Below are 52,867 nucleotides of genomic sequence, written 5' to 3'. Positions count from 1 at the left end.
GTGACCTTGCAGATCACCGCCGACAGCACCCTGGAAAATGTCCAGATCACCGATCCGCTGCCCAGCGGTTCGCAGACGCTGGTGCGCGGCCCGGTGACGGTCAACGGCCCCAGCCTCGCCAACCTCTCGCCGCGCGTCGAGGGGGACATCATCACCCTGTCGCGGGTCATTCCCGGCACCTACACCCTCACCTACCAGTTGCTGACCAGCCTGCCCGCCGAGCAGATCCTGACGCCGCCGGATATTCGCTGGTAGTTTCCCTGGCCGCTCGCCTTCCAGACCTGCTCCCCTTGAGGGGCAGGTTTTTTTGCTGCCGCTCCCTACCACGCCCTTGTGTAAGGATTATCAGTCAAACGTCAGCTCAAATACGGTAAACTGAGAGATATGAAACGCCTTGCCCTGCCGTTGTTGTTCGCGCCCCTGCTGTGGGCCTGCGGCACCGCGACAGGCCCGGCGTTGAGCGCGCCACCACTGAGCGCTGGTGAACTGCTGGCCGCGCCGACCAAACTGACCATCGGCGGAGCCAGGCTCAGCGCCGAGGCCGCGCCTGTCCTGAGCGCCCCGTTGCCCTGCTCCGGCAAGAGCTGCGCGGCGAACTTCGTGGTGCCGGTCAAGCTGCGTGCCAGCGGCGACCAGAGCAGTCTCAACCTGTCCAGCTTGAAGGTGACGGGCGTGTACGTGATTACCGAGGGCGGGGTGTGGCGCTCCGGGGTGGCGGCCCAGGATAGCCGCCGCTGCGCTGCTGTGCTGGAGGACACCAACTGCTTGCAGGCGGTGGGGCGCGGCAACGCCGATCTATCGCCGCACGACGCCGTGCAGGTCGTTTTGACCTTCCGTGACCCAGCAGGCCGCAGTTACCAACTGCGCGACAGTAAGGCCATCGTGAGCGGCGGGCATTGATCCGGGACCAGTCAGGATGAGTGCCCCGGATACCGAGCGAGCAGAGCGGGGCGAGCACCGTCGCCTGAAGGCTCCGGACGGCATGGAGCTTTTACTGGCCTTTCCAACGGGCACAGTACTCGTGCCTGGCAGGTGTGGCCGACTGGGTGGCCACCGCGCAACCTGACCGAGGCCGCGAGAGTCGCGCAAGCGGTGGGCAACCTGCACTGGGATTTTGTGGTGAACGGTGAGGTGTTGCTGGTCTTCTGTGACGCGCCGGTGGAACTGCTGCTGACCCGGCTGGGCGTGTCGTTCGAGCGCCAGCCCTCCCCTCTCCCAGCGGCGCTTACGCTCTCAGCGGTGAGCTGACCCACGGCTGGGGTCAGCTCACCGCGTCTGCCTGTGTCTTGGCCTGGAAAGCGGACGCGGCCGATCTTGGAGACCTGACCGATTTCAAGCTGGTTCACAAGTTGCGTGAGGCGATTGTGCAGGTGGGGGCTAACCTGCGCCGCACTGCTGGCCGGAAATGTTGGCCGATCTGCCACCCACCCGTCACTATGCCACCACCTTCAGGGCGGTTGCCACCCTACTGGTCAGGCGGACACGCTGACGGCCTATGTCAGCTCGTGGTTACTGGGGTGCGTGGCTGCCACTGAGCTGATGAAACTCAGCGGTCTGGACCGCCGGTTGTTTCAGACCTGAGACTTGTCAACGTTGCGGACATTCGGCAGATAGAACAGCAGGTCCAGCGAGGGCGGCTTGATGCCCTGGGTCCGCAGCAGGGCGCAGATCTGGGCGGTGTGCCGAACCTCGTGCAACATGACGTGCCACAGCAGGCCGTCCAGTTTGAAGGATTCGGTGGGCGAGTCCTCCACGACCCGTTCCAGATCGGCGTCGGTGAGCGCGGCGAGGGAGGACAGGGTGCTTTGTTCCACCGCCCGCCAGTAGTCCAGCAACTCCGGGAGTGGGAACTTCGCGTAGACGGGACCATTTCCGGCGTCTCTGATGGCGGGAAAGGCGTCCTCGACCGGCGTATCTTGCAGGATGGTGAAGTGGAGCCAGCCGTCCTCCACGCCCGCCGTGTGGGCGACCAGATCCTTGATGCAGTGAAACCGTTCGCCGTCCAGTAAGGGACGCGACAGCACCTCGTCTGGCACCGTCTCCAGTGTGGTCCACAGATCGCGGCGGGCACGCATGAGGTAATCGTAAGTTTCGGGAATGTTCATTATTTTCTCCAGATCGCCCAGTGATTGTCCAGCGCGTTCATTTCCTCTGCCGTGTGTCCGCCTGCCCGCAGCAGGCCCATGATCTGGCCCCGGTGGTGGCTATCGTGGACGATGGTGTGTTGCAGGAAGTGCGCGGGGCTGCTCTGGTAAGTGCCCTCTTCCCAGGGATCAGGAAAGCTGCGTCCCTCGTCCAGCGCAGCATGCACGGCTTTCAGCGCCGCCTCGTCCCCGGCTTTGAAGGCGGCAGCCAGTTCCTGCGTGTCCCGGAGTTCGGTCCCCCTGGTCATGGTGGGTAGCCCCTCGGCGTGTTCCGGTGAGATGTTGGAGAGCCACCCTTGACGGAAGCCTGCCATGTGGGTCAGGTGGTGGCCCACCGTCCAGCCGCCGCGCCCGTCGGACAGGGCGAGGTCGGCTTCGGTGATGGCGTCCAATAGAAAGTCGTTGACACGGCCATTACGGCGAAACGATTCGTGCAGCAGGGTCAGCTCAGTCATGGATGATGGATGCCTCCTAGGAATTTGGCTCTGGCGAACGGACCCGGCGTCATCAGCGGCCCAGCGCCATTTGAACCGTGACCACGTCGCCTTCCGCCAGATTCTCCGCTCGCCTGACGCTGGCCTTGACGGGCAAAATGTACAGCCCGTCTTTGGGAAACAGCGAGGTCGTCCACCCGGTCTGACACATCTGAACCCGGACCGGGATCATGCCCCAGCCGTAAGTGACCAACCGGGCAGCGGCTTTGATGTCCAGGCACTCCGCCGCCGGAACGGTCACGAAGTAGTGGGGAGCCGGGCCTTTCCAGAACCACAGCGGGCCGCTGAACTCAAGGATTGAGGGCATGATTCACCGAAGATTCTCGCATGAGAGTTGAAGAGGCGCGGAGCCAGGGCACCGGCTGGCCGCTCAGGTGTCCGGCAGCGTGTAAGTGAGGGTGTAGTGATGCACACCGCCCGCCCGCTCCAGCCGCAGCTCACCGCTCAGGCCGACGAGTTCCCCGCTGCCGGAATCGGGCACCACCCTGTAAATCAGGCCCTGCTCGCCGCGTTCGCTGATACCTGCGTGATAGAAGGCAAAGTTGCCCCGCCTGCCATTGAGTGTGGCCTGAACGATTTCAATCGCCACGTACACCGCCGAGCCTTCCACGGGCGTCATGAAAGTCAGCATCTCCACCACGCTCTGCCCAGCCAGATCGCCGCTCCAGGCCTTGTCGAGCAGCATTCGCCCGATCTCAGGAACGGTGGGCGGGGGAGCCTCGGCACGGGGCTTGACCGTGAAGGTTCCAGTGGCGATCCACGCCGGGCGCTCAGCGCTCATAGAAGGCAGGCGGTTCAATTCCTAGCGCCCGCAGATACACGTAGCCCTCGCCCCGGTGGTGAATCTCGTTGTCGATACAGTAGATCGCCGCCGCCCAGCCGCTCATCTCGCCCCAGGGCAAGGCGTGTTGCTGGGCATAGAAGGCCGTATCCACCTTGAGAAACTCCCGGTCGATCTGCGCCGTCAGGTCGTCCCAGGCACTCAGGAGTTCGCCCCGGTCCGGTGAAACGCCCCCGCGCCAGTTCGGTTCCGGCCACTCGCCGCTCAGCAGACCCGTCAGGGTCAGAGCGCTGACCTGCTGCATCTCCCAGGCCATCACGCCAAAGGGCCGCATCCCGCCAATAGAAAAGCTGAACAGCTGGTCTTCCGGGAACGCCTCGATCATCCGGCGGGTCAGGCGGCGGTGGCCCTGCCAGTGGGCGAGGAGCTGCTCTGGGGTCACGACGACGGGCTTGGACACGGTCTCGGTCTGGGTCATAGGCTGGCCTCCGCAGTAACTTCCGAAATTGGATCAGGAAGTTCTGTTGACAGCTTAATCCCGATACCCGTCAGGACCTGTCGTGTTTATGTGGCACCATGGGCAGATGTACGACCCCTCCATGCGGGTGCTGACGGTGCTGGAACTCTTGCAGGCCCGCGAACAGGTCACGGGGCCGGAGCTGGCCCGCTGCCTGGAGGTCAGCCCGCGCACGGTGCAGCGCTACGTGGCGCGGCTGCAAGACCTGGGCATTCCGGTGGAGGGTCGCCGGGGCGTGGGCGGCGCGTACCGGCTCAAGCCCGGCTTCCGGCTGCCGCCCCTGATGTTCAGCGGCGAGGAAGCGCTCAGCCTGGCGCTGGGCCTGAAAGCCCTCCAGCACCTGGGTCTCACCTCGCTGACCCCGGCGGCGCAGGGGGCGGGGGCCAAGCTGAGGCGCACCCTGCCCGACGCACTGAGGCAGGAAATGGAGGCGCTGGAAGCCGCCGTGCAACTGGAGGCCTCGGACTGGGTGGTCAGCACCGACGCCGCGCTCCTGGCGACGCTGCTGCGGGCCGTGCGCGAACACAGGGCCGTGCGCTTTGCCTACCACTCGCGCCTCAGCGCAGACTCGCTGCGGGACGTGGACGTGTACCGGGTGGCCCAGTTTGGCGGCGGATGGTACGCGGTGGGCCAGTGCCATGTCCGGCAGGCTTTGCGCTGCTTTCGGCTGGACCGGATGTCGGCCCTCAGTCTGCTGGACGTTTCGTTTGTGCCGCCCGAAGACTTTAACGTGCTCAGCTACCTGCGGTCCAGCCTACCCGCCACGCCTGAAAGCCAGCAGATCAGCGTGTGGCTGGGCCTGCCGATGGGCGAACTGCGCGGGCGGGTCTCCAACTGGGGCACCACCTTGACGGAAGAGGGGAGCGGCACAAGGTTGCAGGCCCAGCGGGAACACCTGGAGGCGTTTGCTGCCATGCTGCTGGGCCTGGGCTGTGAAATCCGGATTGAACAGCCGCCGCAGCTCCATCAGGTGTTCGCAGGACTGGCCCAGCGGTGTCAGGTGCTGGCGGGCACGGGCAAACTCAGTTCGCCAGAAAGCGCTGAACCTCGCCCAGCCCGCCCATGTTGAGCAGCACCCGACCCGACGGCAGATGCAGCAGCGCCGGGGTCGTCTGGATGTGGTGCGCGGCGGTCAAGGCGGTGAACTCGTCGACGTCGTTCTGGCGGTGAACCATGACGATCTGGTCGTCGAATTGGCCCTTGAGCGGCTTGGAGAGCATCATCTTGAGGCGCTCGCAGTTGGGACAGTCGTTCTGGGTCAGCAGCACGAAGGGTTTAGTCAGGGCTTCAGTCATGGCTTACCCGCACGGCCTGACTGGAAGCGTTCAGATCCGGGAACCCGCCCGCCCAGATGGCTTCCACGTCGGCGTCGCTCAGCGTTTCGACCCGCACCTTGCTGTAGCTGCTGCCCTTGGCGCTGAAAAAGTCGTGGGTGGTGCCGCGTGCCTCGATGCCGTTTTGCACCACCGGGTTGATCTCCTCGTCGGGAAAGGGGCGCTCCAGGGCCAGGTTATCGGCCAGCACATTGCAGTTGAAGCGGATGAAGCGCTTGACCTCGCCGGTCAGATTCACACCCGCATAGAGCACGTCGGTGTAAGCGAGTTCGTTCTGGTAAAGGGTTTGCAAGGTCTGGTTGTACCAGGCTTTGGCGTAGGCCTGCTCGGCGGGATTCATCAAATTGAACTTTTCCTGGGCCAGCAGCGCCACATACACGCCGTGCAGCGCTTCATCCAGAATAATCAGGTTAAAGATCTCGCCCGCCGACACCATCCGGCCCTGCCCGGCCATGTAGAGCGGATAGAAAAAGCCGCTGTAAAAGAGGGCCGTCTCCAACATGCACGACACGGCCAGTTTCTTCCACAAGCCCAGATTGGAAATGTCAGGATCAGCAAAGACCCCCTGAATGAAGCTGATTTTGAATTGCAATTGCGGCTGAGTCCTGATCCACTCAAAGACCTCGCGCTCCTCGCTGGTCGACAGGAAGGTTTTGTTCATCAGGCTGTAGCTGCGGGCATGGATATTCTCCATCGTCGCTTGAAACTGGAGCGTGGCCTTTCTGATATGACCCTCGATCAGATCGCTCAGCACCGGCATTCCGATTTCACCTTGCAACGTGTCTAAAGCATTCAGGCCCGCTGAGGCGTGAATATACGTCCAGCGTTCTTCATCACCGAGCGCCTTCCAGGTCAGGGCATCGTTGCTCAGTGGAATTTCTTCAGGAAACCACAGTTGGGAGGTGTACTTTTCGTAAAAGGTAGTCGAAAAGCTGTCTTCAGGTTCAGACCAGTTGGCCGCAGAGAAAGGGGACATGCATGCTCCTTGGATTTTGAATTGAGAATAAGAGAAAAGTCTTAGACCACGCAGCTCAGGCACTCTTCTAGATTGGTTTTCCGCATCCGGGTGTAATACAGCGTCTTGATGCCCAGTCGGTAAGCGTAGAGGTAATAGGCTTGCAGGGCGCGGGTGCTGGTGCTGCTCGGCACGAACAAAGTACAACTGATGCCCTGATCCACGTGCTTTTGCGCGGTGGCCACGGTGTCCAGCACCCGGCGCTGGTCCATGTCGTAGGCTTCCTCGTAGTACCACTCGGTCTCGGGCGATAGGTGCGGCATCGGATAGATGGTGCGGGCCTTGTTGCTGGTGCGGGTTTCCACGCGCTCGGTGATCGGCATGATGCTGGCACTCGCGTGCGACACGTAGCTGATGCTGCCGGTGGGCGCAACCGCCATCACGAACGAGTGGGCCAGGCCGTGCTGCTGAATGTCGCTGACGAGCTGCTGCCAGTCGGCGCGGGTCGGCAGCGCGTGGCCTTCAAACAGCGCCGTGACCTCGGCGGTCTGCGGCACGAAGTCGCGCTCCAGGTACTGGGCAAAATGCTCGCCCGACTGGTAGCGGCTGCCTTCAAACCCCTTGAACACGAAGCCGGTGTCGCGGGCAATCTGCATGCTGGCCTTGCGGGCGTGGTAATGCACCGCCGCGAAGAACACGTCCACGAATTCCAGCGCCTCGGGGCTGCCGTAGATCAGTTCCTTGCCCGCCAGAAACGAGTGCAGGCCCATCGCGCCCAGCCCAATCGAGCGCATCTCGTCGTTGGCCCGCTTGACGGCTGGCACTTCGGTCACGCTGGTCGAGCGGGCCACGTTGTCGAGCAGGCCAATCGCCGCCGTGACCACCCGCCCGATGTCGCCGCTGTGCATGGTCTGTTCGATCACCAGTGATGACAGATTGCACGACACGTCCAGCCCGATGCGGTCCTTGGCTTCCTGGCCGTAGGCGTGAAAGTAGCTGGGCAGGGTCGGCTGCAGGATCTCCGAGCAGAGGTTGCTCATCTTGATGCTGCCGACGTTGGGAACCGGGTTGACGCGGTTGGCGTTGCCCTCGAACAGCAGGTAGGGGTAGCCGCTCTCGCCCTGGGTCACGGCGATGTCTTCGAGCACCCGGCGGGCCGAGACGCGCTTCTTACGGATGTTGGCGTTGTCGGCCAGCGCCTGATAATCGCGGGTCCAGTCGATGTCGCTGAACTCCTGTCCGGTTTCCTTCCACAGCGAGTGCGGGTAAAACTGGAAGATGTCCTCGCCCAGCCGCGCCTTTTCCATAAAAATATCGGGAATGGTCGCGCCGACGCTCAGGGTCTTGAGGCGCGAATCCTCGTCGGAAGCGATTTTCTTGGCGCTCAGCACGTCCAGAAAGTCGGCGTGCATGACGCTGAGGTAAATTGCCCCGGCTCCGGGTCGCTGTCCGGCCTGATCGGCGTAGCGCAGCATGTTGTCGAGCATCTTGGCGACGCCCAGCACGCCCTTGGTGACATTCTGAATGCCGCGCAGACTCTCGCCGCGTGCCCGCAGGTTGCTGACTTCCACCCCGATACCGCCGCCGCCCTTGCTCAGTTCAGCCACAAACGACAGCGTTTTGGTGATGGAATCGAGGTTATCGGTGCAATCTTGGAGGAGAAAGCAGCTCACCAGGCGTCCGGTGTTGGCCTTGCCGGAGTTCATCAGGGTGGGCGTGGCGGGCGTAAAGGTCTGCGTCACCAGGTGGTGAACGAGTTCCAGCGCCTCCTCCAGACTTTCCGAGCGGGCCAGCGCGGTGATCGCCATGCGGTCCTCGTAGCGCTCCAGCCAGCGGCTCCGGTCCGGGGTCATGGTGGCGTACTCGTTGTAAAACTTGCTGGCCCCCATGAACGACTGGAAGCGGAATTTGTAGCTGTAGGCCCGCTCGAATACGGCCCGCACTTCTTCCGGTTTGTAGCGCTCAAACAGCCCGGCATCCCACAAATTGTGCTCGGTCAGGTAACGGATCTTCTCTTTGAGGTCATGAAAAAAGACCGTGTTGGGGTTGACTTTCTCCTGAAAGTAGACTTGCAGGGCGTCTTTGTCATGCTGCGGCTGCACCACGTTTCCGGCGATCACTTTGTTGTTGAGTTCAATCCAGCGTTCCATCAGTTCACGTCCTCCACTGCATTTTTGCCTGCCTGTCTCACACTCTGTGCTCGCTGATCCAGTCGAGGACCCGCACACGGTCTGCGGCGCTGCCCGCTTTATTGACCTTGGCAACCACCGGCACGCCGTACTGCCCGGCGATCACGTCGGCGGCGCGGGCGAAGTTATGACCCCAGTGAAACGAACCGCTCGACACCACCCCGCACAGGCGTGCGGCCCGCTGCTGCATGAACGCCTGGGTGCTGACGGGCACGCCCCCGGTGCCGAAGGTGTAGGTCAGCAGTAGATAATCCTCATCGGGCAGGGTGTGCGCCTCCCGCACGTCGAACAGCGGAGCGCCGCCGAGTTGCCGCGCCAGATCCTGGGCGAAGCGGCGCACGTTGCCGGTCAGCGAATCATAGACGAGCTGCATCATTTGCTCTCTGAAGGCAGGGGGCAGGGCTTGGGGCCGCACTCGAATGGTTTCATCTAAGCTCCTGACGCGGGAGGGGAGGCAAAAGGGATAGACTCCGCGAGGCGAGCGTTCGGACTGAAAACCGTAGCGCGACTGTGCCGGACTGAAGCCTGCCTCCCGCATGACGGGTGCAAGGTTGACCGGACTTCCCTCTGTTCCTGCGGAGATGCAGACAGAAACTAACGCGGCTGATACTACATGTTGTACATAGCGTGAGTCAAGACACAAAATACAGACATAGCCGAGCGAGCTGTGTCAACGTGACGCGCTTCCTGTTCAGGCCGCGCCAAGCTGAACGCCGTCATTTTCTCTCTTCTCTCCCGCTCAAGATCGGCGTCGGCGGCCCTGTCGGCAGCAGCAAGACGGCCCTGCTGGAAGTGCGGTGCTGCGAGTGGCACAGAGCAGCCTGCGGGCGCAACGCTCCGGGGCCGCGCCGCTGAAGATTCGCTGCTGAGCGTGCTTTCCTTCAGTCTCAACGCGCCGGGCCGTGTATCTTGGCAGCCATGACCCGTTCACGCCCCAGCACCGTCATCGTGATCGGCGCGGGTTTTGCCGGGCTGGCGGCGGCGCTGCGGCTCTCGCAGGCCGGCGCGCAGGTCACGGTGCTCGACCAACTGGAGCGCCCCGGCGGTAAGGCGGCGCTCGGCTGGCCGGACTTTTCCAGCGGTCCCACCGTCGTGACCATGCCGCAGATCTTCCGGGGCCTGCACCAGCGTCTGGGGTTGCCGGAGCCGCTGCTGACTCCGGCGCGGCCCACCACCACCTACCACTACGCGGGCAAGCTGGCGGGCCGCACTTTCGCGCCTGAGGCGCTGAGCGTGGCTGGGAGCTTGGACAGCACCCTGGCGCAGCTCAGTCGCCGCGAGGCCCGCCAGTATACCCGGCTGCTTGACCTCTCCAAGCGCATGTACCGTGACGCCGCGCCGACCTTCATCTTCGGGCCGCCGCCCAGCAAGCTCAAGCTGGCCCGCTACGCCCTCACCAGGGGAGGCCGCGCCGCACCCTGGGCCAGGCTCTCGCAGCTGGTGCAGAGTGGGCCGCTGCTGACCCCCTTCTGGCTGCGCTTTGCGACCTACCTGGGGGCCAATCCCTACAAGGCCCCGGCGGTGCTGCACAACGTCGCCTGGGTCGAACTGGGGCTGGGCGTCTGGCATCTGGGCGAGGGCGAATCGGGCGGGCTGGGTGCCTTGGCGGTCCGGCTGGCCGAGCAGGCCGAGGCGGCGGGTGTGAGATTCGAGTACGGCGTCACGGTCAAGCACCTGATCCGCTCCGGCAGCCGGATTATGGGCGTGCACACCGATCAGGGGGCCTTCAGCGCCGAGCGCTGGGTGAGTGCGGTGGACCGCAGCCTGACCGCCGGCTGGCTGGGCCACCCGCCCGACAAGTCGCCGCGCGGTGTCAGCGGCTTTGCCCTGCAACTGCGCCTGGAGCGCGACCTGGGCCGCGCCCACCACCTGTTCTTTCCGCCCGAGTACCGCCAGGAATGGCGTGACATTGCGGCGGGCAAGCTGCCCGGCGACCCGGCGCTGTACCTGCACCTCGACGGCCAGCGGGCTTTTCTGCTGGTCAACGCGCCGCCTGATCCGCGTGCGGTGGCCGATCCCTACGCTTACGGCGTGGAGTTGCTCGCCAAACTCCAGGCCCGCTTCACTGAGAAGTACGGCCCGCTGCCGGTCAGCGGCTGGCTGCCGATTGATCCCTCGCTCTACGCCTTGACCGGTGAGCGCGGCGCACTCTACGGCCAGGCCCCGCACGGTCTGCTGGGCAGCCTGCGCTCCGGCTGGAGCCACCCCGGCGCGCGCAATCTGGTGCAGGTGGGCGGCACAGTACACCCCGGCGGCGGCGTGCCGCTCAGTATCCTCAGCGGCTGGAACGGGGCGGGGCAACTCTTCGGGCTGCCCTACGACGACCTGGGCGGCCAGTTGGACGGGTCAGTGGACGGCGTGGAAAGTTGAACTTCAGCGATTTGCCGCAGCCCCGGCCCCTGCCTTTTTCCGGCCACCTGCAACGCTGGGGCAGCTCGCCGCTCTCACTCATCGAGGAGGGCGCGGCGCTGGGCCAATTATTCGGGCTGCAACTGGGCCTGAGGACCGTCGTCGGCTACTCGCCCGCCTGGAACAAGCGGCTGCTGAGTGACCTCACCACTTTTCGCAGCGCGGGCAGCTTCTCGGCGGTGGTGCCCTACCTCTCGGGCGGCGTCATCCTGACCGACGCGCCGGGGCACGGCCCGCGCCGCCAGACGATGAATCCTGGGTTCGGCAAAAAGCATCTGGAGTTGTTGCAAGCGCGTATCGTATCGGCGCTGGAGCAGCACAACCGGCAGGCACTCAGCGCGCCCGAGTTCGACGCCCTGGCCTGGGCTGACGGGGCGGTGCTGGCGATGCTCAACGCGGCCTACTTCAGCGGCGAGTTTCCCCAGGAACTCATGCACGCCTTTCTGGCCCCGCTGCGGCAACCCTTTCCGACCCCCGCCTGGCCGCGCCCGCTGCTGTTTGCCCGCTTCGACGCCGAGCTGCGGCGGCTGGCCGGGCGGCGGCTCAGGGAGGGCGGCGACGACCTGCTCTCTCTTCTCGCCCGGCTGCCCGGCGGCGTGCGCGAGGCCCGCATCTCGCTGGCGGCGGGCCACGACACCACCACCCACACCCTGGCCTGGGCCACCTGGTTTCTGGCGGGCCACCCTGAGTGGCAGGCCCCCGAGCACCACCGGGCCGTCATCAAGGAAACCCTGCGCCTGTACCCGCCCGGCTGGATGGGCAGCCGCCGCCTGGCCCACGACACCGAATTTGGGGGCGTGACGCTGCCCAAAGGGGCGCTGGCCCTCTACAGCCCCTACCTGAGCGGGCGTGACCCCTTGCTGTGGGAGCGGGCAGCCGAGTTCTGGCCGCTGCGCTGGCAGGCCGGATTCAAGCCCCCGGCCTGGGCCTACCTGCCGTTCGGCGGCGGCGAGAGGTTGTGTCTGGGCATGCACCTGGCGAACCTGATGCTGGAGACGGCGCTGGGCAGCCTGCCGCCGCTGAGCGCCGTGCGCGGCGACCCGACCCCCCGCCCTGGCGTGACGCTGGGACCGGCGGGGCCGCTGAGAGTGCGAGCAAGGGATGAAGGCCCGCCAACCAGCCGGGGTGGGGGGTGTGATATCAGAACGGTGGAGGATATTACATGAAAAGAATCATTTTGCTCGGGGCCGTTGCCCTCTCGCTGGCTTCCTGCGCGCCCCGCTACAACCCCAACTCGCAAAAGCCCGACTCCGATCTGTCGTGCACCGACATCAGAAGTGAGATTGGCCGCGCCCAGTCGGCCCGCAGCGAGGCCAGCAAGAACCGTGGCCTGAGCGGTCAGAATGTGGCCTGGGCCATCTTCTTTTTGCCCGGCGTGGTCGCCAACGAGTACACCAACGATCAGGTGCAGAAGGCTGCCGACACGCGGATCGCCACCCTCAACCGCCTCTACACGGCCAAGCGCTGTAAGGGTTAAAGGAACGCTCCCTCTCCCATGCGCCCACAGCGGCGCATTTTTCATGTCTGCTGTCGGCCTTCTGCTAGCCTGCCGCCATGACCCGCTTTCCCCAAGCGCCGCACGCCGGGGCCCTCCTGATGGTGGACATTCCCGGCCCTAACCTCGACCCCGAAACCGCCGATTACCTGCGCTCGAACGGCATCCGGGCGGTATGTCTGTTCGGCAAGAATGTGGAGAGCGGGTTGCAATTGCGCTCTCTGTGCCGGGATCTCAGGGCGGTGATGGGCGAAGAGGCATTGATCGCCATCGACCACGAGGGCGGCGCAATCGTGCGCCCGACGTTCTGGCCTGCGCCGCCCAGCGCCATGAGTCTGGGCCACGCGGGCGACCCTGCCCTGACCGAAGCGGTGTCGGCGGCCCTGGCGCGGCAACTCAGATCGGTGGGCATCAACTGGAATTTCGCCCCGGTGCTGGACGTGAACGTGAACCCCGAGAATCCGGTGATCGCCGAGCGCTCCTACGGCGACTCGCCGGAGCGGGTCGCCCGGCACGGCGCGGCGGCCCTGCGCGGCCTGACGCGGGAAGGTGTGGCAGGCTGCGTCAAGCACTTTCCCGGCCACGGCGACACCCGGCTCGACTCGCACCGTGCCCTGCCGCGCGTCGGCAAGTCCCGCGCCGAGCTGGACGCCCTGGAACTCGCGCCGTTCCGGGCCTGTCTGGGTATTGCCCCCGCCGTGATGACCGCCCACATCATTTACGACGCGCTGGACACCGAGCATCCGGCCACCCTGTCGCGGCCCATTCTGAGTGGGCTGTTGCGTGAGGCGTGGCGCTACGACGGCGTGATCATCACCGACAGCATGGGGATGCAGGCCATTGACGCCCATTACGGGCGCGGCGAGGCGGCGGTCATGAGCCTGAACGCTGGAGCCGACATGGTCATGGCGCTGGGGCGGCGAGGGGCCCAGCAGGTTACCCTGGACGCGGTGCAGGCCGCGCTGGACGATGGTCTGGAGGTGTCCGACAAGCTGACCCGGCTCTCTGAACTGGCCCGGCGCTTTCCGGTGCAGATCGATGAAGCGGCGGTGCAACCGGACGACGAGGCGCTCTTCCGGCAGGCCTGGGCGCGGGGTCTGGGCCTGGTCGGCGATCCGCAGCCAATTGTGCCGGGCCGCCGTCTGCTGCTGGTGGCCCAGCGCCGGACCGCGCGCGAGAACGTCAGCGAGGCCAGTGTGGAGGCCCAGATTCTGGCAGATGAACTCGGCGGGTGGTACAGCGTGGACCTGCACGCCTACGACGACCCCGCCGAACTGGACTGGGCGCAGTTGCGCCGGGACGCGGGGGACCGCCCGCTGATTCTGGCGACCACCCAGCGCCACCGTCAGGCTGCCCTGGGGAGCGCCACACCCGATCTGCACCTGGCCTTCTACAATCCCTACAGTGCGCTGGACATTGCCGCCCCTGCCGTGCAGAGTTTCGGCTTCCAGCCCCTGGCACGGGCGGCGGTATGGGACTGGCTGCGCGGCAAAACCCCTTGACGGGCTGCCGGGCCATTGATTCCATGTTCTATTCTGCCCGGCGGCCCAGAATCGAGCGCAGCAGCGGCTTGCGCGGCCGCCTGTCGTCCTCGCCGGGCAGCGCGCCGCTGAGTACCTGATACTCGTGAATCGCCGAGAACAGCCACTCGGGTGCGCCCAGAGCGCGCAACTCCGGCGACGATTGCCACTGCGCGCCGCGCACTTCCGAGCTGGGGTTCAGAATGCCCGACACGTACTCGCTGCCGAACAGCAGGCTCAGGCGCGAGTCGCCTTCCGGCAGCCGCACGGCGAAGCTGCCCACCAAGCTCAGCGAACCGATGGACAGGCCCACCTGCGAGAGCAGGGCGCGGCGCAGTCCGGTTTCAGCCAGGCCTGCACCGCTGGCGCTGCCGAGCAGCAATCCCGGCAGTTGCACGGTTCCCGGTAGCAGCGGCTGCTGCGGCTCAACCACCAGATAGGTGTCCTTGCTGCGAACCAGTGCGAAGACACCCACTTGATAGTAAAGGGGACCGGAAGACGTGGGTTTCAAAACGTCCTGCGCATGCGGGCAAACCCTCTCTGGGAGCGGAAAAAGGACACTGGAGTCGGCGGAGCCTCGGGACGGCCCGGCGCAGCACGCCCCCGAAGCTCCGCTCAGTTTAGCCGCTAAACGCCCGGCCAGGGCCGCAGGTACGGTTCACTCAGCGCCTGTACCCCCAGCGCCGAGGCCAGTTCGAGGAAGGCCGGATCGTGTGCCGGACTCGTCCACGACGGCGACTGCACCAGCAGCAGCGCCTCGACTTCACGTTTCGGGGGGAGGGGGGAGGTGTTGCCGTGGCAGAGGATGTCGGCGCGGGTCAGGGTCAGGCGGGCCAGCACATCACGGCTCAGGTGCGCGGCGAGTTCCTGCCGGGTGCGGTCCAGATCAAAGCCCTCGGCCACCGGCATGCCCCCGTGCCAGGCCGGATACTGGACTTCGTAGTGTGAGATCAGCCCGGCGGCCAGGCCCAGGCCCGCCCAGTTGCCGGGGCGCACCTTCGCCGGGTCGCCGCTGAGCGAGGTCAGGTCGTGGTGACTGTCGATGTTCAGCACCTCGCGGCCCGGAAACTGCTTTAACCATTCCCAGGCGTGGGCGTGACTCCAGGCCACGAAGGCGGGCCGCCCCGCGTACTGTCCGAACGCTTCCCAGCCGGGATACAGCGGGAAGTCGGCGTTCAGGGCGGCCCATCCCGTCACCTGCTGGTCACGCGTGAGGGCGCGCCGCTGCCAGGCCGCCAGCCGGTCCGACTCGCGGTCCGGGCTGCCCCAGATCGGCGCGTCGAAGACCAGTTCGCGGCAGCCCGAGTAGGCGTCCCAGTCGAGGCTCAGCAGCATGATTTCAGTGTATGACCGCTGGCCGTCACCCCGGCAGCGCCGCCAGATCACTCCAGCCGGTCTCAGGCGGCTCCTCGTGCAGCGGCAGACGCACCTCGACCTCCGCGCCGCCGGACAGGGCATTGCGGGCCACCACCACGCCGCCGTGGGCCTGCACCAGCGCCGAGACGATGGCCAGCCCCAGCCCGGTGCCGCCCGAATCGCGGGTGCGGCTCTGATCACCCCGGAAGAAGCGGGCGAACACCTGCTGCTCACTGCCCGCTGGAAAGCCGGGGCCGGAGTCTCGCACGCTCAGCACCGCCTGACCGGCCTGTGCCCGCGCCGCGACGTTGATCTGGCCACCCGCCGGGGTGTAGCGCAGGGCATTGTCCAGCAAGTTGATCAGCACCTGCCCCAGCCGGTCACGGTCAGCCAGGGTGGGCAGTTCGCCGGGCGGCACGTGCAGGGCCAAGTGAATGTCTGCCGCCTGCGCCTTGCTGGCAAACGACTGGCTGACCCGCAGCACCAGCGCCGAGAGGTCGAGCGGCGCGAGTTGCAGCGGCAGCCGCCCGGCCTCGGCCAGCGACAGGGTTCGCAAATCGCCCACCAGCCGGGTCAGCAGCCCGATCTGCATCGAGACCAGCGCCAGTTCCTGCGGCGTGGGTTCCAGTACCCCGTCCTCGAAGGCGTCGAGACGGGCCTGCACCACCGCCAGCGGGGTGCGCAGCTCGTGGGCGATGTCAGCAATCATCTCGCGGCGCTCGCGCTCCAAGAGATCGAGGCTTCCGGCCATGCGGTTGAAGTTGCGCGTCAGGTTGACCAGTTCGGAGGTGCCGGGCCACTGCCGGGCCCGCGCCGAGAGATCGCCGCCCGAGACGAGCTGGGCCACCCTGGAGACCTCGTCCACCGGGCGCGAGATGACCCGGGCCAGCAGCGCCCCGATCAGCACTGCCACCACGCCGGAAATTGCCACGGCCCAGGTGAGGTTGCTCAGCAGGTCGCGCCGGACGCGCTCGACCCGGCTCAGGCGCTGCGGCGGGTTGAGCATGCCGGAGCCGTCCGGCCCGCTGCTGGCCTGAGTGCTACTCGTCTGGGGCGGCACCAGCACGAAGTACGACCGGGTCACGCCCTGAGCCAGCTTGCGGCCCGCGTCGCCCGCATCGCTCGGCCCCGCCGGGTCGCCCTGGTTGAACTGAGCGCGGACTTCCGGCGGCAGGTTGTCGAACTGCTGGCGCAGCGAGTAGTTCGAGACAGCCATCATGCTCATCGCCATGATCACCATCATCAGCAGCATGGCCGCGATGATGCTGACCGACAGCCGCTGCCACGGCCAGGTCCGCACCGTCTCGCTTTCCGGGGCCGTTCCCGGCGCGGCGTTGAGGCCCGGCACGCTCTTGGCCATACTGGGCGTCGGTTTCACGTGTTCACCTCGGTCATGTGCCTTCTTTTATACGCCTTACACGTCCAACTACAACTCAGAGAGACGGTAGCCCACGCCGCGCACGGTATGCAGGAGCCCCGCCGCGCCCGCCGCCTCGAGCTTGCGCCGCGCTCCGGCCAGGTGGGCGTCCACCACCCGCTCCAGGGCGTCGGAGTCGGGCAGGGCGGCTTCGAGCAGTTCCTCACGGGTAAAGGCCCGGCCCGGTGCGGCGGCCAGGTGAGAGAGCAGCCGGAACTCGGTGGGGGTGAGCTGCAATTCCTTGCCGTGGACGGTTGCGCTCACGGCCCGCCGGTCAATATCGAGCGGCCCCACCCGCAGCGGGGTGTCCTGGCCGTTTTCGAGTACGGCGGAAGCGCGGCGCAGCACCGCCCGTACCCGCGCCATCACCTCGCGGGGCCGGAACGGCTTGACCACGTAATCGTCCGCGCCGAGTTCCAGGCCAACGATGTGGTCACTCTCCTCAGCGCGGGCCGTCACCAGAATAACCGGGGTGTCGCTGTCGGCGCGGATGGCCCGCAGCACGTCCAGCCCGTTCTTGCCCGGCAGCATGATGTCGAGCAGCACCAGATCGGGTTTGGCGGCCCTATATAAGGTCAGGGCCGCGTTGCCGTCGGCGGCGCGCTCGCTGCGAAAGCCCTCCTGCCTGGCGTAGGCTTCCAGCACATCGGCCAGATGCGGCTCGTCTTCGACAATCAGAATCAGGGCGCTCATAAGTAAATGCAGGTTAAGCCGGGCGCATCAAGGTTCGGCGCAAGTCAAACCAAACCATCTGCGCCAAATCTTCACAAAGCCTGCGCGGGGTGTTGGCGAAAGAACCGTTGAATACGGTGTATGAATGTCCAGCACCCAGCTCTTTCTCAAGCAGTGCCACCTCCGATTGCCCAGGCGGCCCGATGCGTCGTCTAGCCCTGACCCTCGCTCTGCTCCTCGGCGCGGCCAGTCTGCCGGAAGCCGCTGCCCAGAGCGCCTCGCCGCCCGCACCCACCACACAGGCCGCGCCTGCCGCCACCAGCCTGACCCTCGCAGACGCCCTGGCCCGGCTCAGCAGCGCGCCCCAGGTGGTCCAGGCCAACCTGGCGCTCAGCCGTGCCCAGCGCGACCTCGACGCCGCGCAGGCGGGCCTGAGCCTGAATGTCACGGTGGGTGGCAACGCCAGTTACAGCAGCGCGGCAGCTTCGGCGGGAAGTACGGGTACCGGGAGTGGCGGCACCAGTGGCAGCGGCGGTTCTGGCGGTAGCGGCCTGAATGGCAGCCTCAATCTCAAGGCCACCGCCGGAGTCTTGCCCTGGGCCAGTAACCGCACGGCCCTGGCCGCCGCCCAGCGCTCACTGAACTACGCCAAGGCGGTGCGCCAGGAAAATATCAACACCGCCCGGTCGAACGTGGTGCAGCAGTACCAGAGCGCGTATCTGTCGCAGCTCGACCTTCAGGTCGCGGCCCAGAACCTTCAGAGCGCCCAGCAGACGCTCAGCGCCGTGCAACTTCAGCGCAGCCAGCAGAATGCCACCCAGGAAAGCGAGTTACAGGCCCAGGCCAGCCTCCAGACGGCCCAGGCCAGTCAGCAGGCGGCGAGAACAGCGCTCGACACGGCCCGCCGCTCGCTGTCGGCCACCCTCGGCACCGATCTGAGCGCCGCGACCTTTGGCAGCGCCCCCGACTTGCCCAGTAGCCTCGACGCGGCGGGCCTCACGGGGCTGGGCCTCGGCGACGTGAACGCGCTGGTGGCGCAGGCTATCGCCAACAGCTCCGACGTGGTGCAGGCCCAGAACACTCTGGCCTCGGCGCAGGACACGCTTGAGCAGCAGCAGCGCGACCGGAGCTTGCCGGACCTGACGCTGAGCGCCAACTATGGCCCCGGCGGCGGCGGTCTGGGCGCGGGCCTGAGCCTCAAGGACGGCACGGCGAATGTGGGCTACACCCAGCCGCTGAATGCCAACAGCGCCGCCAGTAGCCTCAGCCTCTCGGTCAGCGGCTCGTATACCATCTACGGCCCCGCCGCCAATGCCCAGATCGCCAGCACCCAGGCGCAGGTCTCGCAGGCTGAGCTGAGCCTGACGCTGGCCCGCCAGACTGCCGAACTCGGCGTGCGCCAGCAGTACGGCGACACCCTGACGGCGCTCGGCGCGGTGACGGCCAAGGTGACCTTGCAGCAGCGCGCCGACGTGGCCCTGCAAACCGCCCAGGCCAGGCTGGCGGCAGGCACTGGGACCCAGAACGACGTGACCAGCGCCCAGGCTGCCGACGCCCAGGCCCAGCGCGATACCCAGGCGGCCCGCACCGCCGCCGCCCTGAGCATCCTCAAACTTCAACTCGCCGCCGGAGGCCCCCAATGAACCGTACCGACATTCACCGCACTGCCATCACGCTCAGCCTGGTTTTCCTGCCGTTTGCCGCCGCCCAGACGACCATCAGCACCACCCTCAGTGCCGCCACCCAGGCGGCCCTCAGCAACGGCGCGGACGTGCGCACCGCCCAGGCCAATCTCGATAAGGCGCAGGCCAGCCTGAAAGCCACCCTGGCTGACCCCAGTGCCCTGGCTGCCGATACCCTGGCGGCCCAGCAGGCTGCCGCGCTGGCCAGCGTGCAGCTCCAGAGTGCCAAGATCGGAGGTCTGCAAAATGCCCTCAGCGCCTACACGGCCCTTTACACCGCTCAGCAGAACGTGGACCTCCAGACCCTGCAAGTCCAGAGTGATACCAAGAACCTGCAAGTCGTGCAGGTCAAGCTCAACGTCAAGAACGCCACCGCGCTCGACCTCAAGAATGCCCAGAGCAGCCTCGACGCCAGTACCCAGAACCTGGCCGATGCCAAGGCGCAGGTGAACATCGCCGCGCAGAAGCTGGCCGCCCTCACCGGGCTGAGCAGCGCCGTGCGTGCCGCCGGGCTGGGCAGCATTCCGGCCCTCAAGGTCTCGCAGGCCAGCCTCGCCAACGGCCTCACCGCACGCCTGCCGAACGTGGTGCAGGCCCAGCAGGCGGTGGCGGCGGCCCAGCTCAACGTGACCCTCTACAGTAATGACTTTACCCCTGCCCAGACCCTCAGCAACGCCAAGGTGACGCTCGCCAACGCCCAGCGCAGCCTGGACAGCGCCAACAAGAACGCGGCCACCAGCCTGAGCAGCGCCTACCAGTCGGCGGCCAACGCCCAGCAACTGCTCGGCGTGGCGCTGCAAAAGGAAGGCAATGCCCAGACCAACTTCAAGCAGGACCAGACCCGGCTCAAGACTGGTGTGATCAGCACGGTGGACCTGCTCAAGTCGCAGCTCGCGCTGGCCCAGGCGCAGCAAAACCGCGTCGTGGCCCAGGCCAGCGCCCTCAACACATTGGCTGCCCTCTCGGCGGCCTCGGGCAATAACCTCACCGGAGTGGGCGGGCTGTAATGTCCACCCCCGCCCGACCCGCTCCGCTGAGCCAACCGCAGCGTCAACAACGCCGGGCCTGGCCGTGGATCGTGGCGGCCCTGCTGGTCGGCGGCGGGGGCGCTTACTACTATCAGCGCAGCAACACGGTGGCCGCCGTGCCCACTGTGCAAACGTCCACGGCGACCCAGGGCGAGGTCAGGGTGTCGGTCAGTGGCCCTGGTACCCTGAGCGCGGCGACCAGCAGCAGCGTTTCGGCCACCACTGGCGGCACCCTCACCCTGGTGCCCACCGTCGGTGACCAGGTCACCAGGGGCCAGTTGATTGCCCGCCTGAGCAGCGCCACCGCCGACACCGGGGTGCAGAATGCCCAGCTCGCCCTGCAACGCGCCCAGGCCCAGCTCGCCTCGCTGCGCGCCTCGCAGGCCAGCAGCCGCGCTCAGGATGCCCAGAGCATCGTCGGCGCGTCACAGACGGTGCAGAGCGCCCAGAGCAGTCTCGCCGCCGCCCAGCAGACCCTCGGCAACCAGCGGCAGCTCTACGCCGTGGGTGGCCTCAGCGCCCAGGACTTGCAGGCGGCCCAGATTACCGTCCGGAACGCCCAGCAAAGCCTCAGCACGGCCCAGCAGGCGCTCGCCTCGTTCCGCACCCAGCAGAGCGCCAAACTCGCCAGCAGCGCGCAGGACCTCAGCGGCAGCCAGCTCGCCGTGCAGCAGGCCCAGGTGGGTCTCCAGGACGCCCAGACCACCCGCGCCGGAATCAAACTCTACGCGCCGATGTCCGGCACCGTCGCCACCGTTCCGGTCAGCGCCGGGCAGAGTGTCACCGGCAGCAGCGTGGGCGGCACGGTGGTCGCCACCCTGATCGATGCCTCGAAGATCGATCTGCCGGTGCAGGTGGACGAGACCGAGATCGGCGCGGTCAGGGTGGGTCAGCCTGCCGATGTGACGCTCGACGCCCTCGACGGCCAGACCTTCAGTGGCAAGGTGACGCGCATCAGTCCTGAGGCCACCACCGAGTCGGGCATCGCCTACTTTACGGTCACGGTGCGGCTGCCCAACCCGGACGGGGTGCTGCGTCCCGGCATGACTGCCGAGGCCGAGGTCATCCAGAGTCAGGCCAGCGGGCTGATCATTCCCAAGAAGGCGGTGGAGTCGGTGCGGACGCGCAGCTACGTGCAGCTCCAGACGCCCGGCGGGGCAGCCGAGCGCACCCGCATTCGCACCGGAGCCGACGACGGCACCAGCATCATCGTGACCAGCGGTCTCAAGGCTGGGGACGTGGTGGAGCTGCCCGGCACGGTGTCCAGTGGCGCGTCCGGCACGACGACTCGCAACAGTAGTGGCACCCGTGTGCCCGGCCTGGGCGGCGGCTCCGGTGGTGGCGGCTTTGGAGGCGGACGATGAGCGACCCGGTGCTGGACCTCAGCGGTATCCGCAAGATTTACCAGACCGGCGACGTGGTGTTCGAGGCGCTCAGGGGCGTGGACCTGACGGTTCAGCAGGGTGAGATGGTCGCCCTGATGGGGCCGTCAGGCAGCGGCAAAACGACCCTGATGCAGATCATCGGCCTCCTCGACCGGGCCTCAGAGGGCCGGTACCTGCTGGGCGGGCGCGACGTGACGTCGCTGAGCGAGAATGAGCGGGCCGAGGCCAGAAACCATGAGATCGGCTTCGTGTTCCAGGCCTTTCACCTGCTGCCGCGCCTGAACCTGCTGGAAAACGTGGAGGTGCCGCTCACCTACGCCGGATACCCGGCGGCCGAGCGCCGCGAGCGTGCCCTGCACGTGCTGATCCGCGTGGGCCTGGAGAGCAAGGCGAGAAACCTGCCCTCGCAGATCAGCGGCGGGCAAAAGCAGCGGGTGGCGGTGGCCCGCGCTCTTGCCCTCTCGCCCCGGCTGCTGCTGGCCGACGAGCCGACCGGCAACCTCGACTCGCACACCTCCGAGGAGGTCATGAACCTGTTCGGGGAACTGCACGCCGAGGGCACCACGGTGGTCATCGTGACCCACGAACCCGACATCGCCGAGTACACCGAGCGGGTGGTGCGGGTGCGCGACGGGCTGATCGAGAGTGACGTGCGCCAGTCGCCCCGGCGCGGCCCACAGAAGCGTCCGCACCCGGTTCAGGCGGCCCTGTGACCGTCCGGCCCCTGGAGAATCCGTCGGTGAATCCGCCTCTGACGCCCGCCGCGCCGCGCGCCCACATGGGCGGCGGACTGGGCCTGGCCGGAGCGGTGACGATTGCCTGGCGGGCCATTCTGGGCTCGCCGCTGCGCAGCATGCTCACGGCCCTGGGGGTCATCATCGGGGTGGCCGCCGTGATTGCGCTGACGGCCATCGGCGCGGGCAGCACGGCGGGCGTGACCAGGAACCTGGAAGCGCTGGGCACCAACCTGCTGACGGTGGGCAGCGTGCGCGGCAACTTCGGCGGCGGTTCGCTGGTGCGCGGCGGCCCCCGCCAGACCATTACCCTCAAGGACGCCGAGGCGATGGCCGCGCTGGATTCCTCGCGCATTGCGGGCGTGGCCCCCACCTCCCAGAGCAGCGTGCAGGCCAAGGCGGGCAGCACCAATACCCAGGCCACCGTCATCGGCACCTGGCCCGCCTACCAGACGGTCCGCAACAGCCCGCTGGCGACCGGGAGCTACTTTACCGACGCCGATGTGAAGGGCCGCAAACGGGTGGCCGTCATCGGCTTTCAGGTGGCGCAGGACCTTTACGGCACAAATGATCCGCTGGGCCAGAAGGTCAAGCTGGGCACCGTCAGCTTCACGGTGGTGGGCACGCTGCCCGACAAGGGGGCCAGCGGCTTCGGCAACCCCAACGGACAGGTGCTGGTGCCACTCTCCACCTTCCAGCAGCGTTTCTCCAATACCCGCAGCAACGGCCAGCCCACCGTGCAGAGCGTCTACGTGCAGGCCAACACCGCCGCCGACCTGACCCCGCTGCAAGACGAACTGACTGCCCTGCTGGAAACCCGCCACAAGATCAGCGACCCGGCCAACGACGATTTCCAGATTCAGAACCAGGCCGACTCGCTGGCCAGCCTCAGCAGCATCACCACCACCCTGACCCTGCTGGTGGGCGCAATCGCCGGAATCAGCTTGCTGGTGGGCGGCATCGGCATCATGAACATCATGCTGGTGTCGGTCACCGAGCGCACCCGTGAGATCGGCGTTCGCAAGGCGCTGGGCGCAAAACCCCGCGACATTCTGACCCAGTTTCTAGTGGAGGCTTTCGTGCTGTCGGTGGGCGGCGGCGTCATCGGGCTGGTGCTGGGCGTGGCGGCGGCCTACGCGGGCAACTTCGCGGGCATCAGCCCGGTCTTCTCGCCTGTCACCGTCGGGATCGCTTTTCTCTTCAGCGCTCTGGTGGGCATCTTCTTCGGCTATTACCCGGCGGCGCAGGCGGCCCGGCTCGACCCGGTGGACAGCCTGCGCTACGAGTAATACTGGTTCCGCTTAATTCCAGCACACCCCGCAAAAAGCGCGGGATGCACTTCCACAACGCAGAACCAGTACCTTGTCCTACTCCCGTTGGTCGGATTAAATCGCGTCCAGCACACGGACGCTGAACACGATCTAATCGGAATCCGTACAAGGCACGTGCGAGGAACCCTTCACCATCCCGGCGTCGGTTGTTCGCCGTTTCTGCACAGGGACGCCCAAGACTGGACTGGTCCGGTTCAGCACCCATCCTCTTGCCTTTCAAGGAGTCCACATCCATGTCCAGAACTGTCCTCAAAATCCTTTCGCTTTCCGCCATTCTGCTCCTGGGCGCGGCGTCGGCCCAGCAGGGCCAGCCTGTCCAGGGCCAGGGTACCCAGCGCCAGCTCGACCCGGCCCAGCGCGCCCGCTTCCAGGCCATGCAGCCGGTGTTCGATCTCGCCAGCCGGGTGTCGCTGATGTCCGAACTGGAAAAAAAACAAGGCCAACGCCGTGACCAAGGCCCAGGCCAAGCAACTGCTGCCGCTGCTGCAAAAGTTGCAGAGTGCGGCCAGCATCACGGCGGCAGACGCCACCAAGACCCTCAGCCAGATCGAGGACAAGATCCTGACGGATAAACAGGTGACGGCTCTCGATGATCTGGACCTCAAGCGCCAGGAGGAGCGCCGCGCGGCCCGTCAGAAGGCGGGCGGCAACGGCCAGGGCAGCGGATTTCGCATTCCAGGCTTGCCGGGCGGGGCGTTCGGCGGCCAGAACCGTCAGGGCCAGAATGGTCAGAACGCCCAGGGCCAGCAGGCCGGACGGGGCGGCCCCGGCAGCGGCCCCTTCAATCCCTTCAAGCAGGGCCGTCAGGCCGACGCGCTTAAGTCGTACATCGCACTGTTGCAGAAAAAGTAAGTCGCCTGAGAAGAACTGGGAGCCGCCTGCACGTTGGGCGGCTCCCAGTTCTTATTTGCGACGCGTCAGAAAGACCATCGTCTCGCTGGCCGCTGTCAGTGGGCCGCCCTGAAAGCCGCCCTGCACGCGCGGCGACTCGAAGCCCGCGCAGCGCAGCAGCCATTCCACCTCGTAGCGGGTAAAATAGCGCTGCTCCAGGCTGAAAAAGCGGCGGCGCAGTCCCCCGTCCTCGCCCACCGTGTCCACGTAGTAATCGGTGGTCACGCGCTGCTTGACCTCGTCGAGCCGCTGCACCAGAAACACGTCGGTGCGCTCGCGGCCCACGAAAAAAGTCTCGCCCTCGTGGCGCAGGGTGGCCTGAAAGCCGTAGCGCGGCACGCTCAGATCGAACACCAGCTGGCCGCCGGGCACGAGGTGCGCGTGAATGTTTTCCAGCGCCTGCAACTGCTCGTTGGGGGTGTAGAGGTGCATCAGGGCATTGAACGGGGCGATCACCAGCTCGAAGCGCTGCTCCAGCCGGAAGGTCTTCATGTCGCCCTGAACCAGCTTGAGCGTCAGGTTCTCGCGCTCGGCCCGCGCCCTGGCCCGCTCCAGCATCCGGGCACTCGGCTCCAGGCCGGTGATGTCGGCCCCCCGGCGGCTCAGGTAGGTGGTGACGCGCCCCGTTCCCGCCCCGATTTCCAGCAGCGGGCCGCCCACCTTCCCGACGAGCTGACCGTAAAAGTGCAGATCGTCGCGGTAGAGGTCGTACTGGTGGTCGTAGAGATCGGCGAATTCATCGTAGTTCACGTGCCGGTCACCCGTTTGCCAGTCACCAGCCGCACCGCTCGCGCAGCCGCAAAATGTGGGCGGTGTGGTGCTGGCCGTGCCACCCGTACAGCAAGGCCGCCTGCGCCAGCGTGAAATTCTTGCCGCTGCCCGGATGCACGAAGCTGCGTGCCCACTGCGCCTCGCTGAGACTCTCCAGCACAGTGGCCCAGCGCTGGTGCAGGTTGTCCAGCAGCTTCAGGCTGACCTCAACCGGCAGTGCCGAATCGGCCAGCCTGGCCCACTCGCTCTCGTCGTAGGGCTTGATGGTCGGGCGCTTCTCGGTCAGCGCCAGCTTGAGCCGAGTGTAGGCGTTGAGGTGGCTGTCGGCAATGTGGTGAACGAGCTGGCGCACCGTCCAGCCGCCCTCCCGGTACGGCACGTCGAGCTGGGCCTCGTTGAGGTCGGCCACTGCCGCGCGCAACTCGGCAGGCAATGCGGCGATGGCCCTGATGGCCTGGTCGCGGGCCAGTTTGGACACCTCCGGCACGTCAGGCATCGGTCCAATCGGGTAACGGAGATCGGCGGCGGGTTCCGTGTGGCGCGTGGCGTCTTCACCGGATGGGGCGGCTCCGATTTCAGCAGCGCTGGGTTCGGCGGCGTCCTTGCGGGTCCAGCGCCGGGCGTCGCGCGTTTCCACTTTCTGCATCATCCGCTCGAAGCCGCGCTCCAGGCTCAGGCCGCGCTGGTTGGCCATGCACACCATCACGAACAGGGCGTCGGCCAGCTCCAGCTCCAGATCGCCCACCGCCTCGCCGGGCTTGGGCGTCTTGCCGTTCTCGTGCGAGAGCACGCGGGCCACCTCGCCGACTTCCTCGCTCAGCCGGGCCAGCAGCAGCAGCGGCGGAAAGTAGCCTTCCTCGAACTGGGACACGTAGGCCTCGACCCGCGCGCTGGCGGCAGCAAAGCTGAGCGGCTGGGAGGTAGAAGCATCGGGCGCGGTCATCCGTTCAGTTTAGCGCCTTCGGTGCGGGCCACGAAAAAGCGCCCCCAGCCGCGACAGGCAGGGGGCGCTCAACGAAAGGTCAGTCTCAGCGAATGTAGAAGAAGGTCTCCTGCACGTCGCGGTCCGGCGCGGCGTAGGGGCGCAGGTATGAGTTGGTCACGGTGTTCCAGGTGTCGCCGTTGTACTGACCTTGCAGCACCACGTCCACGTTGGGGCGCGCCCGCGTGAAGATGGCCCGCACCCGCTGGAGACCGCGCGGCGTGGTCACGTCATAGGTGACGCGGTCCTCGGCGCGCGGAAAGGTGGTGGTGCCCGCGCCCACGGCTGCGCCGCGAATCAGCACGTCGCCGCGTCCATTGGGATCGAGCGAGATGAGGGTGACGTAGCCGGGCGTGCGGGTGGTTAGGTTAAAGCGTACCCGGCTGCCCACCGCGTAGCTGGCTCCCTCGCCCCGGTCTGGGCGCAGACTGCTGATGAGATTGCTGCGCGAGCCGCTGAGGCCCGTGTTGGACTGAACCGTGACCGTGCAGGCGCTGAGGCCGAGGGCCAGTGAACCGAGCAAAAAGGCAGTACGCATACAATCAGCATACGCCCCTGAGCCTGATTTCAATCTGAAGCCTGCGCGGGCCTTTCTCATATGGTGCCGGGGAAGCCGGATTTTCGGCGGGCCGGAATTGTCATACTTGGCTCGTCGCCGGGCCGGGCCGCGCCTTAGCATGGCGTATGACACCGGGCAGGAACACAGGGAGCGGCAGGCGGGCGCAGCGCACTCCGGGCAAGACCCGCAGCAAGCGCCGACACGGATGGCGGGGAGCGCTGCTGGGCGCAGCCCTGCTGGGCATGGTGGGACTGAGCACGCTGGGGTCCGGCGCGGCTCAAGCTCAGGCTTCTCCGGTGCTGACCTCCCCAGTGCAGCAGGTGGTCCAGACGGCGCAGGCCGATCAGGGGTACAGCGCCTCGGCGTTTCTGGCCGACGTGCGGGCGGGCAAGGTCAACAACGTGGTGCTCGACGGCGACGGTAACCTGCGGGCCACCGTGCAGGGCGAGGGCCGCCCGCTCGACGTGGTGGTGCCGCCCACCGGCCAGACCCTCGGTATCCTGCGGGCGGCCAACGTGCCGACCCAGATCGTGGGCGGCGGCTCGCCGTTCGGCTGGGTTACCCAGCTTCTGCCGCTGGTGCTGATCGGGCTGGTGCTGCTGCTGGTGTGGCGCAGCTCGCGCGGTAATCAGGGCGGCGGGGCCAGTCAGTTCGGCAAGTCGAAGGCCAACGTGGTTCAGGAAGGGCAGATCAAGGTCAATTTCGGCGATGTGGCAGGCTGTGACGAGGCCAAGGCCGACCTCACTGAGGTCGTGGACTTCCTCAAGCATCCCGAGAAGTACCACGCCCTGGGGGCCCGTATCCCCCACGGCATCTTGCTGGTCGGTCCTCCCGGCTCCGGCAAGACACTTCTGGCCAGAGCTGTTGCTGGAGAAGCCAAAGTCCCGTACTTCTCCATCAGTGGCTCCGACTTTGTGGAGATGTTCGTCGGTGTGGGTGCGGCCCGCGTGCGCGATCTGTTCGAGCAGGCCCGCAAAGCTGCGCCGTGCATCGTCTTCATCGACGAGATCGACGCGGTGGGGCGCAAGCGCGGCTCGGGCATGCAGGGCGGGAACGATGAGCGTGAGCAGACCCTGAACCAGTTGCTGGTGGAGATGGACGGGTTCGGGACGACGCACGAGGTCATCATCCTGGCGGCGACCAACCGGCCCGATGTGCTGGACGCGGCCTTGTTGCGGCCCGGCAGGTTTGACCGGCAGGTGGTGGTGGACGCGCCGGACGTGAAGGGCCGCGAGACCATCCTCAAGATTCACGCCCGCAAAAAGCCCCTCGATCTGAGCGTGGACCTAGCGGCCATCGCCAAGCAGACGCCGGGCATGGTGGGAGCGGATCTGGAGAACCTGCTGAACGAGGCGGCTTTGGGGGCGGCGCGGGAGCAGCGCAACCGGATTACCAACAAGGACATCGACGAGGCGCGTGACCGGGTGCTGATGGGACCGGAGCGCCGGAGCATGGTCATTGGCGAGAAGGACCGGCGGGTGACGGCCTACCACGAGGTCGGGCATGCGCTGGCGGCGCAACTGCTGCCGCACGCGGACCGCGTCCATAAGCTGACGGTGGTGCCGCGTGGCCGGGCGGCGGGCTACATGATGCCGCTGCGTGAGGACCGGATTCACTACGTCAAGGCGGCGCTTGAGGACATGATCGCGGTGGCGCTGGCGGGCCGGGCTGCCGAGCAGATCGTCTTCGGGGAAGTCACCACCGGAGCGCAGAACGACTTCCAGCAGGCCACCAACATCGCCCGCCGAATGATGACCGAGTGGGGCATGAGCGAGAAGCTCGGCAAGGTGTCGCTGAGCAGCGAGGCCAGTCCCTATATGGGCGGCTTCGTCAGCGGCAACTACGGCCCGCGCACTGCCCGCCTCATTGACGAGGAAGTCTCGGCCCTGATCGAAAGTCAGTATCAGCGGGTGCTGGAGCTGATGCGCGTCCACCTGGACCGCACCCACAGCATCGTTACGGCCCTCATTGAGCACGAAACCCTGTCGGGTGACGAGTTTGCCACCGTGCTGGCCGGGGGAACGCTGAGCAGCGTGTCGCTGGGCAAGGCGTAACCGCCGGGCGGTCAGATCTGGTCAACAATCGGCGCGGTCCCGTCAAAGGATCGCGCTGATTGTCTGCTGCTCATTTGTATTGCTCAGGGCCAATCCACCCTAATCCGCTCGGGATATCTTATTGAGAATGATTTTCAATAAGAATAGAGTCGCGGGATGATCAAGAAGCCGAACCCCGCCGCCTCCACTCCCTACCTGGACGCCTCTCCCGTGCAGGACAGTCAAAACCAGTCCTTCATTTTGCAAAAAGTCCAGCCCGCTCTGCTGGGGCTGATGGACGGCTCGGTCAGTACCCTCGCGCCGATCTTCGCCACCGCCGGAATTACTGGCAAGCCAATGGACGCTTTTTTCATCGGTTTGGCAACTTCAGTCGGCGCGGCCATCAGCATGGGACTGGCCGAGGCCCTCTCCGACGACGGGGTGGTGTCGGGGCGCGGCACACCCATCGGGCGCGGCGTCATCACTGGCGTGGCCACCTTGCTGGGCGGCATGCTCCACACCCTGCCGTTCCTGCTTCCCGACCTCCACACAGCCCTGCTGCTGGCCTACGTGGTGGTCGTCGTCGAGCTGCTGATCATCGCCTATGTCCGATTCCACTTCATGAAAAGCCCGCTGGCCCAGACCGTTTTGCAGGTCATCGTGGGCGGCGGCGTGGTGTTTGCGGTGGGTGTCTGGCTGGGCAGGCTGGGCGCAGGAAACTGAGCAGGGCTACTTTTACGCCACCGTTTTGGGCAACGCCTGCGCCCGGCCCTGGAAGCTGGCGCTGGTGTTGAGGCTGCCGTTGGTCGCGTTGAAGCGCCACAGCAGCGCGCCCACCTGTGTGGTGACCTCCACACGGGGATCGAGTCGCGCCTCCAATGTCTCGCGCAGCGTCACCAGATCGGCGGCCCAGTCCTCAGTCACCACTCCGGCAGGCGAGTACGCTTCGGGAATCTGGAGATAATACCCACCGTTGCGCTGGGTGGCCCGGTAATGCCCGCGCAGTTTGCGCAGCGGGGCGCGGCCTGGGGTGCGGGTGACAGCGGTTTCGGGGGCGGTGACCGGCTCGGTGGAATGCGGCATGGCAAGGCTCCTTGTGGCGTTTCCCTCCTGGGAAGGGCGCGGGGAAATGAGAACGAATATAGACTCGGTGAACAATCCTGAGCGGGGGAGGCCGGGTTCGGGTCGCCCGGCTTCAGCGTGCGCCGCACCGCTCTGGAAGCCGGGCGGGCTGGTTCAGGCCGGAGGAACTCAGCCGCAACATGGCCTCACTCCCTTTCAATGAAACCGGGAGACGGGAAAAAGCTGAATTGTCGTGACCGGGGCGACTGAGCGCGCTCGCGGTGCGCGGCTGTCTCAGCCTATCACGCGTCCCGGTGAGCGGGCGGGCGGCGCAGCCCTCACCACTCCTTCACGGCTCGCCCGTCAGTGTCAGGAGCAGCGACCTCGCTTCGCCCCGGTCCCGGTGTTCGCACAGATACAGGCCCTGCCAGCGTCCCAGGGCCAGTCGCCCGTCCCGCACCGGCAGACTCAGACTGGGTCCCAGCAAGCTGGCCTTGATGTGGGCCGCCATGTCGTCGTCGCCCTCCTGGGTGTGCTCGAACCCGGCCCAGCCGTCCGGCACACTGTGGTTGAAGTGGCGCTCGAAGTCGCGCCGCACGTCTGGCGCGGCATTTTCGTTGACGGTGAGAGAAGCGCTGGTGTGCTGAATGAAAACGTGAAGCAGGCCGATCCGTAGGCTGGCAAGTTCCGGTAGGGCGGCCACCACCTCGCGGGTGATCAGGTGAAAGCCGCGCGGATGCGGGCGCAGGATCAGTTCAGTCTGGTGCCACATAGTGCAAGCCTAGCGCTGCCCCGGCCAGGCCAGGTGGCCCACTCCGAAGGAGTCTGAAGTGGACTCGATTTGTTTCGAGGAACATCGAAATGAGTAGCACTGATCCCGCTGAGTTTTTGAGATGACGATTCAGCGCCTGCTCGTCAACGCCTGGCGCGGCGGAGCACTGGCCCGCACCGAGGGCGACGAACCTGGGGCCGCCAGGGTCCGCGTGCGGCTGGATACGCCCGGGAGCGCGCTGGAGATTCACCGGGCCGGATTCAGGGTGGCTGAGCGCCAGCGCCGTTCAAATCAGCGAGAGTCAGATCGGCAGGAGTCAGGCCAGCGGGAGCAGGTTTGAGCAGCGCCCAGCAGCGAAGATCTCTCGCAACTCCTGAGTCTCTCGGCGGCCACCGTCAGCCGCCACCTGGCCCAGCTCGACAAGGCCGGGCTAACGAACGGCTGGGCGCGTACCATCCCGGCTTCTTCACGCTGCGCCGCGAACTTATCATGCGCGGCTGCTGAAGCGCGAGAAGGGCGTGTACCGGCAGCCCACAGCGGCGGGAGGGTAGCATGAACGGCATGACTTCCCTGACTTTGCCTGCCGCCGCCCAGGATTTCCAGACTCAGCTCGCCGGGTACGCCGAACTGCTTGTCCGGGTGGGCGTCAACCTCCAGCCGGGCGGCAAGCTGCTCGTCAACGCGCCGCTGGAGGCCGCCGAACTGGCCCGTCTGGTGGCCCGCAGCGCCTACCGCGCCGGAGCCGAGAGCGTGGTGGTGCGCTACCACGACGAGCACCTGGCCCGTCTGCGAATCGACGAGGCGTCGGACGCGGCGATTGAATACCTGCCCGGCTGGCTGATCGACGAGAGCCTCAAGATGATTGAGGACGGCTACTCGTTTCTGGCCCTGGACGGCTCCGATCCCACCATCATGGCCGGGGCCGATGCCGAGCGCCAAGCCATCAGCGCCAAGCGGCGGGCACAGGCCATGAGGCCGGTCAGCCAGAAGATGATGGGTTTCGAGGTGGCCTGGAGCATCGGCGGCATCAGCATTCCGGCCTGGGCCACGAAGGTGTACCCCGAACTGGGTGAGGCGCAGGCGGTGTCGGCTTTGTGGCGCGACATCTTCAGGGTGACGCGGGCCGACGCACCCGACCCGGTGGCGGCCTGGCAGGCCCACATCGTCCGGCTGGGGGCAGTGCGCGACTTCCTGAATACTCAGCACTTCCAGGCGCTGCACTTCTCCGATCCTGACGGCGAGACCGACCTGACGGTGGGCCTGGCGGACGGCCACCTGTGGGCCGGAGTGGAGGACACCACGGCAGCAGGCGTGCGGATCGTGCCGAATCTGCCCACCGACGAGGTGTTCACCGCGCCGCACCGGGACCGGGTGGACGGCGTGGCGGTGGCCAGCAAGCCGCTGCTGGTCAGGGGCGAAATCGTGGAGGGTATCCGGGTGCGCTTCGCGGGCGGCCAGATCGTGGAGGGCAGTGCCAGCAAAGGCGAGGCGACGTTTCTCAAGCTGCTCGACACCGACGAGGGCGCGCGCCGTATCGGGGAAGTGGCCCTGGTCGCGGCCAGCGCGCCTGTCGCGCAGATCGGTCGGCTCTTCTACAACACCCTCTTCGACGAGAACGCCGCCTCGCACATCGCTCTGGGCCGCGCCTACGAATTCACCTTCAGCGCCGACCCCGCTGCGAGTGGCGGCAACGATTCGCTGATCCACGTGGACTGGATGATCGGCACGCCCAGCATGAACGTGGACGGCCTGCACGAAGGCGGCCGCCGCGCGCCGCTAATGCGCGGCGGCGAGTGGGCCATCGAGGGCCTGACGACCTGAAACAAAGTGGATGGAGCAACCAACATGACCCAGACGATCCGGCCCCGCGCCTACAAGAACTTCACCCCAAAAATGGGTATCTACGTCCTGCGCTGCCTGGCGTCGGGTCAGGTGATGACCGACTGGAGTCCGCATGTGGAGGGCAGTCTCAACCGTGTGCGCTTTCAGCTCGACGCAGGGCTGTACCCCGACAAGGACATTCAGCGGCGCTGGAAAGAGAGCGGTCCGGACGCTTTTGGGCTTGAGCTGCTGGACGAACTCAGCTCCGATCCCGGCAAGCCCGCCGATCACGACTACAGCGCTGAACTGACCGAACTCGAAGCCTTGCACCGCGAGCGGCTGAACCTGCCGCCCAGACCCGGGAACGCCAGAGGCCTGCGCTAACCCGTCTGCGCTGATCTGTCTGCGCTAACCTCTCGCCATGCGTCTGCACCTGATCACCGTCGGTGCGCCCAAACTCGCCTACGCCCGTGCCGGATGGGCCGAGTACACCGGGCGGCTGGGGCACTATCACAAGCTCAAGGTGACCCAGCTGGCGGGCAGCACGCCGGTAAAGGAGGGTGAGGCGATGCTGAAGGCGGCGGGCCGCGCCCCAATCATCGCCCTCGACCCGCGCGGCCAGCAGTGGAGCAGCGAGGAGCTGAGCGCCTACATCGAGCGTCAGGGTGTGCAGGGCACCGGCGAGCTGGCCTTCTGCATCGGCGGCCCTGACGGGCACAGTGACGGGCTGCGGGCGGCAGCCAGGGCGCTGTGGAGCCTGGGCCGTCTGACCTTGCCGCACGATCTGGCGATGGTGGTCATGGGTGAGGCGCTCTACCGCTCGGCGACCATCTCGGCGGGCGAGCCATACCACCGCTAGCTGTGCCACCGCTGAAGCTCACTTCTTGCGCTTGAAGGGATTCCAGCTTTTCGGCTCAGGCTTGCCGGGTCTGTTGTCCGGCTCGGCGGAGGAAGCCAGGTCGCGCGGTGTGGGCAGCGTGGGCAGGTGCTGGTGACGGCCCATGATGGCGCGGGCGGCGGGGGCCGAGGCGTTCTCGGGAAGGTCCTCCAGCTCGATCTGCTCGTCTTCCTCGCCCAGCGCTTCCAGGAGGGCGCGGCGCAGCGCTGCCGAGGACGGACGGTCCTGCGGCTTTTTGGCCATCGCCAGCTCGATCAGGCGTGAGAGCGGGCGCGGCACCTGGCGGTTACTGGCCGTCACCGGCGAGGGAAAGCGGGTCAGGTGCGAGATCATCAGTTCCTCGTAGCTGTTGCCCACGTGGGGCCGCATGCCCGAGAGCAGTTCGTAGGCCAGCACGCCCAGGCTGTACACGTCGCTCTGGGCGCTGCTGGCCTCGCCGTGATAGATCTCCGGGGCCATGTAGAAGGGACTGCCCGACACGTTGCCGCCCGCCGAGACGAAGTAGGTGTTGCCGAAGTCTCCCAGCGCCGCCCGCTCGTCGTCCAGATACACGTTCTGGGTCTTGATGTCCTGGTGGACCGCGCCCTGGTGGTGCAGGTAGGCCACGCCGGACGCCACGTCGGCCAGCACCCGCAGGGCCGCGTCGTGGGGCAGCAACGTTTCTTCGAGGCGCTCGGCCAGGGTGCCTGCCGGAAAGTAGCGCATGGCGAGGTAAGCCCCTGGCCCGAACGGTGTGCCCGCGTAGCCGCGCACCAGGTAAGGGTGGCGCAATTGCAGCGAGAGCCTCACCTCGTTGCCGAAACGCTCCGCCGCCGTGCGGTTGGCCAGGGTGGTGCCCAGCGGAACCTTGATGGCCAGTGGGCGCTCCGGCGCATTGTTGGCGCTGCCCAGAAACACCAGCGACGTGTTGCCGCGACCAATCGAGCGCGTCAGGGTGTAGCCGCTGAGTTTTGGAAAATCGGGCGTCGTCACAGTGTCGTCACAGTAAGGCGGGTCCTGAAGCGGCAGGGGAAGCGGATGGGATCGGAGCGGTGGACTGAAGGTTTCGGTCACTGAGTCTAGGGTGAAGCGGGTTACAGGACTCTGTCACAAAACGCGAACCATCCGACACGAAGAGAACTCCAGAACGAATTCGGGCGGAGTAAGCAGCCCCCTACAGCTTGATTTCTTCGCCCGGCTCTGGCAGATACACCTTCACGCCCCTCTTCTCAGCCTCGGCGGCGAACACCTGCGGGTCGCCGGTCAGGGCCGGGAAGGTGCCGTAGTGCATCGGCATTGCCGCTGTGGGTTTCAGGAGGTCGAGGCACTTGGCCGCCTCGATGGGTCCCATGGTGTAATTGTCGCCGATGGGCAAGATCGCCAGATCGAGGCCGCCTTCGCCAATCAGGGCCATGTCGGAAAACCGGCCGGTGTCACCCGCGAAGTACACCCGCTTGCCGCCCATCTCGATCACGAGGCCGGTGGGCATACCGCCGTAGCTGCCGTCGGGGAAGCTGCTGGAGTGCCAGGCTGGGGTCAGCGTGACCTGGCCCCACTCACCCTTGACGGTGCCGCCGATGTTGGCCCCGATGGCATTGGCCGCCCCGTGCTGACCTGCGTAGCCGCCGACCTCCGCCGTGCCGATGATCGGAATGCCCGCTTTGCCGAAGTCGAGCGCGTTGCCCCAGTGGTCGCCGTGGGCGTGGCTGACCAGCACCGCGTTCACGTTCCAGCCCAGCGCTTCATCCAGGGTTACCGGGCTCTTGGGATTGCCCTGGATGAACGGATCAATGAGCACCTGAAAGCCGCCTGAGCTGAACAGAAAGGCCGAGTGGCCGAGAAAGCGGATGGTCAGGCTGGATGCGGCGTCGCTGGTGGTCTGAGTTGGGGTGGGTTGGGTCATGGTGCCTTTCTTTTAGCACTTTTTAGGAGCGCTGATTTGTCTGAAGTCGCACTCGGAGCTTCCGGAACGGACTGCCGCGTCTGTGTCGGCCCCGGAGTCGGTATCATTTGGCCTACATCCCGGCACGGCCCAGGCGCTAGTCTGGCGGGCGTGCAGAGGCGAGATTTGTGGATATTGGCGCGGCGCGGCCTGACCCGGCGGCCCATCAGAACACTCCTGACGACGTTGGGAATCGTGGTGGCGGTGGCCAGCATGGTGATTTTCCTGTCGTTGGGCGAGGGCATTCGCAAGGTGTTCAACGACGAACTCGGCGGTATCGGGCCGGACGTGCAGGTGTCGCTCAGCGGCTTCACCCAGGGCTTCGCGCCGCAGCCGAACCTGCCGCAGAGCACCGTGGGCGACATCGAGAAGCTTGCGCCTGGGCTGGGTATCACGCGGGTCACCCCGGTCATCATGTCGGTGCGCGGCAGCCTCGACCCCTCGCAGAGTGCGGTGCTTTACGGTCTGCCTGCCGAGCAGGGCATCAATGCGGTGTTCTCGAACGTGGCCATTGCCCAGGGCCGACTCCTCAAGGCCGGGGACAGCGGCGTGGCCGTGGTGGGGGCCAAGGCGGCCACGAACCTCAAGCTGGGCCTGGGCAGCACGCTGAGGCTCAACCGCCGCAGCGCCGTGAAAGTGATGGGCATTCTGGCCAAGTCGGGCGGCCTCAACGATTCGTTCATCTTCATGCCGCTCATCACCATGCAGGCCGCCGAGGGCGCGCAAAATCGCGTCTCGATGGTGGCCATCAAGCTGGACGATCCCAAGCAGGCCCGCGCCGTGGCCGATCAGCTGTCCAAATCGCTCAACCTGGAAGCCCAGACCCAGGGTGATTTTCTGAGTTTCGCTGACCGGGCACTGAAGATCAGCGACGCGGTGAGGTTCGGGATCTCGCTGATTTCCTTGATCGTGGGCGGGCTGGCGGTGACCAATACCGTGATGATGGGTGTCTTCGAGCGCACCCGCGAGTTCGGCACGCTGCGGGCCATCGGGGCGCGGCCCGGCTTCGTGCGCGAACTGGTGCTCACCGAGTCGCTGCTGCTCTCGCTGGTGGGCGGCGTGGGAGGGCTGCTGCTGGGGCTGGTGGGCATCTGGGGCGTCAACCTCTATACCCAGAACCTGGCAGGCTTCGACGCGGCGGCCCTGACCCCGCGCCTGACGCTGCTGGCGCTGTTCATCTCGCTGCTGCTGGGCCTCATCGCTGGCCTGCTGCCTGCCCGCTCGGCCTCGCGGCTGAGCATCAATGAAGCGCTGGGGCGGGTATGACCGCTTGCGTTTCGCCGCCCGCTCCTCTGGTCACGCCCAAAATCCAGCTCCAGACCGACGCCCTGAGCCGCACCTATCCCAGCGGCGACGGCCAGATCACGGCGCTGCGGTCCTTCTCGCACACCTTTGCGGGGGGGATGACCTCGGTGGTGGGACCGTCGGGCAGCGGCAAGAGCACCCTGCTCAACTTGCTGGCGGGCTTCGACACCCCCAGCGGCGGCGCGGTGCGGGTGGGCGACACCGACATTCACAGTCTCAGTGAAGCGGGCCGGGCCGATTTCCGGCTCAAGCACTACGGCTTCGTGTTTCAGAGTCACAATCTGGTCGCCATTCTCAGCGCCCAGGAGAACGTCGAATTTCCGCTGATGCTGGCCGGGGTGCCGCCCAGGGAGCGCCGCGAGCGGGCACGGGCGCTGCTTGCTCAGGTCGGGCTGGAAGGCCGCACCCACCACCTGCCCTCGCACCTCTCGGGCGGCGAGGCGCAGCGGGTGGCGATTGCCCGCGCCCTGGTGTCCGATCCGGCGGTGCTGCTGGCCGACGAACCCACCGGCAACCTCGATACCCGCAGCGGCGAGGTCATTCTGGAGCTGCTGACCCGCCCGGCCCGCGAGGGCAAGACGGTGGTGCTGATTACCCATGACCCCGACGTGGCGGCGCTGGCCGATCACCACCTGCGGGTGCGCGACGGCGAAGTGACAGTGGAGCGCTGAGGCCCCTTTTCAGCCTTCTCGCCGGGCCGGACACGGTCAATGTTCTCGCGGCCTGTCGCCGGGTCAAACTCTGCGATAGCGGCGAGGTTCATTCTGGATCACCGCCACGTCGGCGGTGTTGAGCCTGGGTCAGGTACTTGAGCGGCCTGCCCTGGCCCTTGGTGATGGGGATCAGACTGGTACGGGCCGCTCCGTCCAGATCGGAGCTGCTGGGACACATCAGCTTGCCCACGTTTTCAAGAAGCCGCTAGCGGGCCACCTGACGTGGGCCATCCAGAAGTCCTCACCCGGAACTTTTACCGACTCGCTGCGTATTTCCTGGTATGAACCGCTCGCCCGCCCGCCTGAACCCGCTGCGCCTGTCGGCCCGCCGCTCCTCCAGCCCGCTGGGGCGCTTGCGGGGGGTCTGGAGAGACGCGCTGGCGCTGCTGCTGTCGCTGACAGATAGGCGCGTCGGCGCTCGGGCCAAACTGATCGCCGCGCTGGCCCTGCTGTACGCCCTCAGCCCCATCGACCTGATTCCCGACGGCATTCCAGTGCTGGGCGTCACCGACGACCTGCTGATCGTGCCCGCCGTGCTGGCTTACGCGGCCCGCAGCCTGCCCGCCCCGGTTCTGCTTCAGGCGCGGGGCCGGGTGGCGCGGTTGCCCCGGCTGTGGCCGTCTGCGCTGGGCGGCGTGCTGCTGACGGGAACGCTGATCTACGCACTGACGCGGCTGCTGAGCCAATTGTAGGGCCGCGCCGGGATGCTACCTTACTCCTCATGAACGATGGTCCGAACGCGAGCTGGAACGCGGTGGTGCTGGGCGGCGGCGATCCCGGCGACGATTTTGCCGCCGCTCACGGGGTGGCCGTGAAACCGCTGATCGAGGTGGCGGGCCGTCCGATGGGGGAGTGGGTGCTGCGCGCCCTGCGCGACTCCGGACGGGTGGCGCGGGTGGCTTACGTGGGGCCGCTGACCCCCGAGATGGCCGGGCTGGTGGACGTGCGCGTCACGGACCGGGGCACCCTGATCGCCAACCTTGAGGCGGGCGTGGCGGCGCTCCGTGAACCAGGCCGGGGTGAAAGTGGCAGCGCCGCGCCGCGCCGGGTACTGGTCGTCACGGCGGACATCCCGATGCTCAGCGGTGAGCAGGTGCGCGACGTGCTGGAGAGCGCCCCCGACGTGGGCCTGGTCTACCCGATTGTCGAGAAGGCCGTCTGCGAGGCCAGCTACCCCGGTGTGAAGCGTACCTACGCCCGCCTCAAAGACGGCACCTTCACGGGTGGCAACCTGTTTTTGCTCGATCCGGCGCTGATCGGTAAGTTCCTGCCGCGCCTGCGGGCTGTGCTGGACGCCCGCAAGCAGCCGCTGAAGCTGGCGGGCATCGTCGGCCCGGCCTTCATCGTCAAGATGCTGCTGGGGCAACTGAAAATTGCCGAACTCGAGGCGCGGATCAGCCGCATTTTGGGGGTCGAGGCGCGGGCGCTGATCACGCCGCACGCCGCCGTTGGCACCGACATCGACAAGCCGGGCGATCTGGCGCTGGCCGCAGAGGTTCTCACGGCTACGCCGGACTGAAGGCTGGGCTGAACATTGGCCCTTGTCACGGCGCAGGTGAATCGGGCAATATGGCTCCATGACGCATATCATCACCAGCCCCTGTATCGGCGTGAAAGACCAGGCCTGCACCGAGGTCTGCCCCGTCGAGTGTATCTATGACGGCGGCGACCAGTACCTCATCCATCCCGACGAGTGCATCGACTGCGGCGCGTGCGTACCTGCCTGCCCGGTCAGCGCCATTTTCCCCGAGGAAGACGTGCCAGACGGCGAGACCCTCTTCATCGCCAAGAACCACGAGTTTTTCGGCCTCTGAAGTCGAGGTCGCCGAGACGCGCTCATCCGCTGGGGTGGGCGCTTTGTTGTGGTTGCCGGGGAACATTGCGTCTTTTGCTCCGCTGCGGCCCTTCGCTCACTGTTCATGGGTTCGGCCAGTTCGCCCGGCAGCGATCGTGAAGTCTGCCTGCACTACCGGGTGGTCAGGTCGCACCGATCAGGCGGCCTTCGCCCTGCAATTGGCGAGGATGAACCATACCTGGCTGGGCGAAAAAGCCTCCAAGGATCTCCTTGTAAAGTTTTGGCTTTGCCGAGCGGAGTGAGTGAGGAAGAAAGTACGTCCTGACGAAAGTGGATGAGGGGCGTCCTCAAGGGGAGGAATGGACCCATACAGGTGCTGCTCATGACGATAGTCCGTTCACGATGATAGGGAGAAAGCGCTGTTCGCGGAAGCCCGAAACGGTAGCAGGGGCGTACTTAAACCAGGCCCTCAATCGGTCCCAGTGCTGCCACCCGCAGTATGTCAAACGGCCTGCGCTCCAGCACGGCCCGCACCTGCTCGGGCGTCACGTCGGCGCAGCGCTGCACACTCTCGGCGGCGCTGAGGAGTTCGCCGCGCGCCAGATAGTCCATGCCCAGCGTGAAGAGGCGGCCCTGCGGCGTGCCGCCGCGCAGCACCGCCCCCACCGCGATCTTGCGGGCGGCCCGGCGCACTTCGAGGTCGCTGACGCCGTTCTCCTGAACGTCTCGCAACACGGCGCGGTAGGCGTCCAGCACTTCTTGGGTACGCGGCGGGTCGCAACTGAAGCCGCCCTCGAAGGTGCCTGCGCCGTCGTACTCGGCGTGCGAGAGGTCGGCACTGTCGCTCAGGCCGGTGTCGAGGAGCGCCCAGTAGAGCCGCCCGTTCTCGCCGCCGATGATCTCGGTGAGCACGTGGGCGGCCTCGCGCAGCGGGTCGGCGCTGCCCAGCCCGGGGGCTGCCAGTGCGACCTGGGCGCGGCTCAGATCGGCGTCGTGGCTCAGGCTCAGGCCGCTTTGGGGCGTATGCGGCGGCAGGGTACGCTCGAAGCTGGTGCGGGGCCAATCAAAGGACACCTGCTCGGCGGCGGCCAGCACCGATGGCCCGTCAAACTGGCCGCAGACCACCAGGGTGATGTTCGGCGTGCCGTAGCGCTCGGTGAAGTTGCGCCGCAGCACCTCCGGCGTCAGACCGCTGACCGTCTGTGAGGTGCCCAGCACCAGATGGCCCAGCGGGTGCTCGCCCCAGTACTCGGCGTGCAAAATGTCCATCAAGCGCGAGTCGGGCTGGTCGGCGTACATCTCGATCTCTTCCAGAATGACCCCGCGCTCGGTGCCGATTTCCTCTGGGCGCAGGGCGGGGGTCAGCAGCACGCTGAGGGTGCCAAGCAGGTCATGCTGCTGCTCCGGCAGGCTGGCGGCGTGATAGACGGTGGCCTCCTCGCTGGTGAAGGCGTTGGCCTGCCCGCCCAGCGCGTCCAGCCGGGCATTCAGATCGAGGGCGCTGACCGTTTCGGAGCCTTTGAACATCAGGTGCTCCAGGAAGTGCGACGCGCCGAGTTCGGCGGGCGTCTCGTCGCGCGCGCCGGTCCTCACGAAAAATCCCATCGCCAGCGTCTGGGCATCCGGGTCGCGTTCCAGCAGCACAGTCAGCCCGCTGGCGAGCTGATGCTTGACGGGCCGGGTCATGGGCGTCGACTCAGACATGCGCCGCCCCACTGCCCGTCAGTTGGGGCGCGCTGAGCGGTTGTGGCCCGATAGAGACCAGACCCAGTGGGCCGGGGTCGTAGCTGTCCAGAAAAGCATTCACCTTCTCCAGCGTCAGCGTCCCGATCTCCGCGCGCATCTCGCCCGGCTCGCGCACCCGGCCAAACAAAGCCAGATCGCGGGCCATGCCGCCGCTGCGGGAACGGACGCTCTCGGAGCCAAACACCGTACTCGCCATCAAGGCGTTCTGGGCTCGCCCGAACTCCGCCTGGGTCAGCCCCTGCCGCCAGCGGCGTAGCTCGGAGAGCATCACGCTGAGGGTCTCGGGGGCGCGCTGCGGCGTGCTGGCCGCGTAGCCTGAGAGCAGCGCCTCGCCGCCGACAACCTGCGGCCCGGCGTGAACGGTGTAGGCCAGGCCGCGTTCCTCGCGCACCGCGTGAAAGAGGCGGCTGGCGCTGCCGCCCGACAGGGCCGTGAGCGCCAGATGCCAGGCAAACCAGTCGGGGCTGTGCGGCGAGATGCCGCGCCCGGTGAAGGTGAAATGCGTCTGCTGGCTGTCGTCGGGCAGGTGGGCTGCCCCGCCCAGGTAGGGGTGAGGCTTAACTGGCTGGGCGTCGCCGGGTTGCCAGTCGCCGAAGAGCTGCTCGGTCAGCCCGAAGACCGCCTGTGCCTCGGTGTCGGCCACCACACTCAGGATGCTGCCGCGCGCCCCAGCCCGCTGCCAGAAGGTACGGGCCGAGGCAGGCGTGATCTGCGCCAGGCCGCTGAGGGTGCCGCTGGTGGGGTGGGCGTAGCCGCTTTTGGCAAAAATAAGTTGCCGTGCCGCCAGGCCCAGGCGCTCGGCAGGGCTGTCCTGCAAGCTCTCCAGGTCCTGGCGGGCCAGATCGAGCAGCACGGGCAGTTCACTTTCCGGCAGCAGTGGGCGGCGCACCAGATTGGCGAACAGGGCCAGCGCCGCGCTGAGGTCTGCGCCCAGGCCGCTGCCGGAAAAGAAGGTGGCCTCGGCGTCGCTGCCGCCGCCGCGCCGCACGCCCAGATCGTCCAGCGCGTCCTGAAACTGCCGGGCGCTGAGCTGGCCTGCGCCCTTGTAGAGCCACTCCTCGACCAGCCCCGCCGTTCCTTCCTGGCCTTCCGGGTCATGGGCGCTGCCCAGCGGCACCCTGAGATGAAACGAAAAGCCGGGCGTGGCGCGGCGCTCGAAGGCCAGTTGCAGGCCGTTGGCAAGGGTGTGGGTGTGGGCAGGCATTGGGGGGATTCTAGAGCAGGTGGGCGGGGCGGAGTGCGCACGCAGGTGACACTGGCGGCCCCTGAAGGCGCACACGCGGCGCTACTCTGGGCCGAATGAATCTCCTGCTGGCCTTCATCCCCATCAGTCTGCTGCTGGAATACGCTTTTCACGCGCCGCCGTTGTGGGTCTTCGGCGCGTCCACCGTCGCCATCATTCCGCTGGCCGACTGGCTGCGGAAGGCCACCGAGCAGGTCGCGGCCAGAGCCGGGCAGACCATCGGCGGGCTTCTCAACGTGACCTTCGGCAACCTGGCCGAGCTGATCATCGCCATCTTCGTGCTGCTCGCTGGCAACGCGGCGGTGGTCAAGGCGCAGATCACTGGCAGCATCATCGGCAACGGACTGCTGGGGCTGGGACTCGCCATTCTGATCGGCAGCTTCGGGCGCAGCCGCCAGAAATTCAGCGGCCAGAACGCCGGGCAGCTCAACTCGATGCTGTTTCTGGTGGTGGTGGCCCTGCTCCTCCCGGCACTGTTCGACCTGACCGAGCGGCTGCCCGCCTTCGCCGCCGGAAGCGCCGCTGCCCGCAACAACTTGGACGAGTACCTGAGCCTGGGCGTGGCGGTGGTCCTGATTCTGGTGTACGGCCTGAATCTGGTCTACACCCTGGTCACCCACAAAGACGTGTTCGCGCTGGAAGAGGAGGAGCATCAGGGCCAGCTCTGGCCGGTGTGGAAGGCGGCGGCGGTGCTGCTGGGCGCAACCGCCTTCATCGCGCTGGAATCCGAGATGCTCTCGGGCGCGCTCGACGCGAGCAGCGCCGCGCTGGGCCTGAGTCCCTTCTTTCTGGGCATCATCGTGCTGGCGGTGGTGGGCAACTTCGCCGAATACATCGCGGGCAGCTACTTCGCGCGACAGGGCAAGATCGGGCTGGCGATCAACATCGCGGTGGGCGCGACCATTCAGGTGGCCCTCTTCACCGCGCCGCTCCTCGTGATCATCTCGTACCTGATCGGCAAACCGATGAATCTGGTCTTCTCCAGCCCGCTGGAACTCGTCGCCATCGTCGCAGTGGCCCTGATCGTGACCACCGTGACCAAGGACGGCGAGGCCACCTGGTTTGAGGGCGTGATGCTGATCGCGGTCTATCTGCTGCTGGCGCTGGCCTTTTACTTCGTGACGCCGAGCGAGACCCAGTCGTCAGGGGCGCACCGCAAGACACTGCCTGCTCAAATGGGAGTGCGCGTTCAGGACAAGGCCGACACTCCGTTCATGCCCAATCCGGCTCCTGTCAGCTGGCTGACCTAAAGCGAGTTGGGCCTGAAGCGAGCTGGGCACAGATCCGGGCGCGGACTGGATTTGGTGTCTTTTCCGCTCACGCCGGACCGGGACGAGCGCTCAGAATGGGGCCATGTCCGCGCCTGAAGTGTCTTCCCCCAGTTTGCCCGCGCCGAATGCCACCGCCGAGCAGCTTACCCGGCTGGCGCGGGAGCCGTCGCCGCAAGTGCGGGGGGCGGTGGCCCGCCATCCCAACACACCTGCCGGGGTGCTGGGACAACTGGCCGCCGACTTCCCTGAAGCGGTGATCGCCAACCCCGCCCTGCCCCTGCTGCGCCTGGCCCAGATGAACCAGATTCAAAGCTGGTCGGGTCGCACGCTGGCCCGCCTGGCGGCAGTGGAAGCGGCTCCCGAGTGGCTTCAGGAGCAGGCCATGCGTCACCCCGACCCCCAGGCGCAGTGGGCAGTGGCGGGCCGCGCCCAGCTCAGCCCCGAGCGGCTGCGGCAGCTCGCCACCCGGCGCGAGTGGCAGCTTCGCGCGGCGGTGGCCCAGCACCCCAATCTGCCCACCGATTTGCTGGACAGGCTGGCCGCCGACTCCGACTACGGTGTGCGGCTCTCGCTGGCGGCGCACCCGGCCTTGCCACCCGAGGTTCTGAAAAAACTGCAACAGGACCCGCATCCGCTGGTGCGCCGCCGCACCCAGATCATCAGCACCCGGATCATCAACGCCAAGGCGAGATCGCTATGAATACATCCCCGACCTACACCGCCTTCCTGAGCCGCGATCGCCTGATCACTGCGCCACTGCCCGAGGTACTGAGCGAGGTCAAGCGGCATCTCGACGCCGCCACCCAGGCGCTGCCGATTCTGATTTTCGACGACCAGACCGGGCAGCCGGTGGATTTCAACTTTCAGGGCAGCCTGGCGCAGGTGCTGGCGCGTGGGCTGCCCACTGAGCGCCCACCTCCCCGGCAGCCCGAGACGCAGAAGGTCAAGTTGCTGGCCCGCCACTGGGAGTGGCTGCACGCCCAGCCGAGCGGCCCCTCGGCCACCTTGCGCCGCCTGGTAGACGCGGCCCGCAAGGCTGAGGCAGGACAGGAGCGCGCCCGCCACGCCACCGACGCGACCAGCCGCTTCCTGACTGTGATGGCGGGTGATCAGGCGGGGCTGGAAGAGGTGCAGCGGGCGCTGTACACCAAAAACCGCCAGCGATTCGAGGCGCTACTGTTTGACGGTGACTGGCCCGAGGGCATCAGCGCCCACGCCCTCTATCTGGCTCAGGCGGCCTTCGGCGGGGAAGCAGAGTGACCATGCTGCCCTTTCCGCTGAGTCCTTTTCCGCTGCGCCAGCCGATCATCTTTCTCGACACCGAAACCGGGGGCCGTGACCCGGCACGTCACTCGCTGCTGACCATCGGTGCGGTGACGCTCGGCCAGGACGGTGAGATCAGCCGCCCGCTGCATTTGCTGATCAAGCACGCCGAATACTGCGTGGAGGCGGGCGCGCTGGCCGTCAACGGCATTGACCTGCTGGCCCACGATCAGGCCGCCCAGCCGCCGGAAGCTGCCGCCCAGGCGCTGCGCGACTACGCCGCCGGGGTGGGCCGGGTGATGCTCGGTGGGCACAACTTCGCCTTCGATCTGGCCTTTCTGCGTCCGCTGCTGCCCGATCTGCGGCGGGTCTTCAGAAGCGGGCACGTGGACACCAAGCTCAGCGCCCAGTTCCTGATTCACGCCGGGGTACTGCCGCACAGCGTCGGCACGCCGCTCTCGCAGCTCACCGGGCACTTCGGTATCGAGTACGCGGCCCACAATGCTCTGGAGGACGCCAGGGCCACAGCGCAGGTCTACGTGGAACTGCTCAAGCTGGTGGGCGGATAGCCCCACCCAAGCCCTGGTTCAGTCCATCAGCACCACGTCCACCTCGTCGCCCACCTCCGCCGCGCCGCCCTCTGGCATGATGACCAGCGCGCCCGCGTCGCTGAGCGATCTCAGCACGCCGCTGCCCTGCTTGCCGTAATCGAAGACCTGGCTGCCGCGCACCTCGGCCCGCCAGAAGGCCGTCTTGTCGGCCAGGCCACGAAACGGCGTGCCCGCCCGCAGGCGCAGGGTACTCAGCGGCTGTCCGGTCAGGGCCGGGCGCACGATCACCTGAAAGACCACCAGGCTGCTGACTGGGTTCCCCGGCAGACCGAACACCGGCAGGCCCTTCCAGCCGCCCAGCATGGCCGGGCCGCCGGGACGCATCCGCACTTTCCAGAAGCTGACCTTGCCCTCCTGAATCAGCAGGTCGCGCACGAAGTCGTACTTGCCCATGCTGACGCCGCCGGAAGTCAGCAGGATGTCGGCCCCGCCGATGCTGGTCAGCGCCTGCTCCAGTGCCTCGGGGCTGTCGGGTGCGGCGGGCAGCAGCACGGCCTCGCAGCCCGCTTCCCGCAGCATGCCCAGCAGGCCGTAGGCATTGGAGTTGTAGACCTGCCCCGCACTGAGCGGCTGCCCCGGCTCGATCACCTCGTCGCCGGTACTCATCACTGCAACCCTCAAAGGCTTCAGGGTCGGCACCTCGGCGTGCCCCAGGGCGGCGGCCAGTGCCACGCGGGCCGGGGTCAGGAGTGCTCCTGCGTGCAGCACCGTCTCGCCCGCCTCGAAGTCGCCGCCCTCGCGCCGCACGTCGCCGGGAGAAGCGGGGCGCAGCAGGAGCACGCCGTCCCCGTCGGCCCTATCACTGTCGTCTTGCAGTTGCTCCACCGGGCAGATCGCGTTGGCCCCCTGGGGCAGCGGCGCGCCGGTATAGATGCGGACCGCCTCGCCCGCGCCCACTGTCCCGGCAAAGGCCAGCCCGGCACGGCTCTCCCCGATCAAGCGCAGGCGTGTCGGCTGCTCGGGGCTGGCCGCCAGCGTGTCGGCCTCGCGGCAGGCAATTCCGTCCAGGGCGCTCTCGGTGGCCGAGGGGTGGCTGACTCTGGCCATCAGATCGGCAGCCAGGGTGCGGCCAAACGCCGAGGCGAGCGCCACCGTCTCGGTTCGCCGCTCGGGCAGCAACTGGCGCAGCAGGGTGCGGGCTTCCTCCACGCTGACGAACATCGGAAAGGTGGGCGGCGCGGGGTGGGGTGCAGTCATGTGGTCAGGATAGAGGACTGAGCAGGCTGCCCTCAGATACACGGGTTCTCAGATGCTCAGCACCTTGGCGCAGCGGTAGAGCGCGCGGCTCACGTCCTTGCTTTTGGTCCAGGTTTCTTCGAACGGCACGTAAGTCAGCCCGCCCCCGGTGCGGCCCACCATGATGTTGGACTTGCCCGCGATCAGCGCCTCGACGGCCCCCTCGCCCAGCCGTGAGGCCAGCACCCGGTCCGACGACACCGGCGAGCCGCCGCGCTGGATGTGGCCCAGCACGGTAAGGCGGGTATCGATGCCGGTGTTCTTGGTGATGGCTTCGGCAATGCCCTGCCCGCCGCCGGGGTAGCCCTCGGCCACGATGATGATGCTGCTGGTCTTGCCGCGCGCCTGGCTGTTCCTGATGACTTCCAGCAGGTCTGCGACGGTCTTCTGGTCTTCGGGTAGAAAGACTTCTTCCGCGCCGCCCGCCACCGCCACGTCCAGCGCGATATGCCCGGCGTGGCGGCCCATCACCTCGATGACGAAGATGCGCTCATGGCTTGCCGCCGTGTCGCGCAGTTTGTCCACGGCGTCCAGGGCCGTTTCCACGGCGGTGAAGTAGCCGATGGTGTGGTCGGTGCCGTAGAGGTCGTTGTCGATGGTGCCGGGCAGGCCGACCACCGGAATGCCGTGCTCCTGCTGGAGGTAGTGCGCGCCGTGAAAGCTGCCGTCGCCGCCGATGACCACCAGCGCGTCCACCTTCCACTCGCGCAGGTGCCGGGCCCCCTCGGCCCGGCCCTCGGCACTGCGCCAGGTGTGGCTGCGGGCGGTCAGCAGCATGGTGCCGCCGCGCTGGATGATGTTGGCCACGTCGCGCGGGCCGAGCAGCCGCAGATCGCCCTGATGCAGGCCCTGAAAGCCCCGGCGCACGCCCACCACCTCGATGCCGTGGTAGGTGGCGGTCCGCACGACGGCGCGGATGGCCGCATTCATGCCCGGCGCGTCGCCGCCGCTGGTCAGCACCGCGAGGCGCTTGATGGTGGTGTTGGGTGCTGTCATGACTCCTCCATGGGGGAGTTGGTGGACGGGTGGGTCTGCACCGCGCCGAGCGCCAACTGATAAGCGTCATTCTTACGCAAACCCCTGGTCTGGAGCAAGGCCCGGATCTCCCGCGCGTCTTTGCCCTCCGCCGCCCACCCGGCAGCCAGGCCGGGGTAATCGGTGAGCTGCTCGCCGGGAAGCAGCTCGTTTGCCGCCTTGCCCGCCACCACCACCACGATCTCGCCGCGCACGCCGCCGCCGAAATACTCGGTCAGCTCGGCGAGTGTGCCGCGCCGGGTCTCCTCGAATTTCTTGCTGAGTTCGCGCGTCACCGAGGCCAGCCGCGCCTCGCCGCAGACGGCGGCCAGTTCAATCAGACTGGCGTGCAGGCGGTGCGGGCTTTCATAGAGAATGCTGGTCTCAGACCGGGCCGCGATGGCTCCCAGGCGCTCCTTGCGCTCGCGGCCCGTGCGGGGCAGGAAGCCCTCGAAGGTGAAGCGGGCGGTATTCAGGCCCGAGAGAACCAGTGCCGGAATGAGGGCGGTGGCTCCCGGAAGCGCTTCCACCTGACCGCCCAGCCGCAGCGCTGCGGCGACGAGTTCGCTGCCGGGGTCGCTGATGCCGGGCGTGCCCGCGTCCGAGACATAGGCCAGTCTCGGGTACTGCCCGAAGGTCCGCTCGGCCCGCGACATGGTGTGGGCGTCGAGGCGCACCAGTGGGCGGGCGATGCCCAGATGGGTCAGCAGCGCTCCCGTGCGGCGGGTGTCCTCGCAGGCCACCGCGTCAGCCTGCCGCAGCACCTCGGCGGCCCGGTAGGTGAGGTCGCCGAGGTTGCCCACCGGGGTCGGCACCAGCCACAGGTGAACGCCGCTGGCCGCTGCACTCACGGGGAGAGCGTCGTCGGTGAACGCCTGACCAGCGAGCGGCCCCTCAGCAACCAAGTCACTGGCTGGCGGGTCAGACGGGTTCCGGGACATGTCCCTCCGCTTCGCCCGGTACCCGCTCGCTGGTCAGGCCCGGCATCGGGCGCAACTTGATCCGGATCTTCTTGGGTCGGTTCAGCGCGCTGCTGATCTTGGCGCGCAGCAGTTCGCCCTCGCCCACCGTCACGGTGACGACGGTGCCTTCCGGCAGCTTGGCCCCGATCAGCACCACCACTTCATTTTCCACTACGCCCTTGTAGGCCCTCATTGGCCTAGTTTATGCCGAAAGGGCAGGCAGGGTGGGCGGCCTGGGCGACGGACTTAATTTTAACTGGCTCCAACTTGAACTGACCCAACCTCCGCTCTCAGGTTTCGCTGCGCCGCCGCTCGGCCCTGGTGAGGGCCTCGCGCAGCGCCGTGATGTCGGCCTCGCGCACGCCGCCGAGCTGGGCGTAGCGGTCCACCACGTCCGCCGCCTCGCGCCTGCGTCCCAGCCGCAGCAGCATGCTGGCGAGGTGTTCGCCGTCCACAAAGTAGGCGCGCGGCACATCAGGCTGCTGGGCCACCTGGGCGCGGGCGGCGTCGAGCCGGGTGGTGGAGTGGCGAAAGCGGGTGACCTGAAAGCGGATCAGGTAACTGGCGGTGATGAAGGTCAGCACCACCGCCAGGGTGGAGGCGCTGAGTGAGCGCGACACCCCGAAGCCGCTGGCCAGCCGCACCAGCAGCGGAAAGAAAAACGCCAGCACCACCACCGTCGCCAGCGAGGCGGCGTAGTTCACCGGCCCGGCCCGGTTGGCGGTGGGAGGGTCTGCCAGGCAATCATGCCAGTCATTCTAGCGGGCCAGCGCGTTAGCGGGTATTCGGCAACGCTGGAATCGGCGCAAAGGGCAGCCAGGGCAGGCGCTCAAGCTGACCCGTGACCCACTTCACCGCCCGGCTGTTGGGAGATGACACGCCGCTGTGGTCCTCGTGAACCGAGACGAACGTCTGAATGCCGGTCTTGTCACCGCCGGGGCGCTGGTTGGGCGTCAGGTCGAAGAGGTAGTTGACGTAGAAGCCCGGCACCTCGCCGCCGCTGGCCGGGAGGCGCTTACTCTGCACTTCCAGGTTCACGGCCACATTGGGCCACACCAGATCCTTGAGGCGCACGGACTGGCCGCCTACGAGTGCGCTGCTGCATGCCAGCAGGGGCGAGCGCTGCGGATCGCCCTGCCACAGCGCCGAGGTCGCCGCCAGCGTTTCAGCGCTGTGGTCGGCATTCCAGGCCACGCAGTTGGCATCGAGGTCGATCAGGACCGCCACCGGCACCTGCCCGAAGAGGGTGCTCAGGTAGTGGCCCCACACCGCGCCGTGCGAGTGGCCCACGATGATCACCTGCGCCGGGTTGCGCCGCCCGAGCACCAGTTCGCTGGTCAGGCGCTGGTAATCGCTGAGCAGATCGAGAATTCCGCGCTGCGGCAACTTCGAGCGCCGCGACTTGAAATCGGTGGTGATGCGCTCGGCGTAGCCTTCCACCTCCACGTTGAGGCCGCGCCGCTCGAAGACGGCGGCCAGCACCTTCAGGGTGCCGCGCTCGCTGAGATAGTCCCAGTTGTCCTGCGGGGCCTGGCAGGGCGGGCCGCAGCGCCCGGAGATGCCGAAGATCAGCACGTCGGGGCTGCCGACGGGGCGCAGCGGCAGGGCGCGCTGCTTGGCGGCGCTGGGAGCCTCGAAGACTGCCGGGCCGAGGCTGGGCAGCGGCGCGCAGGCCGCCGAGCACAGGGTCAGGAGCAGGGCCAGCAGCGTCGCCAGTCGGGGCCGCAGGTTCACGGCCCTAGCGCCGGGTCGAGCCGTCGCTGGTGAGCAGCGGGCCATACAGGTCGGGGCGGCGGTCGCGGAAAAAGCCCATTCCGGCGCGGAATTTTCTGGCCGCCGTCAAATCGAGCGTGTGGTGCAGCGCGCCCACCTCGTGGTCGCCAAACTCGGCCACGATCTCGCCGGTAAAATCGCTGATAAACGAGTGGCCGTAGTAGGTCTGGGTCAGGTTCTCCACGACCTCGCTGCCGATGCGGTTGGCTGCGCCCACATAAGTGGAGTTGCTCACCGCGTGGCCCACCATCGCCCGCTGCCACATCTGGTGGCTGTTGGGCGTCTCCACGCCTTCTGGCTCCGAGCCGATGGCCGTGGGATACAGCAGGAAGTCGGCCCCCAGCAGCATCATGGCGCGGGCCGATTCGGGATACCACTGATCCCAGCAGATCCCGGCCCCGACGCGCCCGTAGCGGGTGGCCCAGACCTTGAAGCCGGTGTCGCCGGGCGTGAAGTAGTATTTTTCCTCGTAGCCGGGGCCGTCGGGAATGTGGCTTTTGCGGTAGACGCCCAGCAGTTCGCCGCCCGCGTCGATGCAGGCCAGCGAATTGTAGTGGGTCTGTCCTGCCGCCTCGAAGAAGCTGACCGGCAGCACCACCCCGAGTTCGGCGGCAAGGTTCTGGAAGCGCCCCAGGAAAGGGTGGCACGCCACCGGGTGCGCCAGGGCGAAAGAGTCCTCGCGCTCGGCCTGGCAGAAGTACAGGTTCTCGAACAGTTCCGGCAGCAAGATCACCTGCCCGCCTGCTCTGGCCGCGTCCCGGACATGCGCCTCGGCCCGCGCCAGGTTGTCTTCGAGCTGGTCGGTCATGTGCATCTGGATGACGGCCAGGGACGTGAGTTGGGAAGCAGTCATGGGTTCAGGCTACCCGAAGTCAGTCAGGCGCAACTGATCGGGTGTCACCTTGCTCCGCGTGCAGCCGAGACCGGGCAGCATGATCAGGCACAGTCCCAATCAGGCATAGTAGGGCATGTCCAGCGTGCGCCCGATCTGGTTGATGGCGGTGCTGCTGGGCCTGGTCAGCGGCGGCACGCTCGGCTACCGCCTGCTGGAAGGCTGGCCCTGGTCCGAGAGCCTGTATATGACCCTGATGGTGCTGACCACGGTGGGCTTCAACGAGGTGCATCCGCTGAACCAGTGGGGCGAGTATTTCACCGACTTCCTGATGGTGGTCGGCATCGGCCTGATGCTGTATCTGCTGACGGTGCTGGCTGACAATGCCCTGCGCGGCGTGCTCGACCCGGCCAGGGCACAGCTCAGAAAGGAGCGGCGACTGAGAATGCTGAAAAACCACACCCTGGTCTGCGGCTACGGTCAGGTGGGTGAGGCCGTCTGCGCCGCGCTGCTGGAAGCGGGCCGCAGCGTGCTGGTCATCGATACCGCCGCCGAGCGTCTGGCTGCCGCCGCCGCCCGGGGGCTGCACACCCTCAGTGGCGACGCCACCGACGAGGAGGATCTCAAGCGCGCCGGGATCGAGCGGGCCACCGCGCTGGTGAGCGTCATCAATTCCGATCCAGCCAATCTGTATGTGGTGCTCTCGGCGCGGGGGCTGGTGCCTGAGCTGACCATCATCGCGCGGGCCAGTGACGAGAGTGCGGCCCAGAAGATGCGCCGCGCCGGGGCCAGTGAGGTGGTCAATCCGTATCAGCTCAGCGGCAACCGGATCGCCCGGCTGATGATTGCGCCGAATCTCGTTCACTTCCTGAGCGGCAGCCTGGACAGCGGGCACTTCACGGTGCGTGAGATGGCAGTGCCGCCCGCCTACGTGGGCCGCAGCATCGAGCAGTTCGGCCAGGACAGCGGCGCGCTGGTGGTCGCCATCTGGCGCGGCGATCAGGCCATGCGCCCGCGTCCGCATGTCAGGCTGCTGGAAAGTGACAGCCTGCTGCTGGCCGGAACCGCCGATGAGGTGGCGCAGGCCGGGCGCTGAGCGGGTCATGTGGATGGATCGGTGGCGGGTTGCTCAGTCGGTGTCTGGCCCGGTCTCCTCGAAGGTCAGCCGGTGCTTGCGGAGCATATACAGGTACAGCTCCTCGACCTTGGTTCTGGCCCAGGGGGTTTTTCGCAGAAACTTGAGGCTGCTGGGCACACTGGGGTTGTCCTGGAAGCAGCGGACGTTGATGCGCCGTCCCAGTTCGGCCCAGCCGTAGTAGCCGCTCAGGCGCGTGACGATCTGCTCCAGCGTGACGCCGTGCAGCGGGTTGGAGTCTGCCATAGGCTTCCAGTGTATGACACCTGTCACGTCCCCTGTCTGACACTCCGCACTGCTCGGCGGGCGTGGGCAGGACTAAGCTCTGGGCATGAACGAGCAGACGTCACTTCAGTCCCAGGCTCAGCAAGGTGGTCACACTTCTCTTAGCCTTCCCGGTCTGCCTGCGGCGGCGGTGCTGCTGGTGCTGGCGGTGGCGTTCACGGTGGACGGCACGCTGGGGGACCGGGCAGGCGGCCTGTACCTGTTCATTCCGCTGGCCGCCGTGCTGGGTCAGGCCATCAATCTGATGCTCAAGCTGGGGTATTTGCCCAGGAGCATGTACGGCGCGTTGTTCGGCGTGTGCATTCCCGCTTTCATCGGCCTGAGCATCCTGCTGCACTTCTCGCTCGACCAGGTTTGGCTGCCGCTGCTGTTTGTGGGGCTGGCGTTCAAACGGCTGATCCCTGGCCGCCGCTTTGCTGCCAGGTTACGTCGCTGATTTGAGGTCTGGCTCATCCATCCGCCTCGGCAACGTGCTGCCCCTGGCTCCCGAATTGTCGGAAACTACTGAGATGGTGCCGCCGGATTTTAGA

Annotated in this window: 63 protein-coding genes and 1 pseudogene (2 of these 64 cut by a window edge); 32 read left to right on the top strand and 32 right to left on the bottom strand. The window is 66.8% G+C overall.

The features are described 5' to 3' along the window. The 3 genes from N0D28_RS15425 to N0D28_RS15415 form a co-directional block, all read left to right on the top strand. On the top strand, window positions 1-255 hold the end of the coding sequence (locus N0D28_RS15425; RefSeq protein ID WP_260560355.1) for a hypothetical protein. The gene continues 1,941 nt to the left of window position 1, outside the view; 255 of the gene's 2,196 nt are visible here — the last part of the coding sequence; its start codon lies beyond the left edge, outside the window; the stop codon is at window positions 253-255. Between the two features lie 129 nt (window positions 256-384). Then, window positions 385-900 carry a hypothetical protein gene (locus N0D28_RS15420; protein WP_260560354.1) on the top strand — a complete coding sequence of 172 codons (516 nt, stop codon included), beginning with the start codon at window positions 385-387 and terminating at the stop codon, window positions 898-900. Window positions 901-1,032: 132 nt separating this feature from the next. Beyond that, a complete protein-coding gene (locus tag N0D28_RS15415) occupies window positions 1,033-1,248 on the top strand; it encodes an urease accessory protein UreE (protein WP_260560353.1) in 216 nt (71 codons plus the stop codon). 323 nt (window positions 1,249-1,571) lie between these two features. Here the strand turns inward: N0D28_RS15415 and N0D28_RS15410 are convergent, their stop codons facing one another. The 5 genes from N0D28_RS15410 to N0D28_RS15390 all read right to left on the bottom strand — a co-directional run bounded on the left by N0D28_RS15410 (window position 1,572) and on the right by N0D28_RS15390 (window position 3,897). After that, window positions 1,572-2,105 (bottom strand): DinB family protein, encoded by a 534-nt coding sequence (locus N0D28_RS15410; protein ID WP_260560352.1) that lies wholly within the window; start codon window positions 2,103-2,105, stop codon window positions 1,572-1,574. Continuing rightward, window positions 2,105-2,599: a DinB family protein gene (locus N0D28_RS15405; protein ID WP_260560351.1), complete on the bottom strand. Its 495-nt coding sequence runs from the start codon at window positions 2,597-2,599 to the stop codon at window positions 2,105-2,107. Before N0D28_RS15405 ends, N0D28_RS15410 begins: the two co-directional genes overlap by 1 nt. A 52-nt stretch (window positions 2,600-2,651) precedes the next feature. Continuing rightward, on the bottom strand, window positions 2,652-2,945 hold the full coding sequence (locus N0D28_RS15400) for a DUF1905 domain-containing protein (RefSeq protein ID WP_260560350.1): 294 nt from the start codon (window positions 2,943-2,945) through the stop codon (window positions 2,652-2,654). 63 nt (window positions 2,946-3,008) lie between these two features. Further along, window positions 3,009-3,419, bottom strand: a complete 411-nt coding sequence (locus N0D28_RS15395) for a DUF3224 domain-containing protein (protein WP_260560349.1) — start codon at window positions 3,417-3,419, stop codon at window positions 3,009-3,011. Beyond that, on the bottom strand, window positions 3,409-3,897 hold the full coding sequence (locus tag N0D28_RS15390; protein WP_260560348.1) for a DinB family protein: 489 nt from the start codon (window positions 3,895-3,897) through the stop codon (window positions 3,409-3,411). Before N0D28_RS15390 ends, N0D28_RS15395 begins: the two co-directional genes overlap by 11 nt. Before the next feature lie 106 nt (window positions 3,898-4,003). Between N0D28_RS15390 and N0D28_RS15385 the strand changes: the two genes are divergently transcribed. Beyond that, window positions 4,004-5,005 (top strand): helix-turn-helix transcriptional regulator, encoded by a 1,002-nt coding sequence (locus N0D28_RS15385; RefSeq protein WP_260560347.1) that lies wholly within the window; start codon window positions 4,004-4,006, stop codon window positions 5,003-5,005. Here N0D28_RS15385 and N0D28_RS15380 read toward each other — a convergent pair. The 4 genes from N0D28_RS15380 to nrdI are packed head-to-tail and all read right to left on the bottom strand — an operon-like array spanning window position 4,959 to window position 8,787. Beyond that, window positions 4,959-5,231, bottom strand: a complete 273-nt coding sequence (locus N0D28_RS15380; protein ID WP_260560346.1) for a YbbN family protein — start codon at window positions 5,229-5,231, stop codon at window positions 4,959-4,961. The genes N0D28_RS15385 and N0D28_RS15380 overlap by 47 nt on opposite strands. Further along, a complete protein-coding gene (locus tag N0D28_RS15375) occupies window positions 5,224-6,246 on the bottom strand; it encodes a ribonucleotide-diphosphate reductase subunit beta (protein ID WP_260560345.1) in 1,023 nt (340 codons plus the stop codon). The genes N0D28_RS15380 and N0D28_RS15375 overlap by 8 nt, the downstream gene beginning before the upstream one ends. A gap of 41 nt (window positions 6,247-6,287) precedes the next feature. Next, window positions 6,288-8,375 carry a class 1b ribonucleoside-diphosphate reductase subunit alpha gene (gene nrdE, locus N0D28_RS15370; RefSeq protein WP_260560344.1) on the bottom strand — a complete coding sequence of 696 codons (2,088 nt, stop codon included), beginning with the start codon at window positions 8,373-8,375 and terminating at the stop codon, window positions 6,288-6,290. A gap of 37 nt (window positions 8,376-8,412) precedes the next feature. Continuing rightward, window positions 8,413-8,787, bottom strand: coding sequence for a class Ib ribonucleoside-diphosphate reductase assembly flavoprotein NrdI (gene nrdI / locus N0D28_RS15365; RefSeq protein WP_260560343.1), 375 nt, complete (start codon window positions 8,785-8,787; stop codon window positions 8,413-8,415). Window positions 8,788-9,302: 515 nt separating this feature from the next. Here nrdI and N0D28_RS15360 point away from each other — a divergent pair. The 4 genes and pseudogenes from N0D28_RS15360 to N0D28_RS15345 form a co-directional block, all read left to right on the top strand. Then, window positions 9,303-10,784: pseudogene (locus tag N0D28_RS15360) on the top strand (phytoene desaturase family protein); the annotation flags it as partial. After that, a complete protein-coding gene (locus tag N0D28_RS15355; RefSeq protein WP_260560342.1) occupies window positions 10,781-11,989 on the top strand; it encodes a cytochrome P450 in 1,209 nt (402 codons plus the stop codon). The pseudogene N0D28_RS15360 and the gene N0D28_RS15355, both read left to right, overlap by 4 nt. Beyond that, window positions 11,986-12,300 (top strand): hypothetical protein, encoded by a 315-nt coding sequence (locus N0D28_RS15350; protein WP_260560341.1) that lies wholly within the window; start codon window positions 11,986-11,988, stop codon window positions 12,298-12,300. Before N0D28_RS15355 ends, N0D28_RS15350 begins: the two co-directional genes overlap by 4 nt. 77 nt (window positions 12,301-12,377) lie before the next feature. Then, a complete protein-coding gene (locus N0D28_RS15345; RefSeq protein WP_260560340.1) occupies window positions 12,378-13,820 on the top strand; it encodes a glycoside hydrolase family 3 protein in 1,443 nt (480 codons plus the stop codon). 28 nt (window positions 13,821-13,848) lie between these two features. Here N0D28_RS15345 and N0D28_RS15340 read toward each other — a convergent pair whose 3' ends face one another. From N0D28_RS15340 to N0D28_RS15325, 4 genes are all read right to left on the bottom strand, one after another. After that, window positions 13,849-14,313, bottom strand: coding sequence for a hypothetical protein (locus tag N0D28_RS15340; RefSeq protein WP_260560339.1), 465 nt, complete (start codon window positions 14,311-14,313; stop codon window positions 13,849-13,851). Between the two features lie 152 nt (window positions 14,314-14,465). After that, window positions 14,466-15,173, bottom strand: a complete 708-nt coding sequence (locus tag N0D28_RS15335) for an arginase (RefSeq protein WP_260560338.1) — start codon at window positions 15,171-15,173, stop codon at window positions 14,466-14,468. A gap of 25 nt (window positions 15,174-15,198) precedes the next feature. Further along, window positions 15,199-16,572: a sensor histidine kinase gene (locus N0D28_RS15330; RefSeq protein WP_260560337.1), complete on the bottom strand. Its 1,374-nt coding sequence runs from the start codon at window positions 16,570-16,572 to the stop codon at window positions 15,199-15,201. A gap of 48 nt (window positions 16,573-16,620) precedes the next feature. Next, window positions 16,621-17,304, bottom strand: a complete 684-nt coding sequence (locus N0D28_RS15325; RefSeq protein ID WP_260560336.1) for a response regulator — start codon at window positions 17,302-17,304, stop codon at window positions 16,621-16,623. Window positions 17,305-17,486: 182 nt separating this feature from the next. On the opposite strand from N0D28_RS15325, the gene N0D28_RS15320 reads away from it, so the two are divergent. From N0D28_RS15320 to N0D28_RS15295, 6 genes are all read left to right on the top strand, one after another. After that, window positions 17,487-18,926, top strand: coding sequence for a TolC family protein (locus N0D28_RS15320; protein ID WP_260560335.1), 1,440 nt, complete (start codon window positions 17,487-17,489; stop codon window positions 18,924-18,926). Beyond that, window positions 18,923-19,972, top strand: coding sequence for a TolC family protein (locus N0D28_RS15315; protein WP_260560334.1), 1,050 nt, complete (start codon window positions 18,923-18,925; stop codon window positions 19,970-19,972). The genes N0D28_RS15320 and N0D28_RS15315 overlap by 4 nt, the downstream gene beginning before the upstream one ends. After that, window positions 19,972-21,357 (top strand): efflux RND transporter periplasmic adaptor subunit, encoded by a 1,386-nt coding sequence (locus tag N0D28_RS15310; protein WP_260560333.1) that lies wholly within the window; start codon window positions 19,972-19,974, stop codon window positions 21,355-21,357. The genes N0D28_RS15315 and N0D28_RS15310 overlap by 1 nt, the downstream gene beginning before the upstream one ends. After that, window positions 21,354-22,091 carry an ABC transporter ATP-binding protein gene (locus N0D28_RS15305; protein ID WP_260560332.1) on the top strand — a complete coding sequence of 246 codons (738 nt, stop codon included), beginning with the start codon at window positions 21,354-21,356 and terminating at the stop codon, window positions 22,089-22,091. Before N0D28_RS15310 ends, N0D28_RS15305 begins: the two co-directional genes overlap by 4 nt. A gap of 26 nt (window positions 22,092-22,117) precedes the next feature. Continuing rightward, a complete protein-coding gene (locus N0D28_RS15300) occupies window positions 22,118-23,401 on the top strand; it encodes an ABC transporter permease (protein ID WP_260560331.1) in 1,284 nt (427 codons plus the stop codon). Window positions 23,402-23,890: 489 nt separating this feature from the next. Then, on the top strand, window positions 23,891-24,295 hold the full coding sequence (locus N0D28_RS15295; RefSeq protein ID WP_260560330.1) for a hypothetical protein: 405 nt from the start codon (window positions 23,891-23,893) through the stop codon (window positions 24,293-24,295). Window positions 24,296-24,346: 51 nt separating this feature from the next. Here the strand turns inward: N0D28_RS15295 and N0D28_RS15290 are convergent, their stop codons facing one another. The 3 genes from N0D28_RS15290 to N0D28_RS15275 form a co-directional block, all read right to left on the bottom strand. After that, window positions 24,347-25,084 (bottom strand): class I SAM-dependent methyltransferase, encoded by a 738-nt coding sequence (locus N0D28_RS15290; protein ID WP_260560329.1) that lies wholly within the window; start codon window positions 25,082-25,084, stop codon window positions 24,347-24,349. Between the two features lie 22 nt (window positions 25,085-25,106). Beyond that, window positions 25,107-26,048 carry a YfiT family bacillithiol transferase gene (locus tag N0D28_RS15590; RefSeq protein ID WP_312846419.1) on the bottom strand — a complete coding sequence of 314 codons (942 nt, stop codon included), beginning with the start codon at window positions 26,046-26,048 and terminating at the stop codon, window positions 25,107-25,109. Window positions 26,049-26,133: 85 nt separating this feature from the next. Further along, a complete protein-coding gene (locus N0D28_RS15275; protein ID WP_260560328.1) occupies window positions 26,134-26,625 on the bottom strand; it encodes a DUF4384 domain-containing protein in 492 nt (163 codons plus the stop codon). 146 nt (window positions 26,626-26,771) lie between these two features. On the opposite strand from N0D28_RS15275, the gene ftsH reads away from it, so the two are divergent. Both ftsH and N0D28_RS15265 read left to right on the top strand, forming a co-directional pair. Continuing rightward, window positions 26,772-28,700 (top strand): ATP-dependent zinc metalloprotease FtsH, encoded by a 1,929-nt coding sequence (ftsH, locus tag N0D28_RS15270; RefSeq protein ID WP_260560327.1) that lies wholly within the window; start codon window positions 26,772-26,774, stop codon window positions 28,698-28,700. 156 nt (window positions 28,701-28,856) lie between these two features. After that, a complete protein-coding gene (locus N0D28_RS15265; RefSeq protein ID WP_260560326.1) occupies window positions 28,857-29,402 on the top strand; it encodes a VIT1/CCC1 transporter family protein in 546 nt (181 codons plus the stop codon). A gap of 12 nt (window positions 29,403-29,414) precedes the next feature. Here the strand turns inward: N0D28_RS15265 and N0D28_RS15260 are convergent, their stop codons facing one another. Both N0D28_RS15260 and N0D28_RS15255 read right to left on the bottom strand, forming a co-directional pair. Continuing rightward, on the bottom strand, window positions 29,415-29,762 hold the full coding sequence (locus N0D28_RS15260) for a hypothetical protein (RefSeq protein WP_260560325.1): 348 nt from the start codon (window positions 29,760-29,762) through the stop codon (window positions 29,415-29,417). A 328-nt stretch (window positions 29,763-30,090) separates the two neighbouring features. After that, window positions 30,091-30,513 (bottom strand): secondary thiamine-phosphate synthase enzyme YjbQ, encoded by a 423-nt coding sequence (locus N0D28_RS15255; protein ID WP_260560324.1) that lies wholly within the window; start codon window positions 30,511-30,513, stop codon window positions 30,091-30,093. Window positions 30,514-30,634: 121 nt separating this feature from the next. On the opposite strand from N0D28_RS15255, the gene N0D28_RS15250 reads away from it, so the two are divergent. Genes N0D28_RS15250 through N0D28_RS15235 form a run of 5 tightly spaced genes read left to right on the top strand, consistent with a single transcriptional unit; the run spans window position 30,635 to window position 33,193 of the window. Further along, a complete protein-coding gene (locus tag N0D28_RS15250) occupies window positions 30,635-30,853 on the top strand; it encodes a hypothetical protein (RefSeq protein ID WP_260560323.1) in 219 nt (72 codons plus the stop codon). 33 nt (window positions 30,854-30,886) lie between these two features. Beyond that, a complete protein-coding gene (locus tag N0D28_RS15725) occupies window positions 30,887-31,069 on the top strand; it encodes a hypothetical protein (RefSeq protein WP_376777676.1) in 183 nt (60 codons plus the stop codon). Between the two features lie 5 nt (window positions 31,070-31,074). Then, the gene (locus N0D28_RS15245; protein ID WP_260560322.1) at window positions 31,075-32,334 is read left to right on the top strand and encodes an aminopeptidase; all 1,260 of its coding nucleotides are present in this window, start codon (window positions 31,075-31,077) and stop codon (window positions 32,332-32,334) included. Between the two features lie 24 nt (window positions 32,335-32,358). Continuing rightward, window positions 32,359-32,718 carry a GIY-YIG nuclease family protein gene (locus tag N0D28_RS15240; protein ID WP_260560321.1) on the top strand — a complete coding sequence of 120 codons (360 nt, stop codon included), beginning with the start codon at window positions 32,359-32,361 and terminating at the stop codon, window positions 32,716-32,718. A gap of 37 nt (window positions 32,719-32,755) precedes the next feature. Beyond that, window positions 32,756-33,193, top strand: coding sequence for a 23S rRNA (pseudouridine(1915)-N(3))-methyltransferase RlmH (locus N0D28_RS15235; protein ID WP_260560320.1), 438 nt, complete (start codon window positions 32,756-32,758; stop codon window positions 33,191-33,193). A gap of 18 nt (window positions 33,194-33,211) precedes the next feature. On the opposite strand, the gene N0D28_RS15230 is transcribed toward N0D28_RS15235, so the two are convergent. Continuing rightward, a complete protein-coding gene (locus N0D28_RS15230; RefSeq protein ID WP_260560319.1) occupies window positions 33,212-34,204 on the bottom strand; it encodes a serine/threonine-protein kinase in 993 nt (330 codons plus the stop codon). A gap of 181 nt (window positions 34,205-34,385) precedes the next feature. Further along, a complete protein-coding gene (locus tag N0D28_RS15225) occupies window positions 34,386-35,114 on the bottom strand; it encodes a metal-dependent hydrolase (RefSeq protein ID WP_260560318.1) in 729 nt (242 codons plus the stop codon). A 150-nt stretch (window positions 35,115-35,264) separates the two neighbouring features. Here N0D28_RS15225 and N0D28_RS15220 point away from each other — a divergent pair, with 150 nt between their 5' ends. Continuing rightward, window positions 35,265-36,419, top strand: coding sequence for an ABC transporter permease (locus tag N0D28_RS15220; RefSeq protein WP_260560317.1), 1,155 nt, complete (start codon window positions 35,265-35,267; stop codon window positions 36,417-36,419). Beyond that, window positions 36,416-37,129 carry an ABC transporter ATP-binding protein gene (locus N0D28_RS15215; RefSeq protein WP_260560316.1) on the top strand — a complete coding sequence of 238 codons (714 nt, stop codon included), beginning with the start codon at window positions 36,416-36,418 and terminating at the stop codon, window positions 37,127-37,129. Before N0D28_RS15220 ends, N0D28_RS15215 begins: the two co-directional genes overlap by 4 nt. A gap of 88 nt (window positions 37,130-37,217) precedes the next feature. On the opposite strand, the gene N0D28_RS15210 is transcribed toward N0D28_RS15215, so the two are convergent. Continuing rightward, window positions 37,218-37,361 (bottom strand): hypothetical protein, encoded by a 144-nt coding sequence (locus N0D28_RS15210; protein ID WP_260560315.1) that lies wholly within the window; start codon window positions 37,359-37,361, stop codon window positions 37,218-37,220. A gap of 91 nt (window positions 37,362-37,452) precedes the next feature. On the opposite strand from N0D28_RS15210, the gene N0D28_RS15720 reads away from it, so the two are divergent. From N0D28_RS15720 to N0D28_RS15195, 3 genes are read left to right on the top strand one after another with little or no spacing between them, the layout of a single operon-like run. Continuing rightward, entirely contained in the window at window positions 37,453-37,863 is a 411-nt protein-coding gene (locus N0D28_RS15720) for a YkvA family protein (protein ID WP_376777639.1), read from the top strand. Window positions 37,864-37,892: 29 nt separating this feature from the next. Beyond that, window positions 37,893-38,690, top strand: a complete 798-nt coding sequence (locus N0D28_RS15200) for an NTP transferase domain-containing protein (RefSeq protein WP_260560314.1) — start codon at window positions 37,893-37,895, stop codon at window positions 38,688-38,690. A gap of 58 nt (window positions 38,691-38,748) precedes the next feature. After that, entirely contained in the window at window positions 38,749-38,985 is a 237-nt protein-coding gene (locus N0D28_RS15195; RefSeq protein WP_161881241.1) for a ferredoxin, read from the top strand. 437 nt (window positions 38,986-39,422) lie between these two features. Here the strand turns inward: N0D28_RS15195 and N0D28_RS15190 are convergent, their stop codons facing one another. After that, window positions 39,423-40,652, bottom strand: coding sequence for a M16 family metallopeptidase (locus N0D28_RS15190; protein ID WP_260560313.1), 1,230 nt, complete (start codon window positions 40,650-40,652; stop codon window positions 39,423-39,425). Between the two features lie 10 nt (window positions 40,653-40,662). Then, complete coding sequence (locus N0D28_RS15185; RefSeq protein ID WP_260560312.1) at window positions 40,663-41,916, bottom strand: M16 family metallopeptidase; 1,254 nt, start codon at window positions 41,914-41,916, stop codon at window positions 40,663-40,665. A gap of 95 nt (window positions 41,917-42,011) precedes the next feature. Here N0D28_RS15185 and cax point away from each other — a divergent pair, with 95 nt between their 5' ends. From cax to N0D28_RS15165, 4 genes are all read left to right on the top strand, one after another. Beyond that, window positions 42,012-43,205 carry a calcium/proton exchanger gene (gene cax, locus N0D28_RS15180; RefSeq protein ID WP_260560311.1) on the top strand — a complete coding sequence of 398 codons (1,194 nt, stop codon included), beginning with the start codon at window positions 42,012-42,014 and terminating at the stop codon, window positions 43,203-43,205. Between the two features lie 103 nt (window positions 43,206-43,308). Next, the gene (locus tag N0D28_RS15175; RefSeq protein WP_260560310.1) at window positions 43,309-43,926 is read left to right on the top strand and encodes a hypothetical protein; all 618 of its coding nucleotides are present in this window, start codon (window positions 43,309-43,311) and stop codon (window positions 43,924-43,926) included. Further along, window positions 43,923-44,486, top strand: coding sequence for a DUF2239 family protein (locus tag N0D28_RS15170; protein WP_260560309.1), 564 nt, complete (start codon window positions 43,923-43,925; stop codon window positions 44,484-44,486). The genes N0D28_RS15175 and N0D28_RS15170 overlap by 4 nt, the downstream gene beginning before the upstream one ends. A gap of 2 nt (window positions 44,487-44,488) precedes the next feature. Then, window positions 44,489-45,058 carry a 3'-5' exonuclease gene (locus tag N0D28_RS15165; RefSeq protein ID WP_260561935.1) on the top strand — a complete coding sequence of 190 codons (570 nt, stop codon included), beginning with the start codon at window positions 44,489-44,491 and terminating at the stop codon, window positions 45,056-45,058. 18 nt (window positions 45,059-45,076) lie between these two features. On the opposite strand, the gene N0D28_RS15160 is transcribed toward N0D28_RS15165, so the two are convergent. From N0D28_RS15160 to aguB, 7 genes are all read right to left on the bottom strand, one after another. Beyond that, on the bottom strand, window positions 45,077-46,297 hold the full coding sequence (locus N0D28_RS15160; RefSeq protein ID WP_260560308.1) for a molybdopterin molybdotransferase MoeA: 1,221 nt from the start codon (window positions 46,295-46,297) through the stop codon (window positions 45,077-45,079). A gap of 48 nt (window positions 46,298-46,345) precedes the next feature. Then, window positions 46,346-47,332, bottom strand: a complete 987-nt coding sequence (gene pfkA, locus N0D28_RS15155) for a 6-phosphofructokinase (protein WP_260560307.1) — start codon at window positions 47,330-47,332, stop codon at window positions 46,346-46,348. Continuing rightward, entirely contained in the window at window positions 47,329-48,201 is an 873-nt protein-coding gene (rsmI, locus tag N0D28_RS15150; RefSeq protein ID WP_376777675.1) for a 16S rRNA (cytidine(1402)-2'-O)-methyltransferase, read from the bottom strand. The genes pfkA and rsmI overlap by 4 nt, the downstream gene beginning before the upstream one ends. Before the next feature lie 70 nt (window positions 48,202-48,271). Beyond that, window positions 48,272-48,505, bottom strand: coding sequence for a hypothetical protein (locus N0D28_RS15145; RefSeq protein ID WP_260560305.1), 234 nt, complete (start codon window positions 48,503-48,505; stop codon window positions 48,272-48,274). A gap of 97 nt (window positions 48,506-48,602) precedes the next feature. After that, the gene (locus tag N0D28_RS15140; protein ID WP_260560304.1) at window positions 48,603-49,016 is read right to left on the bottom strand and encodes a hypothetical protein; all 414 of its coding nucleotides are present in this window, start codon (window positions 49,014-49,016) and stop codon (window positions 48,603-48,605) included. A 70-nt stretch (window positions 49,017-49,086) separates the two neighbouring features. After that, complete coding sequence (locus N0D28_RS15135; protein WP_260560303.1) at window positions 49,087-50,046, bottom strand: hypothetical protein; 960 nt, start codon at window positions 50,044-50,046, stop codon at window positions 49,087-49,089. Window positions 50,047-50,050: 4 nt separating this feature from the next. Next, window positions 50,051-50,938: an N-carbamoylputrescine amidase gene (gene aguB / locus N0D28_RS15130; protein ID WP_260560302.1), complete on the bottom strand. Its 888-nt coding sequence runs from the start codon at window positions 50,936-50,938 to the stop codon at window positions 50,051-50,053. 115 nt (window positions 50,939-51,053) lie between these two features. On the opposite strand from aguB, the gene N0D28_RS15125 reads away from it, so the two are divergent. Next, window positions 51,054-52,013 (top strand): potassium channel family protein, encoded by a 960-nt coding sequence (locus tag N0D28_RS15125; protein ID WP_260560301.1) that lies wholly within the window; start codon window positions 51,054-51,056, stop codon window positions 52,011-52,013. A gap of 33 nt (window positions 52,014-52,046) precedes the next feature. On the opposite strand, the gene N0D28_RS15120 is transcribed toward N0D28_RS15125, so the two are convergent. Then, the gene (locus N0D28_RS15120) at window positions 52,047-52,298 is read right to left on the bottom strand and encodes a VF530 family protein (protein WP_260560300.1); all 252 of its coding nucleotides are present in this window, start codon (window positions 52,296-52,298) and stop codon (window positions 52,047-52,049) included. Between the two features lie 85 nt (window positions 52,299-52,383). Between N0D28_RS15120 and N0D28_RS15115 the strand changes: the two genes are divergently transcribed. Then, complete coding sequence (locus N0D28_RS15115) at window positions 52,384-52,773, top strand: hypothetical protein (protein ID WP_260560299.1); 390 nt, start codon at window positions 52,384-52,386, stop codon at window positions 52,771-52,773. On the opposite strand, the gene N0D28_RS15110 is transcribed toward N0D28_RS15115, so the two are convergent. Beyond that, on the bottom strand, window positions 52,762-52,867 hold the 3' portion of the coding sequence (locus N0D28_RS15110; protein WP_260560298.1) for a YetF domain-containing protein. It continues 89 nt past the right edge of the window; 106 of the gene's 195 nt are visible here — the last part of the coding sequence; its start codon lies beyond the right edge, outside the window — the gene reads right to left on this strand; its stop codon occupies window positions 52,762-52,764. The two genes, N0D28_RS15115 and N0D28_RS15110, sit on opposite strands and share 12 nt — an antisense overlap.

It is taken from the genome of Deinococcus rubellus, from assembly GCF_025244745.1.
Taxonomy (GTDB): Bacteria; Deinococcota; Deinococci; order Deinococcales; family Deinococcaceae; genus Deinococcus; species Deinococcus rubellus.
Note: the sequence above shows the minus strand (reverse complement) of the source record. Positions and strands in the feature narration are given on the sequence as shown.

Coding starts and splice junctions, on each gene's coding strand:
- N0D28_RS15420 (WP_260560354.1), top strand. CDS start 385: ATGAAACGCCTTGCCCTGCCGTTGTTGTTCGCGCCCCTGCTGTGGGCC.
- N0D28_RS15410 (WP_260560352.1), bottom strand. CDS start 2,105: ATGAACATTCCCGAAACTTACGATTACCTCATGCGTGCCCGCCGCGAT.
- N0D28_RS15405 (WP_260560351.1), bottom strand. CDS start 2,599: ATGACTGAGCTGACCCTGCTGCACGAATCGTTTCGCCGTAATGGCCGT.
- N0D28_RS15400 (WP_260560350.1), bottom strand. CDS start 2,945: ATGCCCTCAATCCTTGAGTTCAGCGGCCCGCTGTGGTTCTGGAAAGGC.
- N0D28_RS15395 (WP_260560349.1), bottom strand. CDS start 3,419: ATGAGCGCTGAGCGCCCGGCGTGGATCGCCACTGGAACCTTCACGGTC.
- N0D28_RS15390 (WP_260560348.1), bottom strand. CDS start 3,897: ATGACCCAGACCGAGACCGTGTCCAAGCCCGTCGTCGTGACCCCAGAG.
- N0D28_RS15385 (WP_260560347.1), top strand. CDS start 4,004: ATGTACGACCCCTCCATGCGGGTGCTGACGGTGCTGGAACTCTTGCAG.
- N0D28_RS15380 (WP_260560346.1), bottom strand. CDS start 5,231: ATGACTGAAGCCCTGACTAAACCCTTCGTGCTGCTGACCCAGAACGAC.
- N0D28_RS15375 (WP_260560345.1), bottom strand. CDS start 6,246: ATGTCCCCTTTCTCTGCGGCCAACTGGTCTGAACCTGAAGACAGCTTT.
- nrdE (WP_260560344.1), bottom strand. CDS start 8,375: ATGGAACGCTGGATTGAACTCAACAACAAAGTGATCGCCGGAAACGTG.
- nrdI (WP_260560343.1), bottom strand. CDS start 8,787: ATGCAGCTCGTCTATGATTCGCTGACCGGCAACGTGCGCCGCTTCGCC.
- N0D28_RS15350 (WP_260560341.1), top strand. CDS start 11,986: ATGAAAAGAATCATTTTGCTCGGGGCCGTTGCCCTCTCGCTGGCTTCC.
- N0D28_RS15345 (WP_260560340.1), top strand. CDS start 12,378: ATGACCCGCTTTCCCCAAGCGCCGCACGCCGGGGCCCTCCTGATGGTG.
- N0D28_RS15335 (WP_260560338.1), bottom strand. CDS start 15,173: ATGCTGCTGAGCCTCGACTGGGACGCCTACTCGGGCTGCCGCGAACTG.
- N0D28_RS15325 (WP_260560336.1), bottom strand. CDS start 17,304: ATGAGCGCCCTGATTCTGATTGTCGAAGACGAGCCGCATCTGGCCGAT.
- N0D28_RS15320 (WP_260560335.1), top strand. CDS start 17,487: ATGCGTCGTCTAGCCCTGACCCTCGCTCTGCTCCTCGGCGCGGCCAGT.
- N0D28_RS15315 (WP_260560334.1), top strand. CDS start 18,923: ATGAACCGTACCGACATTCACCGCACTGCCATCACGCTCAGCCTGGTT.
- N0D28_RS15310 (WP_260560333.1), top strand. CDS start 19,972: ATGTCCACCCCCGCCCGACCCGCTCCGCTGAGCCAACCGCAGCGTCAA.
- N0D28_RS15305 (WP_260560332.1), top strand. CDS start 21,354: ATGAGCGACCCGGTGCTGGACCTCAGCGGTATCCGCAAGATTTACCAG.
- N0D28_RS15590 (WP_312846419.1), bottom strand. CDS start 26,048: ATGACCGCGCCCGATGCTTCTACCTCCCAGCCGCTCAGCTTTGCTGCC.
- N0D28_RS15275 (WP_260560328.1), bottom strand. CDS start 26,625: ATGCGTACTGCCTTTTTGCTCGGTTCACTGGCCCTCGGCCTCAGCGCC.
- ftsH (WP_260560327.1), top strand. CDS start 26,772: ATGACACCGGGCAGGAACACAGGGAGCGGCAGGCGGGCGCAGCGCACT.
- N0D28_RS15265 (WP_260560326.1), top strand. CDS start 28,857: ATGATCAAGAAGCCGAACCCCGCCGCCTCCACTCCCTACCTGGACGCC.
- N0D28_RS15260 (WP_260560325.1), bottom strand. CDS start 29,762: ATGCCGCATTCCACCGAGCCGGTCACCGCCCCCGAAACCGCTGTCACC.
- N0D28_RS15255 (WP_260560324.1), bottom strand. CDS start 30,513: ATGTGGCACCAGACTGAACTGATCCTGCGCCCGCATCCGCGCGGCTTT.
- N0D28_RS15250 (WP_260560323.1), top strand. CDS start 30,635: ATGACGATTCAGCGCCTGCTCGTCAACGCCTGGCGCGGCGGAGCACTG.
- N0D28_RS15245 (WP_260560322.1), top strand. CDS start 31,075: ATGACTTCCCTGACTTTGCCTGCCGCCGCCCAGGATTTCCAGACTCAG.
- N0D28_RS15240 (WP_260560321.1), top strand. CDS start 32,359: ATGACCCAGACGATCCGGCCCCGCGCCTACAAGAACTTCACCCCAAAA.
- N0D28_RS15235 (WP_260560320.1), top strand. CDS start 32,756: ATGCGTCTGCACCTGATCACCGTCGGTGCGCCCAAACTCGCCTACGCC.
- N0D28_RS15225 (WP_260560318.1), bottom strand. CDS start 35,114: ATGACCCAACCCACCCCAACTCAGACCACCAGCGACGCCGCATCCAGC.
- N0D28_RS15215 (WP_260560316.1), top strand. CDS start 36,416: ATGACCGCTTGCGTTTCGCCGCCCGCTCCTCTGGTCACGCCCAAAATC.
- N0D28_RS15720 (WP_376777639.1), top strand. CDS start 37,453: ATGAACCGCTCGCCCGCCCGCCTGAACCCGCTGCGCCTGTCGGCCCGC.
- N0D28_RS15200 (WP_260560314.1), top strand. CDS start 37,893: ATGAACGATGGTCCGAACGCGAGCTGGAACGCGGTGGTGCTGGGCGGC.
- N0D28_RS15195 (WP_161881241.1), top strand. CDS start 38,749: ATGACGCATATCATCACCAGCCCCTGTATCGGCGTGAAAGACCAGGCC.
- N0D28_RS15190 (WP_260560313.1), bottom strand. CDS start 40,652: ATGACCCGGCCCGTCAAGCATCAGCTCGCCAGCGGGCTGACTGTGCTG.
- N0D28_RS15185 (WP_260560312.1), bottom strand. CDS start 41,916: ATGCCTGCCCACACCCACACCCTTGCCAACGGCCTGCAACTGGCCTTC.
- cax (WP_260560311.1), top strand. CDS start 42,012: ATGAATCTCCTGCTGGCCTTCATCCCCATCAGTCTGCTGCTGGAATAC.
- N0D28_RS15175 (WP_260560310.1), top strand. CDS start 43,309: ATGTCCGCGCCTGAAGTGTCTTCCCCCAGTTTGCCCGCGCCGAATGCC.
- N0D28_RS15170 (WP_260560309.1), top strand. CDS start 43,923: ATGAATACATCCCCGACCTACACCGCCTTCCTGAGCCGCGATCGCCTG.
- N0D28_RS15165 (WP_260561935.1), top strand. CDS start 44,489: ATGCTGCCCTTTCCGCTGAGTCCTTTTCCGCTGCGCCAGCCGATCATC.
- N0D28_RS15160 (WP_260560308.1), bottom strand. CDS start 46,297: ATGACTGCACCCCACCCCGCGCCGCCCACCTTTCCGATGTTCGTCAGC.
- pfkA (WP_260560307.1), bottom strand. CDS start 47,332: ATGACAGCACCCAACACCACCATCAAGCGCCTCGCGGTGCTGACCAGC.
- N0D28_RS15145 (WP_260560305.1), bottom strand. CDS start 48,505: ATGAGGGCCTACAAGGGCGTAGTGGAAAATGAAGTGGTGGTGCTGATC.
- aguB (WP_260560302.1), bottom strand. CDS start 50,938: ATGACTGCTTCCCAACTCACGTCCCTGGCCGTCATCCAGATGCACATG.
- N0D28_RS15125 (WP_260560301.1), top strand. CDS start 51,054: ATGTCCAGCGTGCGCCCGATCTGGTTGATGGCGGTGCTGCTGGGCCTG.
- N0D28_RS15120 (WP_260560300.1), bottom strand. CDS start 52,298: ATGGCAGACTCCAACCCGCTGCACGGCGTCACGCTGGAGCAGATCGTC.
- N0D28_RS15115 (WP_260560299.1), top strand. CDS start 52,384: ATGAACGAGCAGACGTCACTTCAGTCCCAGGCTCAGCAAGGTGGTCAC.